Source organism: Streptomyces sp. NPDC054872, from assembly GCF_053610705.1.
Genome location: NZ_JBSGYY010000036.1, coordinates 1 through 54,332, shown reverse-complemented (window position 1 = coordinate 54,332; position 54,332 = coordinate 1). Strand labels below are relative to the sequence as shown.

Annotated in this window: 56 protein-coding genes, 1 pseudogene and 1 riboswitch (1 of these 58 running past the window's edge); of the genes and pseudogenes, 27 read left to right on the top strand and 30 right to left on the bottom strand. The window is 68.7% G+C overall.

Annotated features, from left to right (window positions below; translation table 11 throughout):
- Both ACWGIH_RS33520 and ACWGIH_RS33515 read right to left on the bottom strand, forming a co-directional pair.
- Positions 1-632 carry the beginning of a sensor histidine kinase gene (locus tag ACWGIH_RS33520; protein ID WP_453448959.1) on the bottom strand. It extends 682 nt beyond the left edge of the window, so 632 of the gene's 1,314 nt are visible here — the first part of the coding sequence; the start codon lies at positions 630-632; its stop codon lies off the left edge, out of view.
- A gap of 161 nt (positions 633-793) precedes the next feature.
- Positions 794-1,360 (bottom strand): TetR/AcrR family transcriptional regulator, encoded by a 567-nt coding sequence (locus tag ACWGIH_RS33515; RefSeq protein WP_453448958.1) that lies wholly within the window; start codon positions 1,358-1,360, stop codon positions 794-796.
- Between the two features lie 100 nt (positions 1,361-1,460).
- Between ACWGIH_RS33515 and ACWGIH_RS33510 the strand changes: the two genes are divergently transcribed.
- From ACWGIH_RS33510 to ACWGIH_RS33490, 5 genes are all read left to right on the top strand, one after another.
- Complete coding sequence (locus ACWGIH_RS33510; RefSeq protein ID WP_453448957.1) at positions 1,461-3,134, top strand: CocE/NonD family hydrolase; 1,674 nt, start codon at positions 1,461-1,463, stop codon at positions 3,132-3,134.
- Between the two features lie 119 nt (positions 3,135-3,253).
- Positions 3,254-4,195 carry an ABC transporter permease gene (locus tag ACWGIH_RS33505; RefSeq protein ID WP_453448956.1) on the top strand — a complete coding sequence of 314 codons (942 nt, stop codon included), beginning with the start codon at positions 3,254-3,256 and terminating at the stop codon, positions 4,193-4,195.
- 3 nt (positions 4,196-4,198) lie between these two features.
- Positions 4,199-5,056 carry an ABC transporter permease gene (locus ACWGIH_RS33500; protein ID WP_453448955.1) on the top strand — a complete coding sequence of 286 codons (858 nt, stop codon included), beginning with the start codon at positions 4,199-4,201 and terminating at the stop codon, positions 5,054-5,056.
- Complete coding sequence (locus ACWGIH_RS33495) at positions 5,053-6,048, top strand: ABC transporter ATP-binding protein (protein ID WP_453448954.1); 996 nt, start codon at positions 5,053-5,055, stop codon at positions 6,046-6,048. The genes ACWGIH_RS33500 and ACWGIH_RS33495 overlap by 4 nt, the downstream gene beginning before the upstream one ends.
- Positions 6,041-6,832, top strand: coding sequence for an ABC transporter ATP-binding protein (locus ACWGIH_RS33490; protein WP_453448953.1), 792 nt, complete (start codon positions 6,041-6,043; stop codon positions 6,830-6,832). Before ACWGIH_RS33495 ends, ACWGIH_RS33490 begins: the two co-directional genes overlap by 8 nt.
- A 94-nt stretch (positions 6,833-6,926) precedes the next feature.
- On the opposite strand, the gene ACWGIH_RS33485 is transcribed toward ACWGIH_RS33490, so the two are convergent.
- From ACWGIH_RS33485 to ACWGIH_RS33475, 3 genes are read right to left on the bottom strand one after another with little or no spacing between them, the layout of a single operon-like run.
- The gene (locus ACWGIH_RS33485) at positions 6,927-7,355 is read right to left on the bottom strand and encodes an amidase family protein (protein ID WP_453448952.1); all 429 of its coding nucleotides are present in this window, start codon (positions 7,353-7,355) and stop codon (positions 6,927-6,929) included.
- A gap of 4 nt (positions 7,356-7,359) precedes the next feature.
- On the bottom strand, positions 7,360-8,376 hold the full coding sequence (locus ACWGIH_RS33480; protein WP_453448950.1) for an amidase family protein: 1,017 nt from the start codon (positions 8,374-8,376) through the stop codon (positions 7,360-7,362).
- A 29-nt stretch (positions 8,377-8,405) separates the two neighbouring features.
- On the bottom strand, positions 8,406-10,052 hold the full coding sequence (locus tag ACWGIH_RS33475) for an ABC transporter substrate-binding protein (protein WP_453448949.1): 1,647 nt from the start codon (positions 10,050-10,052) through the stop codon (positions 8,406-8,408).
- A 359-nt stretch (positions 10,053-10,411) separates the two neighbouring features.
- On the opposite strand from ACWGIH_RS33475, the gene ACWGIH_RS33470 reads away from it, so the two are divergent.
- The gene (locus ACWGIH_RS33470; RefSeq protein ID WP_453448948.1) at positions 10,412-10,873 is read left to right on the top strand and encodes a DUF3237 domain-containing protein; all 462 of its coding nucleotides are present in this window, start codon (positions 10,412-10,414) and stop codon (positions 10,871-10,873) included.
- A gap of 69 nt (positions 10,874-10,942) precedes the next feature.
- Here ACWGIH_RS33470 and ACWGIH_RS33465 read toward each other — a convergent pair whose 3' ends face one another.
- Entirely contained in the window at positions 10,943-11,356 is a 414-nt protein-coding gene (locus ACWGIH_RS33465; RefSeq protein WP_453448947.1) for a MarR family winged helix-turn-helix transcriptional regulator, read from the bottom strand.
- Between the two features lie 210 nt (positions 11,357-11,566).
- On the opposite strand from ACWGIH_RS33465, the gene ACWGIH_RS33460 reads away from it, so the two are divergent.
- From ACWGIH_RS33460 to ACWGIH_RS33445, 4 genes are all read left to right on the top strand, one after another.
- Positions 11,567-12,478 (top strand): SDR family oxidoreductase, encoded by a 912-nt coding sequence (locus tag ACWGIH_RS33460; protein WP_453448946.1) that lies wholly within the window; start codon positions 11,567-11,569, stop codon positions 12,476-12,478.
- A 1-nt stretch (position 12,479) separates the two neighbouring features.
- Positions 12,480-13,367 carry an amidohydrolase family protein gene (locus ACWGIH_RS33455; RefSeq protein WP_453448945.1) on the top strand — a complete coding sequence of 296 codons (888 nt, stop codon included), beginning with the start codon at positions 12,480-12,482 and terminating at the stop codon, positions 13,365-13,367.
- 11 nt (positions 13,368-13,378) lie between these two features.
- The gene (locus ACWGIH_RS33450; RefSeq protein ID WP_453448944.1) at positions 13,379-14,926 is read left to right on the top strand and encodes an acyl-CoA synthetase; all 1,548 of its coding nucleotides are present in this window, start codon (positions 13,379-13,381) and stop codon (positions 14,924-14,926) included.
- 85 nt (positions 14,927-15,011) lie between these two features.
- Positions 15,012-15,470: a MaoC family dehydratase gene (locus ACWGIH_RS33445; protein WP_453448943.1), complete on the top strand. Its 459-nt coding sequence runs from the start codon at positions 15,012-15,014 to the stop codon at positions 15,468-15,470.
- A 424-nt stretch (positions 15,471-15,894) separates the two neighbouring features.
- On the opposite strand, the gene ACWGIH_RS33440 is transcribed toward ACWGIH_RS33445, so the two are convergent.
- Together ACWGIH_RS33440 and ACWGIH_RS33435 are read right to left on the bottom strand one after the other, a co-directional pair.
- Positions 15,895-17,103, bottom strand: coding sequence for an MFS transporter (locus tag ACWGIH_RS33440; RefSeq protein ID WP_453448942.1), 1,209 nt, complete (start codon positions 17,101-17,103; stop codon positions 15,895-15,897).
- A 338-nt stretch (positions 17,104-17,441) separates the two neighbouring features.
- Positions 17,442-18,083 carry a TetR/AcrR family transcriptional regulator gene (locus ACWGIH_RS33435; protein ID WP_453448941.1) on the bottom strand — a complete coding sequence of 214 codons (642 nt, stop codon included), beginning with the start codon at positions 18,081-18,083 and terminating at the stop codon, positions 17,442-17,444.
- An 84-nt stretch (positions 18,084-18,167) separates the two neighbouring features.
- Between ACWGIH_RS33435 and ACWGIH_RS33430 the strand changes: the two genes are divergently transcribed.
- Entirely contained in the window at positions 18,168-18,905 is a 738-nt protein-coding gene (locus tag ACWGIH_RS33430) for an SDR family NAD(P)-dependent oxidoreductase (protein WP_453448940.1), read from the top strand.
- 332 nt (positions 18,906-19,237) lie between these two features.
- Here the strand turns inward: ACWGIH_RS33430 and ACWGIH_RS33425 are convergent, their stop codons facing one another.
- Positions 19,238-20,140, bottom strand: a complete 903-nt coding sequence (locus ACWGIH_RS33425) for a LysR family transcriptional regulator (RefSeq protein ID WP_453448939.1) — start codon at positions 20,138-20,140, stop codon at positions 19,238-19,240.
- 188 nt (positions 20,141-20,328) lie between these two features.
- On the opposite strand from ACWGIH_RS33425, the gene ACWGIH_RS33420 reads away from it, so the two are divergent.
- The gene (locus tag ACWGIH_RS33420) at positions 20,329-20,634 is read left to right on the top strand and encodes a DUF1330 domain-containing protein (RefSeq protein ID WP_453448938.1); all 306 of its coding nucleotides are present in this window, start codon (positions 20,329-20,331) and stop codon (positions 20,632-20,634) included.
- 270 nt (positions 20,635-20,904) lie between these two features.
- On the opposite strand, the gene ACWGIH_RS33415 is transcribed toward ACWGIH_RS33420, so the two are convergent.
- On the bottom strand, positions 20,905-21,456 hold the full coding sequence (locus ACWGIH_RS33415; protein WP_453448937.1) for a hypothetical protein: 552 nt from the start codon (positions 21,454-21,456) through the stop codon (positions 20,905-20,907).
- A gap of 382 nt (positions 21,457-21,838) precedes the next feature.
- The gene (locus ACWGIH_RS33410) at positions 21,839-21,961 is read right to left on the bottom strand and encodes a hypothetical protein (RefSeq protein WP_453448936.1); all 123 of its coding nucleotides are present in this window, start codon (positions 21,959-21,961) and stop codon (positions 21,839-21,841) included.
- A gap of 479 nt (positions 21,962-22,440) precedes the next feature.
- On the opposite strand from ACWGIH_RS33410, the gene ACWGIH_RS33405 reads away from it, so the two are divergent.
- Entirely contained in the window at positions 22,441-23,526 is a 1,086-nt protein-coding gene (locus tag ACWGIH_RS33405) for a hypothetical protein (protein ID WP_453448935.1), read from the top strand.
- 63 nt (positions 23,527-23,589) lie between these two features.
- Here the strand turns inward: ACWGIH_RS33405 and ACWGIH_RS33400 are convergent.
- The 3 genes and pseudogenes from ACWGIH_RS33400 to ACWGIH_RS33390 form a co-directional block, all read right to left on the bottom strand.
- Positions 23,590-23,810: pseudogene (locus ACWGIH_RS33400) on the bottom strand (TetR family transcriptional regulator); the annotation flags it as partial.
- Positions 23,811-23,831: 21 nt separating this feature from the next.
- Positions 23,832-25,226 carry an MFS transporter gene (locus tag ACWGIH_RS33395; RefSeq protein WP_453448934.1) on the bottom strand — a complete coding sequence of 465 codons (1,395 nt, stop codon included), beginning with the start codon at positions 25,224-25,226 and terminating at the stop codon, positions 23,832-23,834.
- A 697-nt stretch (positions 25,227-25,923) separates the two neighbouring features.
- Positions 25,924-26,475 carry a CGNR zinc finger domain-containing protein gene (locus ACWGIH_RS33390; protein ID WP_453448933.1) on the bottom strand — a complete coding sequence of 184 codons (552 nt, stop codon included), beginning with the start codon at positions 26,473-26,475 and terminating at the stop codon, positions 25,924-25,926.
- 115 nt (positions 26,476-26,590) lie between these two features.
- Here ACWGIH_RS33390 and ACWGIH_RS33385 point away from each other — a divergent pair, with 115 nt between their 5' ends.
- On the top strand, positions 26,591-27,229 hold the full coding sequence (locus ACWGIH_RS33385; RefSeq protein ID WP_453448932.1) for a LysE family translocator: 639 nt from the start codon (positions 26,591-26,593) through the stop codon (positions 27,227-27,229).
- Positions 27,230-27,704: 475 nt separating this feature from the next.
- Positions 27,705-28,043 (top strand): hypothetical protein, encoded by a 339-nt coding sequence (locus tag ACWGIH_RS33380; RefSeq protein ID WP_453448931.1) that lies wholly within the window; start codon positions 27,705-27,707, stop codon positions 28,041-28,043.
- A gap of 706 nt (positions 28,044-28,749) precedes the next feature.
- Here the strand turns inward: ACWGIH_RS33380 and ACWGIH_RS33375 are convergent.
- The gene (locus ACWGIH_RS33375) at positions 28,750-29,007 is read right to left on the bottom strand and encodes a type II toxin-antitoxin system Phd/YefM family antitoxin (protein WP_453448930.1); all 258 of its coding nucleotides are present in this window, start codon (positions 29,005-29,007) and stop codon (positions 28,750-28,752) included.
- A gap of 99 nt (positions 29,008-29,106) precedes the next feature.
- Between ACWGIH_RS33375 and ACWGIH_RS33370 the strand changes: the two genes are divergently transcribed.
- Positions 29,107-29,562, top strand: a complete 456-nt coding sequence (locus ACWGIH_RS33370; protein ID WP_453448929.1) for a hypothetical protein — start codon at positions 29,107-29,109, stop codon at positions 29,560-29,562.
- Between the two features lie 188 nt (positions 29,563-29,750).
- Here ACWGIH_RS33370 and ACWGIH_RS33365 read toward each other — a convergent pair whose 3' ends face one another.
- Both ACWGIH_RS33365 and ACWGIH_RS33360 read right to left on the bottom strand, forming a co-directional pair.
- Positions 29,751-30,296: a pyridoxamine 5'-phosphate oxidase family protein gene (locus tag ACWGIH_RS33365; protein ID WP_453448928.1), complete on the bottom strand. Its 546-nt coding sequence runs from the start codon at positions 30,294-30,296 to the stop codon at positions 29,751-29,753.
- Between the two features lie 1,052 nt (positions 30,297-31,348).
- Positions 31,349-32,737, bottom strand: a complete 1,389-nt coding sequence (locus ACWGIH_RS33360) for an NAD(P)/FAD-dependent oxidoreductase (RefSeq protein ID WP_453448927.1) — start codon at positions 32,735-32,737, stop codon at positions 31,349-31,351.
- 141 nt (positions 32,738-32,878) lie between these two features.
- On the opposite strand from ACWGIH_RS33360, the gene ACWGIH_RS33355 reads away from it, so the two are divergent.
- The 4 genes from ACWGIH_RS33355 to ACWGIH_RS33340 all read left to right on the top strand — a co-directional run bounded on the left by ACWGIH_RS33355 (position 32,879) and on the right by ACWGIH_RS33340 (position 35,600).
- Positions 32,879-33,985: a carboxylate-amine ligase gene (locus ACWGIH_RS33355; protein WP_453448926.1), complete on the top strand. Its 1,107-nt coding sequence runs from the start codon at positions 32,879-32,881 to the stop codon at positions 33,983-33,985.
- Between the two features lie 180 nt (positions 33,986-34,165).
- Positions 34,166-34,405, top strand: a complete 240-nt coding sequence (locus ACWGIH_RS33350) for a hypothetical protein (protein ID WP_453448925.1) — start codon at positions 34,166-34,168, stop codon at positions 34,403-34,405.
- Positions 34,402-34,941 carry an RNA polymerase sigma factor gene (locus ACWGIH_RS33345; RefSeq protein ID WP_453448924.1) on the top strand — a complete coding sequence of 180 codons (540 nt, stop codon included), beginning with the start codon at positions 34,402-34,404 and terminating at the stop codon, positions 34,939-34,941. Before ACWGIH_RS33350 ends, ACWGIH_RS33345 begins: the two co-directional genes overlap by 4 nt.
- 38 nt (positions 34,942-34,979) lie before the next feature.
- A complete protein-coding gene (locus ACWGIH_RS33340) occupies positions 34,980-35,600 on the top strand; it encodes a hypothetical protein (protein ID WP_453448923.1) in 621 nt (206 codons plus the stop codon).
- Positions 35,601-35,693: 93 nt separating this feature from the next.
- Here ACWGIH_RS33340 and ACWGIH_RS33335 read toward each other — a convergent pair whose 3' ends face one another.
- A complete protein-coding gene (locus ACWGIH_RS33335) occupies positions 35,694-36,896 on the bottom strand; it encodes an FAD-dependent monooxygenase (RefSeq protein ID WP_453448922.1) in 1,203 nt (400 codons plus the stop codon).
- Positions 36,897-36,994: 98 nt separating this feature from the next.
- Between ACWGIH_RS33335 and ACWGIH_RS33330 the strand changes: the two genes are divergently transcribed.
- Complete coding sequence (locus ACWGIH_RS33330; RefSeq protein WP_453448921.1) at positions 36,995-37,711, top strand: TetR/AcrR family transcriptional regulator; 717 nt, start codon at positions 36,995-36,997, stop codon at positions 37,709-37,711.
- Between the two features lie 12 nt (positions 37,712-37,723).
- Here the strand turns inward: ACWGIH_RS33330 and ACWGIH_RS33325 are convergent, their stop codons facing one another.
- Complete coding sequence (locus tag ACWGIH_RS33325; protein WP_453448920.1) at positions 37,724-38,029, bottom strand: hypothetical protein; 306 nt, start codon at positions 38,027-38,029, stop codon at positions 37,724-37,726.
- A 94-nt stretch (positions 38,030-38,123) separates the two neighbouring features.
- Here ACWGIH_RS33325 and ACWGIH_RS33320 point away from each other — a divergent pair, with 94 nt between their 5' ends.
- The 3 genes from ACWGIH_RS33320 to ACWGIH_RS33310 all read left to right on the top strand — a co-directional run bounded on the left by ACWGIH_RS33320 (position 38,124) and on the right by ACWGIH_RS33310 (position 41,350).
- Positions 38,124-38,921, top strand: a complete 798-nt coding sequence (locus ACWGIH_RS33320) for a hypothetical protein (protein ID WP_453448919.1) — start codon at positions 38,124-38,126, stop codon at positions 38,919-38,921.
- 579 nt (positions 38,922-39,500) lie between these two features.
- Entirely contained in the window at positions 39,501-40,409 is a 909-nt protein-coding gene (locus ACWGIH_RS33315) for a zinc-binding dehydrogenase (protein WP_453448918.1), read from the top strand.
- A 23-nt stretch (positions 40,410-40,432) separates the two neighbouring features.
- Complete coding sequence (locus ACWGIH_RS33310; protein WP_453448917.1) at positions 40,433-41,350, top strand: cupin domain-containing protein; 918 nt, start codon at positions 40,433-40,435, stop codon at positions 41,348-41,350.
- A gap of 250 nt (positions 41,351-41,600) precedes the next feature.
- Here ACWGIH_RS33310 and ACWGIH_RS33305 read toward each other — a convergent pair whose 3' ends face one another.
- The 7 genes from ACWGIH_RS33305 to ACWGIH_RS33275 form a co-directional block, all read right to left on the bottom strand.
- On the bottom strand, positions 41,601-41,906 hold the full coding sequence (locus ACWGIH_RS33305) for a hypothetical protein (protein WP_453448916.1): 306 nt from the start codon (positions 41,904-41,906) through the stop codon (positions 41,601-41,603).
- A gap of 371 nt (positions 41,907-42,277) precedes the next feature.
- Positions 42,278-43,681, bottom strand: coding sequence for a purine-cytosine permease family protein (locus tag ACWGIH_RS33300; protein ID WP_453448915.1), 1,404 nt, complete (start codon positions 43,679-43,681; stop codon positions 42,278-42,280).
- On the bottom strand, positions 43,678-44,367 hold the full coding sequence (gene tenA, locus ACWGIH_RS33295; protein ID WP_453448914.1) for a thiaminase II: 690 nt from the start codon (positions 44,365-44,367) through the stop codon (positions 43,678-43,680). Before tenA ends, ACWGIH_RS33300 begins: the two co-directional genes overlap by 4 nt.
- A gap of 5 nt (positions 44,368-44,372) precedes the next feature.
- A complete protein-coding gene (gene thiD / locus ACWGIH_RS33290; RefSeq protein WP_453448913.1) occupies positions 44,373-45,197 on the bottom strand; it encodes a bifunctional hydroxymethylpyrimidine kinase/phosphomethylpyrimidine kinase in 825 nt (274 codons plus the stop codon).
- Positions 45,194-45,832: a thiamine phosphate synthase gene (gene thiE / locus ACWGIH_RS33285; RefSeq protein ID WP_453448912.1), complete on the bottom strand. Its 639-nt coding sequence runs from the start codon at positions 45,830-45,832 to the stop codon at positions 45,194-45,196. Before thiE ends, thiD begins: the two co-directional genes overlap by 4 nt.
- Positions 45,833-46,064: 232 nt before the next feature.
- Positions 46,065-46,895 (bottom strand): hydroxyethylthiazole kinase, encoded by an 831-nt coding sequence (thiM, locus tag ACWGIH_RS33280; protein ID WP_453448911.1) that lies wholly within the window; start codon positions 46,893-46,895, stop codon positions 46,065-46,067.
- Positions 46,889-47,014, bottom strand: a riboswitch (TPP riboswitch). Its footprint overlaps the gene before it by 7 nt.
- A 617-nt stretch (positions 47,015-47,631) precedes the next feature.
- Positions 47,632-48,030: a hypothetical protein gene (locus ACWGIH_RS33275; protein WP_453448910.1), complete on the bottom strand. Its 399-nt coding sequence runs from the start codon at positions 48,028-48,030 to the stop codon at positions 47,632-47,634.
- Positions 48,031-48,399: 369 nt separating this feature from the next.
- Between ACWGIH_RS33275 and ACWGIH_RS33270 the strand changes: the two genes are divergently transcribed.
- A complete protein-coding gene (locus ACWGIH_RS33270; RefSeq protein WP_453448909.1) occupies positions 48,400-49,035 on the top strand; it encodes a hypothetical protein in 636 nt (211 codons plus the stop codon).
- A 271-nt stretch (positions 49,036-49,306) separates the two neighbouring features.
- Here ACWGIH_RS33270 and ACWGIH_RS33265 read toward each other — a convergent pair whose 3' ends face one another.
- Entirely contained in the window at positions 49,307-49,687 is a 381-nt protein-coding gene (locus tag ACWGIH_RS33265; RefSeq protein ID WP_453448908.1) for a hypothetical protein, read from the bottom strand.
- 625 nt (positions 49,688-50,312) lie between these two features.
- Between ACWGIH_RS33265 and ACWGIH_RS33260 the strand changes: the two genes are divergently transcribed.
- Positions 50,313-51,137, top strand: a complete 825-nt coding sequence (locus tag ACWGIH_RS33260; RefSeq protein WP_453448907.1) for an SMI1/KNR4 family protein — start codon at positions 50,313-50,315, stop codon at positions 51,135-51,137.
- A gap of 18 nt (positions 51,138-51,155) precedes the next feature.
- Here ACWGIH_RS33260 and ACWGIH_RS33255 read toward each other — a convergent pair whose 3' ends face one another.
- Both ACWGIH_RS33255 and ACWGIH_RS33250 read right to left on the bottom strand, forming a co-directional pair.
- The gene (locus ACWGIH_RS33255; RefSeq protein WP_453448906.1) at positions 51,156-51,473 is read right to left on the bottom strand and encodes a DUF6545 domain-containing protein; all 318 of its coding nucleotides are present in this window, start codon (positions 51,471-51,473) and stop codon (positions 51,156-51,158) included.
- A gap of 231 nt (positions 51,474-51,704) precedes the next feature.
- Complete coding sequence (locus ACWGIH_RS33250; RefSeq protein WP_453448905.1) at positions 51,705-52,226, bottom strand: hypothetical protein; 522 nt, start codon at positions 52,224-52,226, stop codon at positions 51,705-51,707.
- A gap of 419 nt (positions 52,227-52,645) precedes the next feature.
- Between ACWGIH_RS33250 and ACWGIH_RS33245 the strand changes: the two genes are divergently transcribed.
- Positions 52,646-53,107 (top strand): hypothetical protein, encoded by a 462-nt coding sequence (locus tag ACWGIH_RS33245; protein WP_453448904.1) that lies wholly within the window; start codon positions 52,646-52,648, stop codon positions 53,105-53,107.
- Between the two features lie 346 nt (positions 53,108-53,453).
- On the opposite strand, the gene ACWGIH_RS33240 is transcribed toward ACWGIH_RS33245, so the two are convergent.
- Positions 53,454-54,332 (bottom strand): HalD/BesD family halogenase (locus ACWGIH_RS33240; RefSeq protein WP_453510328.1); only part of this gene is annotated, 879 nt, incomplete at its 5' end.

Sequence of the window (54,332 nt, the reverse complement as noted above, 5' to 3'; positions counted from 1 at the left end):
GCGAGGGTGTCATGGATGTCGCGGGCGAGCCGTTCACGCTCCTCCACCGCGCCCTGGCGCTGATACGCCTCCACGAGCCGCCGCTGAGCGCTCTCCAGCTCCGCGCTGAGCTGGGCGGCACGCAAGTCGCTCTGTCCGACGAACCGATGCACCCACAGCCCGAGCGCGGCTCCCGCCGCGAAAGCCGCGACGGTGACGACATTGTTCCCGGTGAGGAACTGCGGGCTCCACCCTTGCGGCAGCGTCCCACCGAACACCGTGGCCAGCGCGGCGAATCCGCTCGAGCCGACCGCGGAGCGGGCATCGCGCGCGTAGATCCAAAAGAGCGGCAGCGACACGATGTACAGCGCGGCCGCGCCTTCCAGTGCATAGGACATCGCGCCGAGCCCGAGGGCGAAGACGCTCAGCAGCATCAGCGGGCGGAGCGCGGGCCCACTCCGCAGGGCGAACAGGGCCCCGTAGCAGAGCGCCAGGGCGCCCAGCACGCCTAGCGGCCAGTATTCGTGCGTACCGGGGGAGTCCACTACCGCCAGGGCCGTGGGCAGCAGACCAAACAGGACCCAGGAGACGGCGCTCCAGCGGGCGAAGGCAGTCGCGTAGGGCCGGTCGTTCGCCTGCGACTTGGCAATCATGCGGTCAGCTTACTTTTTCCGTCCGCCTGCTCGGCGGCCGTGTGCTGAGCGGACCCCGGGCAGCCGGCCCCGCGCGGCGTTCCCTTGGTCGCCCGCCGACAAGGAGACCGTCGGCCGCGAGTCACTGTGGCGGTACCTTCACGGGCCGACGAAAACCCCTCTCAGTCGCCGATGAGGGCGTTCACCACTGCTCCGGCGACGCGGTTGGCTCGCTCCGTTGTCCAGTAGGCCGGTTCCTCCATGGAGGAAACGTAGTAGCCGCGCGTCAGCAAGGAGAGGACGTCGGCTGCGAGCCCGGCGTCGGGCACTCCCGCGGCGGTGGACGCCTGCAGGAACTCCTCGCGCGATTCGCGCGGTTCCTGGCGGTCGACGCCGGCGGGGTCGGTGTGCGCCGACGAGAGCATCTCGACCCAGAGTGCGCGCAGCAGCAGGTCGTCGGGCTCCGTGCTGAGGTGCCATTCCACCGTGGCTCGCAGTCGGTCCGCGCCGGTCAAGTCGCCCACGTGGGCTTCCAGGTCGGCCCGCCACCGGGACTCCGCCGCGCGCACGGCGTTGGTGATCAGAGCTGTCCGCGTAGGAACGTAGTTCGTGACCATTGCCGTGGACCCGCCAAGTTCCTTGGCCACGGCACGGATGGTGACGGCGCGCGCTCCGTCCCGGGCGGCGACAGCGAGGGTTGCCTCGGCGATCGCCTTGAGGCGCTGGACTTCGTCGACGTCGATCGGCATAGCAGCAACCTAGCTCAGAGGGGGTTGACGTTGAGTACGCTTAAATGCAACGCTGTTATATCACGTTGTTTTCTAAGTGGTTGCTTCCATGGAGGGCTTCATGAGCCTTGCCGTCCAGCGCGTCACCCCCGAGCCCGTCCCTCCGCACGCCCAGCAGCACACGGTGCGAACGCGCGACGGAGTGTTGCTGGCCACCGATGTGTACGCCGCCGACCCGGGGAGGCCGGCACCGACCGTGCTGGCCCGCCTGCCCTATGACAAGAACAGCCGGTACGTCTTCTTCGACAAGATCGCCGAGAGGTTCACGTCACGCGGATACGTCGTGGTGGTCCAGGACGTCCGCGGCAAGTTCCGCTCGCAGGGCCGGACGCTGGGCTGGACCGGAGAGGTGGACGACGGGTACGACACCATCGAGTGGGTCACTCGCCAGCCGTGGTCCAACGGGATCGTGGGCATGTTCGGCGACTCGTACTACGGATTCACCCAGTGGTCGGCGGTCGCCAGTCAGCATCCCGCGCTCCGCGCGATCGTTCCCCGGGTGACGTGCACGAACATCGGTCCCGGTATCGCCAGTTACGACACAGGCTCCGGACCTCAGCCCCCCTGGCTCGAAGCGACGACCTATCAGGCGCAGGTCTGGACGGACAACGACACCTACGAGTTCGACGTCGACCTCACCCGGCGCCCCCTGCTCGCAGCGTACGAGGAGGCGTTCACCGCGATGGGCAAGCGCTCGGCCGGCTTCGACCTCATCATCGGCGGCATCGCGCTCACCCCGTACAACGGGCCCCATCCCTACGACGCCCGCCCGGTGCCCGTCCTGCACTGCGTGGGCTGGTTCGACAACCTCGGCATCGCCCACATGCGCGATTACACCGAACTGGCCCGGCGCCCCGGGTGGGCGGCCGTCCAGTACCTGATCGCCGACACCACCGACCACGAGAACTACTGCCTGGAGGACGCTCCGGTCTCACCCGACGCCGACCACCTGGTCGACGACGCCGCCCTCGACCGCATGCTCGACTCCTACGCCGGGCCCGCCCTCGAATTCTTCGACACCTTCTTGAAGGGCACCACCCCGCTCGAGTCACTTCCCCGCGTGCGCTGGAAGCTCGGCCATGTGGGCTGGCGCACCTCCACCACATGGCCGCCGCCACAGGTCTCGCGGACAGAGCTGTACCTCGCGGAGCCTGCCGCAGCGACCGGCACATCCCCCGGCGGCACGCTCACCCACCGCCCGGCAGCCGACACCGCATCGGTGCAATGGCGTTACGACCCGGACGATCTCGTGCCGTCCGCCGCCTGCGACACCTTCATGCAGCTGCGAGACCACGCCGACGAACGCCCCACCCTCGACCGGGACGACGTCCTCGTGTTCACGACTCCCGCCTCGAACACCCCGCTCGACCTCGCCGGCCCCGTGCACACGGTGTTGCACGTGGAGAGCACAGCGCCCACGTTCGACGTGTTCGTCCGCCTCCTCGACCTGGCACCGGATGGTACGGCGCGCCTGATCGTGCGTGGCTGCGTCCAGACCGACAGGCCCGGTGAGGTGGAAATCGCCCTGGGGCATACCGGTTATCGGGTGCGCCCGGGTCACCGTCTCGCGCTGCTGATCGCCGGCAGCGACTTCCCGAACCACCTGCCCAACTCCGGTTCGCTGGAGGACCCGTGGCGGGCGACCGCGCCCAAGGCGAGCCTGCAGACGCTCTGGGCCGGATCGGCCCGCCCCTCTCGCCTGTGTCTGACCGTCCTGCCCGAAAGCGGCGAATAGCCCCTGTTCCCTGGAGGGCACATGCTCCCTCTGCGACATGTCCCCAGCACGCCGCCGACCACCGGCACCGCAGCGCACCGTCGCCCGGGCCGAACACGGCGCGGTGGAGGTGCTCCGAGATGACGCTCCGCTTCGTCGCCACCCGACTGGGCACGCTCGTCGTGACCGTCCTTGTCTCCAGTCTGGCCATCTACGGCGCGATGTTCCTCACCCCCGGCGATCCTGCCACCCTGCTCGTCGGCGGCAGCCGGGATCCCGACCCCGCGGTGCTGGCGCAGATCCGTCACGAGTACCACCTGGACGATCCGTTCATCCAGGGATACTGGCTCTGGCTGAGCAACTTCCTGCAAGGCGACTTCGGCAACTCCCTCGTCTACCGCGATTCCGTCGCCGGTCTGATCGGCGCACGGGCCGGCGACACCCTCGCACTCGTCGGATACGCCTCCGTCCTCGTCCTCGTCGCAGGCACCGTCATCGGCACGGTCGCCGCGCTGCGCGGCGGTCGGACGGAAACACTGGCCACGACGCTCACGGCGGGTGCGATGGCGGTGCCGACCTTCATCATGTCGGTCCTGCTCATCTGGCTTTTCGCCGTCCAGCTCCCGTGGTTCCCGGTGTACGGCTCCGGCGAGGGCTTCACCGGCACCCTCGCGCACCTGACGCTGCCGGCCCTCGCGCTGGCGATGACATGGATTGGCTACGTCGCCCAGGTGACCCGGACCGCCGTCCGGGCCGAGATGCGTTCGGAGCACGTGGAGACCGCCCGCAGCCGCGGCGTACCCGAACGGACGGTGATCCGGCGGCACGTACTGCACAACGCCTCCGGCCCTGTCTTCGCGGTCTCCGGCGTCGGCATCGCCGGCCTCATAGCCACCGCCGCCGTCGCCGAGCAGGCCTTTGGCACCGGAGGGCTCGGAGCACTCATGATCGAGGCCGCGTCCAAGCAGGACATGGCCGTGGTCCAGGCCGTGTCACTGATCTTCGTGGTCGTGTTCGTCGTCATCAACACCACCGTCGACCTGGTCAGCGCCGCCCTCGACCCTCGCACCGAGCGGAAGTAGCCGATGACCACTGCCCTGTTCACTCGCACCGCGGCCGCGCCACGAACCGGACGCCCCCGTGACCATCTGACGCTCGGCGCGGGATGTGTGGTCGCCCTGCTGATCCTGCTGGCCGTGTTCGGGCCGCTGATCGCCCCGCACGATCCGAACGCCGTCGACCCGCTGAACGTCAACGCCGGCCCCTCCGCCGCCCACCTCCTCGGGACGGACGACACCGGACGCGACCTGCTGTCCCGGCTGATCAGCGGTACCCGCGTCAGCCTGACCGCCCCCGCCGTGGTGATCGCCGTCTCCACGACGCTCGGCACCCTCCTCGCCCTGGCAGCGGCCTGGTTCGGCGGATGGCTCGACCGGTTCGTCTCCGGCACGCTGGACATCGTGTTCGGCTTCCCCGGGCTGATCTTGGCCGTGCTCGTCGCGGCCGTCTTCGGGGCAGGGACCACCGCACCCGTCGTGGCCCTGTCGATCGCCTATCTGCCCCTGATCACCCGAGTCGTACGATCGGCCGCGATCAAGGAACGCCACCTCCCGTACGTGTCCGCGCTGCAACTCCTGGGCGTCCCTACCACCCGCATCTGGCTGCGGCACCTGCTGCCGAATCTGCTGCCGCTCGTCCTCGTCCAGGCCACCATCGGCTTCGGATACGCGCTGCTCGACGTGGCCGCCATCTCGTTCCTGGGTCTCGGCAGCCAGCCGCCGGACCCGGAGTGGGGCCTCATGGTGTCCAACGGAGCCCCCTCGATCCTCGCCGGCCACCCGCAGCAGTCGCTGTACGCGGGCCTCGCCGTCCTGATCGTGGTCGTCGCGTTCAACCTGCTGGGGACGGGACTGTCCCGACGTCTGCTCGGAGAAAACGCATGACCTCATCGCCGTTGCTCCAGATCAACGAGCTCAGAATCGATCTGCCCCTCGACGGAGCGCTGCGCACCGTCGTCCACCGTGTCGATGTGAGCATCCCCGAGGGCACAGCCGTCGCCCTGGTCGGCGAGTCGGGATCGGGCAAGTCCCTGACCGCTCGCGCCGTCCTGGGACTCCTGCCCAAGGCCGCGCGGATCCACGGGGACCTGCTCTTCGCAGGGTTATCCGTTCCCGCGATGAAGCCGGAACGCCTGCGCGGATTCCGCGCGTCCGACGCCGCCATGGTCTTCCAGGACCCGCGAGCGCACATCAATCCGGCCCGCAGCGTCGGCGACTTCCTGATCGAGGGCCTGACGACCGCACGCGGCATCGCGGCCGCCGAGGCGATCACCAAGGTCACAGGGATCCTCCGGGAGGTCGGCATCGCCGATGCCGAACGTCGGATGCGTCAGCGTCCGCACGAGTTGTCGGGCGGCCTGCTCCAACGCGTCATGATCGCCGCAGCATTGGCCGCCGAACCGCGGTTGCTGCTCGCCGACGAGCCGACCACCGCGCTCGACGTGACCACGCAGGAGGAGGTGATGGCCATCATCGGCGAGACCCGGGCGGCCCGCGGGCTCGCCATGCTCTTCATCACCCACGACCTGGAACTGGCGGCCGCCGTGTGCGACAAGGTCGTCGTGATGTACGCGGGTACGACCGTGGAGGAACTCCCCGCCGATCATCTGCGCAGCCGCGCAGCTCACCCATACACGCGCGCCCTGCTCGCCTCCCGTCCCTCGCTCGACGACATGGACGCGGAGCTGCGTTCCATCGCCGGCAGGCCCCTGTCCGGTTTCGAAGTGCCACAAGGATGCGCCTTCAGCGACCGATGTCCCGACGTGCGGGATCAGTGCCGCAGTGACCGGCCCCGGCCGCGTTCCGCAGGTGACGGCACGGCGGCCTGTCACTTCCCCCAGACGTTCTCGCCCGAGGAGGCCGGCAAGCATGCTTGAAGTACGCAACGTGCGCAAAGAGTTCGGCGACTTCGTCGCGGTCGACGACGTGAGCCTCTCCCTGCCTGAACACGGGTCCTTGGCGATCGTCGGCGAGTCGGGATCCGGCAAGACGACCACCGCCCGCGTGATCGCCGGACTCGAGACGCCCAGCAGCGGACACATCGTCGTCGCCGGCCAGGAGCGGCGGCCGGGGCGGCTGCGGTCACGCGAGCGAGGCGCCCGCAGTCGGCCGATCCAGATGGTCTTCCAGGATCCGTACTCCTCCCTCGACCGGCGCCAGCGTGTGTGCGACGCCGTCGCCGAGGCGGTTCAGCCCCACCGGAGGCGGCTGACCGCGGACCAACTCCGGGCTAGGGTTGCCGAGTTGTTTGACATGGTGGGCTTGGACGAGCGTCAGGCGCGGTCCTTGCCGAAGGCGCTCTCGGGCGGACAACGTCAGCGCGTCGCCATCGCCCGCGCTCTGGCGGCCGAACCACAAGCGCTGATCCTGGACGAGGCGATCGCGGCCCTCGACGTGTCCATCCAGGCGCAGATCCTGGGGCTGCTCGCGCGCATTCGAAAGGACACCGGAACGGCACTGCTGTTCATCACACACGACCTCGGAGCGATCCGGCACATCAGCGACGACGTGCTGGTGATGCAGGCGGGAAAGGTCGTCGAACAGGGCCCGGTCGCGACCGTCCTCAGCCACCCGCAGAACCCCTACACGCAGCGTCTCATCGAGTCCATCCCGAAGCCGGGCTGGCAACCACGCAGGAGGACGCAGAGAACTGCCGCCTGAGGTCCGCTCGTTGCCCCTGGCCGCGCAACCGTGTGCCCCGGCAGTCTTCGCGACTGCCGGGGCACGTTGTTCGTGGGTTCGGGGGAGTGGAGGGTCAGTCGGTACGGGCCCAGGACAGGGACGGGCGGGTGCGCGTCGTCCGGGTCTCGATGTCCGTGGCGACGTGGAGCAGCAGGTCTTCCTGGAAGCGGCCGCCGATCAGCTGTACGCCGGAGGGCAGCCCGTCGCGGATGCCGGTCGGCACGGACATAGCAGGGAAGCCGAGTACGGGAACGGCCTGCATCGGCCACTGCGCGGCCAGCAGTTCGGAGACGCGGGCGTCGCCGGCGAGGTCCGCGTCCTGCTCGAAGGGCGGCTCGGCCGAGACCGGTGTCAGGAGGACCCTGTCGCTGCCCAGGTACTGCTGGAGGCGGCTGATGAGGGTGCCGCGACGGGCGTAGCCCTTGATGTAGGTGTCGAGGGTGGGGTGGTCGCCCCAGATTTCCGCGGCCGCCGCGAAGGAGGAGGCCAGCGAGATGCGCACCGTGTCATCGGCCGAAGCGGTCGATCTCGGACATCATCGTGCGCAGCTCCTGGTAGAGCAGCAGCGACCACAGGCGGGCCGCCTCGCCGAGCAGCGGCAGCTCGACCTCCTCGACGTCGTGGCCGGCCTCGCTGAGCCGGCGGGCCGCGGCGTCGAGGGCGGCGTTCACCGTGGGGTGGGGCTTGCCCAGTCCTGCGTCGCGGACGATCGCGACCTTGACCCGGCCGGGCTCGCCCAGGGGCGGGCGTACCGGCAGCCCGACGGGGTCGCTGAGGTCGGGTGTCACCATGGCGTGCAGTCCGCGGCGGACGTCGTCGACGGTCCAGCCCAGGGGCCCGTGGACGGCCATGGTCTGGAAGGACATGGGGCTGTCGAACTCCTCCGCCCCGCGCGGTTCTGAGCCGGAGACCAGGCCCATGGTGGGGCGCAGACCGACGGCGCCGCAGCAGTAGGCGGGGAAGCGGATGGAGCCGCCGATGTCGTTGCCCTGGGCGATCGGGGTCATTCCCGCGGCGACCGCGGCGGCGGCGCCTCCGGAGGAACCGCCCGGGGTGTGGCCGCTGTGCCACGGGTTGAGCGTCTTGCCGTGCAGGTCATTGCCGGTGAACCAGCGCACGGCGAAGGCGGGACTGTTGCTGCGGCCCATCAGGGTCGCGCCGGACTCGCGCAGCGCGGCGATGCAGGCGGCGTCTTCCTCGGCGATGGCGCCGGCCCAGGCCGGGACGCCGTGAGAGCTGGCGTATCCGCGCTGCGAGGTGTTGATCTTGGTGGCGACCGGGATGCCGAGCAGCGGGGGAAGCTCCTCGTGGGCGGCGACCGCCGCGTCCGCGGCGGCGGCCTGGGCGAGCGCTTCCTCGGGCCGGAGAACCACGAGGGCGTTGAGCACCGGGTTGGTCTCGTCGATGCGCGCGAGGAACGCCTGGGTGACCTCGGTCGCGGAGAAGGACTTGTCGCGGATTCCGGCGGCCAGTTCGGCGGCGGAACGGTCCCACAGCGGCTTGTCGCCCGTGGTGTCGGTCATCGGTGTCTCCTGTGATGAGTGCATGGGGGTCACTTGCCGGTGCCGCCGAGGTGGGCGGCCCACGGCATGCCCATGTAGGCGAAGGACGTGGGCGCGCCGCTGACGCGCTTGTTCATGAACATGCGTTCGTGCGTGGTGGCCAGGAAGACCGCCGGGGTGGTGGGGGTGAACAGGGCCTGGGCCTTCGTGTAGGCCCTGGCCGACGCGGCCGGGTCGGAGGAGGTACGGGCCTGTTCGAGCAGTCGGGTCACCTTGGGGTTGTCGTAGTTCGTCCAGTTGAAGATGCCGCGGGGGGTGACGCTCTCGGCCACGTAGGACGCGGGGTCCGGCATGGTGACGTAGCCGAAGGTCAGGACGAGGTCGAGGTCCTTGCGGACCGAGGGGTCGTAGAAGAGGGAGGACATCTCGGTGGGCTGGAGCTGCTTGATCTCGATGTCGACGCCGATCTTCTTGGCTGCGGCCTGGATGAACGTCAGCGCCTGCAGCCCGCGTTGGTCACCGGCGGGAATGGCGGCCACCAGGGGGCGGGAGAGCGGGCCGGCCTGTTCGGCCAGCTTCTTCGCCCGCTCCAGATCCGGTTTCGGGACGGCGGGCAGCGCCTTGTAGGCGGCGTCGAACTGGGCGGCGGCCTTGTTGCCGCGCCAGGTGAGCGGCGGGACGAGTGACTTCAGGGTGGTGGCGTCGCCCCCGAAGACGTTCTTGATCAGTGCGTCGCGGTCGATGACCCACGATAGGGCGTCCAGCAGTCGGCGGTCGGCGGCGGGCGACTTCGCGTTCGCGGGTATCAGCAGCACGTTCTGGGTGGACGGGCCGAGATGGATCGCGCCGTTGGCGGACTTGGCGAGCGCGGTGGCGCTGGTGGGCGGCAGCTCGTAGGTGCCGTCCACCTCGCCGGACAAAAGTGCGCTGGTCAGTGTGTTGCTGTTGGTGATGAACTGAAAGACGACCTGGCCCGCTTTCGGCTTGAGCTCGGCGTCCCAGTAGGCGTTGTTGCGTTCGAGGGTGATGCTGCTGCCGGACTTCCAGGAGCCCAGCCGGAACGGCCCCGTACACATCAGTCCGCCCTTGGTGGTGCCGTAGGCAGGGCCGGCCTTCTTGGTGTACGCCTTCTGGTTCACCGCACCGAACGATGTGGAGAGGGCCTTGGGGATGGTCTGGTCGTAGGTCTTGGTGCGCAGCGTCACCTGGTGCGGGCCGGTGGCCTTGATCGACGTCACGGCAGCCAGGTAGTTCCCGTACAGGGCCTGTGTCTTCGGGTCCCGCTGCCGCTCCAGGCTGTAGATCACGTCCTGCGGCGTCATGGGTGAGCCGTCCCAGAACTTCACGTCGGAGCGGAGGTCGAGCACCAGCGTGCGGTCGTCGGTCCAGGCGACCTGCCGGGCCAGTCCAGGGCTCAGGGAGAAGTCGGCGTTCATCCGCGTCAGGGTGTCGCAGAGGTTCGCCTCGACCGTCTGGGGAGAGTAGTCGCCGATCTTCGCGGGGTCCAGGGTTGTCGGCTCCCCGTAGGGAAGCGCCCAGGTCACACGGTCCACCTTGGAGGTGCCGGGCGTCGTGGTGGTGGTGAGGCGGTCGCGCCGGGGCGTTTCGCCGCCTCCGTTCGACGTGGTGGTGCAGGCCGTGGCGGCCAGCAGGCCCACGCTCGTCAGCATCGTCAGCGCCGTTTTCTTCGCAGCCATGGCTGAAGCTCCTTGCCGGGAGGAGTGAGGAAGGAAGGGGGGACGCTCGCGCTGGGGGGAGTGGGGCGTGCCGACGAGCCGTCGTAAACGAACGTCATATAACGTTGTTGCATGTCACGCTTGCATCTGGTGTGCTGACGCGTCAAGAGCAAGGCGTGACCTTCTCGTCGGACGCCGAGCTTCGCCCCGCCGAGGCGCCTTCGGCAGCCAAATGCCCTCTGGCCGCAGTGATGTCGATCGAATTCCGGCGTGCCGCACCACCCGCTTCAACCCGGCCCCATCAGGCCGGCTGCGGCCTCGTGCGCCGTCATCCGCGGCGCGTGAACCCCGCACGCCGCCCCACAGAACCGGAGAACCGCATGCCCTTCACTCCCGCTCTCGACTTCGCTTTCGAGATCCGCGCCAAGGTGACCGAGACCTTGCACATCGGCCATGGCGACGGGGAAGTCGCCGAGTTCACCCCCATCGTCGGAGGCAGCGTCGAGGGCCCCCTCCTGAACGGGAAGGTCCTTTCTGGCGGAGGCGACTGGAGCAGCACCCGCGGCGAGGTCTGCGAACTGGAGGCGCGCTACCTGCTCCAGGCGGACGACGGAGCAGTGATCGACATCGTCAACCGCGGCTACTACCGGCCCAAGGCCGACAGCCCGGACCAGTTCGACGAAGACCTGCAGGTCACGGAGGCCGGCCACTACTACCGGACGTCACCGGTCTTCCGCACGGACGCACCGGCCCACCGCTGGCTCGCGGAGACGGTCTTCGTCGGCCTCGCCCGCCCGGAGGGCGAGGACGTCGTCGTCATCCGCATGTACGCGCTCAGGTAGAAGCCGCCTCTTTGGTGACCGGCGTGCACGCCATGCCGGTCGCCACCACCCGTCGACGCCGATCAAGGCTCAGGAAAGGGAGCGCCATGCGTGATTCATGGCGTCCCGGAATCGGGCGACTTCCTCGGCGTCGAGGCCGGCGACCATGCGCTCCTCAAGAGCGCGGGCCGGCTCGGCGTACTCGGCCAGCAGTCGGCGCCCCGCGTCGGCGAGCAGGATGAGACGCTCGCGGCGATTGGCCGGGTTGGGTTCGCGGCGGATCAGGCCGCGGCTCTCCAGCGCGCGGACCATGTCGGCCATCGTCTGGGCGGTGACGAAGGAGTCACGGGCGAGCTGGGCGGCAGAAATCCCGTCGCGCCGCTCCAGCACGGTGAGCGCGGTGTACTGCAGTGCTGTGACGCCGGCGGGTTTGAGCAACTCCTCCAGGCGTGCGCGCACCGCGAGCTCCGTCCTCTTGACCAGATAGAGCAGCGAGGGGCTCACGTTCGTCCTCCTGTGTCGACGGTCTGCGCGGGTCGGTCCATGCCGCTCCTTCACCGGATGCCGCCGGGGCGGCGGCACGGCTTCACCTTAGGCCATTGACAGGAATCCTGTTGATTGAGCAGACTGCCGTTCATCAGGATTCCTGTCGATCCCTTGGCGTGCTGCCGCGTTCCCGGCGCCCCACCAACTGCTCACGAGAGGCACCCCTTCATGGATCTGCATGGGAAAGTCGCCGTCGTCACCGGTAGCGGTCGCGGCCTCGGCCTGGGGTACGCCCGGGCCCTCGCCGCAGCGGGAGCCGCGGTCGTCGTCAACGATGTCGACCACGCCGCGGTAGACGCCGCGGTCGCCGCCATCACGGCCGAGGGCGGCAGGGCCACCGGTGTCGTGGCCGCGGTCGGTGACAGCGAGTCGGCCAAGGAGCTGGTCGAGACGGCGGTGCGCGCTTACGGACGTCTGGACGTGCTCGTCACCAACGCCGGCATTCTTCGCGACCGGGTGCTGTGGAAGATGACCGACGAGGACTTCGACGACGTCGTCCGGGTCCACCTGCGAGGTACCTTCACCTGCGCCCGCGCGGCCGCGGTCCGCATGCGTGAGCAGGGCACCGGTGGACGGCTCGTCCTGATCTCCTCGCCCGCCGGGCAGCGGGGCAACTTCGGCCAGACCAACTACGCCGCCGCCAAGGCCGGCATCGTCGCCATGGCCCGGACCTGGGCCATGGAACTGGCCCGCGCCGGCATCACCGTCAACGCCGTCGTGCCCGTCGCCGCCACCGAGATGACCAAGACCATCCCGGCGTTCGCCCCGGTCATCCAGGAGGCCGAGCGCACCGGCAAACCTCTGCCGGACTGGCTGCGCAAGGATGAGGGCCTCGGCACCGTCGAGGACGTCGCCTCCCTGATCACCTTCCTGGCCTCGGACGACTCCGCCGGAGTGAGCGGACAGGCCATCGGCATCGGCGGCGACCGGCTGGCCCTGTGGGCGCACCCCAAGGAGAAGGCCGTCGCCTTCGCCGACGGCGGCTGGAGCGCCGACGCGATCGGCGCCCGGTGGCCGGATGGTGTCGGGGCCGAGCCCGAGACCTACGGCATCCCGGCGCCCCAGGCCCCGGAGGCGTGAGATGGGTGACCTCGCGCTCGACCTCGACCGGCTGACCGCCATCGACGTACACACGCACGCGGAGGTCTCCAAGGACGGCCACGGGGCACTGAGCCCCGAACTGTTCGGCGCCTCCGAGGAGTACTTCAAGGCCCACGGCCACCGAAAGCCGACCATCGAGGAGATGGCCGACCACTACCGCGAACGCCGCATGGCGGCAGTGGTGTTCACCGTGGACGCCGAGCACGCCACGGGGCACCCGCGGATCTCGAACGAGGAGATCGCGCAGAGCTGCGCCGCCCATGCCGACGCGCTGATCCCCTTCGCCAGCATCGACCCCCACAAGGGCCGCGCGGGCGTGCGGGAAGCCCGGCGCCTGGTCGAGGAACACGGCGTCCGCGGGTTCAAGTTCCATCCCAGCATCCAGGCGTTCGCTCCGAACGACACCCTCGCCTACCCGCTGTACGAAGCCATCGAGGAACTCGGCGTGCCCGCCCTGTTCCACACCGGCCAGACCGGGATCGGCGCCGGCGTCCCGGGCGGCGGCGGCATCCGGCTGAAGTACTCCAACCCGATGCTCGTGGACGACGTCGCCGTCGACTTCCCGCAGCTGCGGATCATCCTCGCCCACCCGTCCTTCCCCTGGCAGGACGAGGCCCTGGCAGTGGCCACTCACAAGCCGTACGTGTACATCGACCTGTCCGGCTGGTCCCCGAAGTACTTCCCGCCGCAGCTCGTGCGTTACGCCAACACCCTGCTCAAGGACAAGGTCCTCTTCGGCTCCGACTACCCCGTCATCACCCCCGACCGGTGGCTGAGGGACTTCGACAAGCTCGACATCAAGCCCGAGGTCCGGCCGAAGATCCTCAAGGAGAACGCGGCCCGCCTGCTCGGCCTGCTCACCGATTGACGGAGGCGCTCGTGTTGAACCAAGGCATCGGCTCCTGGCCGGCGCGCCGGGCACGCAAAACGCCCGACCGGATCGCCGTCGTCCACGAGGACCGCACCTGGACCTACCGTGAACTGCACCAGCGCGTCCTGCGCCTCGCCCATGCCCTGCGCGCCCTGGGCGTGGGCCGCGGTGACCGCGTCGCCTACCTCGGCCCCAACCACCCGGCGTTCCTGGAGACCCTGTTCGCAGCCGGGAGCCTCGGAGCGGTCTTCGTCCCGCTCAATACCCGGCTCACCACGCCGGAACTGGCGTACAACCTGTCCGACTCGGGCAGCACCGTCCTCGTCCACGCGCCCGAGCATGCCGAAGTGGCCCGCGCCGCGGCAGCCGAGGCCGGGGCGCGGCACCGGATCGCGCTCGCCGGGCCCGACGACGAGGGCGGTCTCGGTTACGAGGAACTCCTCTCCGACGCCGGAACCGGACCCCTGGACGAGGCCGTGGCCCCGGACGACCCCTGCATGATCATGTACACCTCCGGGACCACGGGCCGACCCAAGGGCGCCGTCCTCTCCCACGGCAACATCATCTGGAACAGCGTCAACGTCCTCGTCGACACCGACCTCCGCAGTGATGAAGTCACCCTCGTAGCGGCGCCGCTGTTTCACACCGCCGGGCTCAACATGACGTGCCTGCCCACCCTGCTCAAGGGCGGCCGGGTGGTGCTGCTCGGCGCCTTCGACGCCGAGCGCGTCCTGGAGGTCGTCGAGAGCCGGCGCGTGACGTACATGTTCGGCGTCCCCACGATGTACGACGCCATGGCCGCCCGGCCCCGCTGGCAGACCACCGACCTGTCCAGCCTGCGCACCGTCAACTGCGGCGGCGCCCCCGTCCCCGCGCACACCATCGCCACGTACCTCGCCCGCGGCCTGGCCTTCAGCCAGGGCTACGGCATGACGGAGGCATCCCCCGGAGTCCTCTTCCTGGACAAGGAACGGACCTCCGACAAGGCGGGCTCCGCCGGCACGCCGCACTTCTTCACCGACACGCGTGTCGTCCTGCCCGACGATCGTGAGGCCGGACCCGGGGAGCGCGGCGAGCTCCTCGTCCACGGCCCCAACACCATGACCGGCTACTGGCGCCGACCCGAGGACACGGACGCCGCCTTCACTGACGGCCGCTGGCTGCGCACCGGCGACGTCGTGCGGACCGACGCCGACGGCTACGCCTACATCGTCGACCGGGTCAAGGACATGTTCGTATCGGGCGGCGAGAACATCTACCCGGCCGAAGTCGAGGACGCGCTCCTCACCCACCCCGCCGTCGCCGAATGCGCGGTCATCGGTGTGCCCGACCCGGTCTGGGGCGAGGTCGGCCGCGCCGTCGTCGTCCTCAACCCCGACGTCCGCGCCGACGAGGACGACATCCTCGGCCACCTGCGGGGCCGGCTCGCCAAGTACAAAATCCCCAAGTCCCTGGTCGTCACGGAAGCCCTGCCCCGCACGGCCTCCGGGAAGATCATGAAGCCCGTCGTGCGCGACACCTACGCGAACGGCCCTGTCGAGCGCCCCCACCGGTAATGGACGTCCGAACAACACCCGCGCCCCAGCAATGACCTCACACCAGCAGCGCCCACTGCCTTCCCTACCATCAAAAGGATCTTCCATGCCCGCGATCGCCCACGGACTCGACGGACTCAAGGCCCTGACCGGAGCCGACCTCGGCCGCACCCAATGGATCGAGATAGCCCAGGACCGGGTGAACACCTTCGCCGACGCCACTGACGACCACCAGTGGATCCACACGGACCCGAGAAGGGCCAAGGACGGCCCCTTCGGTGGCCCCATCGCCCATGGCTACCTCACCCTCTCCCTCATCATCCCGCTCTTCGGCGAGCTGCTCACCATCACCGGTACCGAGATGAGCGTCAACTACGGCCTGGACAAGGTCCGTTTCCCCAGCCCCGTCCCCGTAGGTGCGAAGATCCGCCTCCATGGCGTCGTCGGCACCGTGGAGGAGGTCAAGGGCAACGGCGTGCAGATGCCGCTGACGTTCACCGTCGAAATAGACGGCAGCGACAAGCCGGCCTGCGTCGCCCAGGCCGTCTACCGCCATTACGCCTGAGTGAGGGGCTGTAGAAGTGACGGGTCTTCCCAAACTCTTGTAGGCGTTGATCGGTTGCTCGGTTCTGATCGGTCAGGCGCTGTGCTGCGGCAGGTGCGGCAGGCTGATGGCGTGTGATGTCGAGCTGACGGACCTGCCGCCGCATCTGGCGTCGGTGCTGGTCGGCCCACCGGCACGAAGCAGTGGCCCCAACTGACAGCCCCGGGCTACCGGGGCGACGTCGACGCAAGAGTGCGCCCGGACATCGCCTTGACTCGGGGCCACGAGATGCGGCGCAAACGCCTGGTAGTGGCTTTTTAGGTCCCCGATGCTGATGGCGCATCGCCGCATGTCGACCTTCCTCCCGACCCGCTACGAGGCTTCCGCTCCAACCACGGCGCCTCCCTCGCCTGGCCGCGGCTGGCCAGCGAGGCCATCGCGACGATCAAGCGCTGCGCCGATGCGAAGTAGCGGACGAGGAAGGGGCTTTGAGGAGAGGCGCGGCGACCAGCAGCCGCGCCCCCGCGAGGACGGGAAGCAGGAGGCGGTAGTCGACCGCCTCGATGAGCACCGCCCCCAGAGCGATGCCCAGGGCGGTCGGCGTATACATCAAAGTGTTCGCCGTCGCCGCCACGCGTCCCAGCAGCGCCTGCGGGGTCGCGCGCTGCACCGCGGTCAGGCCCGCGATCAGCACACAGGGCAGACCGAGGCCGTTGGCGAAGCTGCCCGCAAGAGCCGCCGCGTCGTACGGCAGGGCGTGCAGGGCTGCGGCGAGCGCGGTGAGCGCGATGCCCGCTCCACCGAACCGGCGTCCTCCGAAGCGGCGCATCAGCGTTCCCGATGCGAGGCCGACGGTGACTGAACCCGCGCCCTGCACGACGTACAGCACACCCGTATACGCGGGGGAGCGGCCGAGCCCCTCCACGACCGCGTAGACAGCCGCCCCGCTGATCCCCGAGGTCAACATGGTCAGGCCGCCTGCGAGGACGAGCGGGCGCAGCCGCGGATCGCCCCACAAGCGGCGCACCCCGTCGGCGGTTTGCGCACGTCGGCCCGAGTTGTCACGCACGGGGGCGTCCTCCCGCACCCGCAGCAGCGTGAACATCCCGGCCGCGAGTACGAAGGTCGCGGCGTCCAGGAGCGCCACCTGCGCGCCCCCGTAGGCGGCGAAGAGGCCCGCTCCGGCGAGCGGTGCGACCAGCTTCATGCCTTCGTTCGCCGCCATCCGCAAGCCGTTGAAGTCCCCTGTGAGGTCCTTGCTGACGGCCGCCGTCACCAGCGCCGCCTCCGCCGCGTCGGTGACGGCGCCGCACGCCCCGTACAGGAAGAGCACCGCGTAGAGGATCCACAGGGTGCTGGTCGAGTCGACGAGCAGGAGGGTGGTCAGCAGGGCGCCCAGGGCCAGGTTCGTGGCAACGAGCAGGGGTCTGCGGCGGGTGCGGTCGGCGATCGTGCCCAGGAGGGGCCCGGCCAGGGCCGGCGCCCAGAGGGCGAAGGTACACAGGGCGGCCAGGCCGTCCGAGCCGGTCAGCTCCTTCGTCCAGATCCCGGAGACCAGCCACATCGCGGAACTTCCGAAGCCGGAGACCAGTACCGCGCCCAGGCAGAGGCTCGCGTCGCGGTCGCGCAGGATCCGAGTGATCGTCGGTGTCATGCCAGGTGATGGTGGCTCTAAGGCGCCTGGTGGGGCGTAGGGCAGGTGCAGTAGATCTCGTGGGTGCGGCGGATCCGGCGGATCTGCCTCCCGTCCTGCGTCGGTGATGAGTTCTCGGCGTCCGGCCGATTTACAGGGCAGTGCTTCCAGCTAGCGAGGTAGGCGAGTTCGGCAACGGCGCCGAAGGCGGCCAGGCGTAAGGGCTCGGTGGTGAAGCGTCCGCGGCGCATGGGGCGGCGGTGTCGGCGAGGTAGGCGGTGACGGTGGTCAGTCCGTGGCCGCCGCCGAGGCGTTCGTCGGCTGCGCTGAAGGCGGGATGTGGCCGTCGTGGCGGCGAGTTAGTTCTCGGGGGTTGGACTGTGCCCGGTTGTGGGGCGTTTCTGCCCCTCGGGCTTGGGCAGGACCGCCAGTGCGGTTTCTGCGATGTTTCGCAGTGTCTCCGGGGCCAGGCCGGCTTTGCCTACTGCCTCGATACCGCGGACCACCGTCAGCAGTAGGGCCGCCAACTGCTCTGGATCCGCGGCGCCATCGATGTCGCCGTGGCGCTGCGCGGCGCTGATCTCCGTTCGCAGCAAGGTCAGCATTGCCGTCATGGTCTCTGACGACCGCCTGGCCACTGTCGCATCGTGCTGGGCCAGTTCCGCCGCGCCTTTGGCCAACAGGCAGCCTCGGCGCTCGGTGTCGGAGGCGGTGTTCTCCGCCATCAGGTGCACGTATCCCGACAGTCGGTCCAAGGCCTCTGCGTCCGGTCCACCCGCCAGCCGCCCTTCGGCCACCTCGACGACTGCGGTGCACCAGTCGCCGAACACACGGTGAAAGAGCTTGCCCTTGTCGCCGAAGGCGCCGTACAGGCTGCCCTTGCCCAGGCCGGTCGCCTGGGCGATGTCGTCCATCCGGGTTCCCGCGTAGCCGGTCGCCCAGAACTGTTCCCGGGCCCGCTCAAGGACTTGGCGTTCGTCGAATGCGCGTGGTCTCGGCATGGCCTCAGTCTAGCCATTCTTGACTCGATCGTCCATTACTGCCTACGTTGTGGACGATCCATTCCACAACTGAAGGGGTACGACATGCCAGGCGTGCTGCAGGAGAAGGTGGCAGTGATCACCGGAGGGACCAGCGGGATCGGGCTGGCCATCGCCCACCGCTTCGTCCGGGAGGGCGCACGGGTCTTTGTGACCGGACGGGACATCGACCGCCTCGAAGCGGCAGTCAAGGAGATTGGCCCTGCGGCCACCGGCGTGCGGTCCGACGTCTCGGTCCTGGCCGACCTGGACGCGCTCTACGCGCGAGTCCGCGAGGAGGCCGGACGCATCGACGTGCTAGTGGCCAACGCGGGGATCGTCGCGGACGCCGCGCTCGGTGCCCACACCGAGGCGAACGTCGACCTGACACTCGCCGTCAACATCAAGGGCCCACTGTTTACCGTCCAGAAAGCGCTTCCGCTGCTGGCGGAGAACGCCTCACTCCTGGTCATCGGCTCAAGCAACAGTGTGCGCCCCAACGAGCACCTCGAGGTCTACAGCGCCTCGAAGGCGGCCCTGAGCAATCTCGTGCACAACTGGGCCCGGCAATCGCGAGAGCGTCGATTCCGGGTCAACGTCCTCAGCCCAGGACCCACGCGGACCCCTGCCCTGCTGCGTGCCGCGGGGCCGGACATCGACCGGTTCGCCGAGGCCACCGTGCCACTGGGGCGGCTGGCCGACGCCGAGGAAATCGCCGAGGCCGCCCTCTTCCTGGCTTCAGACGCCTCGTCGTTCGTCACCGGCGCCGAACTCTTCGTCGACGGCGGCTATACCCGGGCCTGAACGACGGCCGGTGGTGCGCATTCCGTCCGAAGTGATGGGGCGCACTCCCGGCCGCGTGTGCGCGTCCGTGTAGGTCCCGGGGCGCTCGAAGCAACGAAATCGTGGCCGCGGCCTCTTTGGATGAAGGCGGTCGTCACCCCGACTGCCGTTCCGGCTAGGCCGACCTCCGCTGGGTGTTCATCCTCCTCGGCGTTTCTCGATCGCGGAGGTCTGAACGGGATCTGCTCCACTACGTGTGGAGCAGCGACTGTCCGTAACGCCAACAGGACGCGTTTGCTGAGGAGTTCGAATCCTGCGCGGCCGAATAGCCATCACTTGGGTGCCTACTCGCGTCAGTCCGGCAGCCAGTGCAGCTCGTGCGCCAGGGTTTTGGCGACGGCACGGATGCGGCGGTGTAGCGGCGACTGCTCGCGTGGGAGGACCAGGTGGATCGTCAGGCTGGGCGCGCCTCGCAGCGGTCGCCAGGTGAGACCGGCCGGTTGTGATGTGGCCGCGGCTTCTCCGGCCGGGGCGAGGGTGACCCCGTCGCGCAGGTCGCGCTGAGACATGTCGAAAGAGACTGCGGGCGTGTGGAATCGGGGGTGTGGCCGGGTATCTCGGAACAGTGCGGCCAGCTGATCGTGGATCACGGGGTTGGCCGCACGGTCCGGGAGTCGCAGCGGATACGCGGCCGCGTCGGCGATCTCGATCTCCGGGTGTTCGGCCAGCGGATGGTGCTGCGCCAGCTGGACGCCGACGCGCATACGACGCAGCAGGAACCGGCGCACGCCATTGCCCGGCTGTTCACCGCGGGTGATCCCGGCATCGATGCGGCCCTCGGCGACCGCGGGGGAGATTTCCGGTGTCGCCATCGGGACCGCGCCGACGTCGAGTCCGCTGTTGCCGCGAATCAGCCTGTCCACCAGGGCCGGCGCCGTCTCGGCCCCGGCGCTGAGGCTGTATCCGATGCGCAGTGTGCCCAGTTCACCGGCCGCCGCGCTCCGGGCGGTGTCCCATGCCCGGTCCAGCGCCGCCAGCGCGGGCGGCGCGGACTCCGCCAAAGCCGCACCGGCCGTGGTCAATACGACGCTACGCGTGGTGCGGACCAGCAGGGCGTCACCGAGTTCCGTTTCCAATCGGCGTATCCGGGCGCTGAGTGCGGGCTGCGCGATACCGATTCGGGCGGCCGCGCGGGTGAAGTTCAACTCCTGCGCCAGCACCAGGAAGTACCGCAGGCTCACCGTATCCGGCGCCATGTGCCCTCCCCGCCGATTGATAACGATCCGTTCTGAGCCTAGCCCGTATCGGTCTTTCCCCCGACCCCACATCAAGTCCTAACCTGCGCCTATGGCGAAGCAATTGAGCGAAGTGCCCGCCGCCGGGATGGATCGATCTGGGTGTCAATTCGCCGTCGGACATGTCCGGCCGAACACAGGAGGTTTCCATGACTAAGGGCTACTGGGTCAGTGTCTACCCCGCCATTTCCGACCCTGAGAGTCTGACTGCCTACGACAAGCTGGCCGGTCCGGCTGTTCAGGCCGGGGGCGGGCGCGTCCTGTCCCGGATTCCGTCCCGCGGAGGTCGAGTCGTCGCCCACGAGGCCGGCATCACGCAACGCGTCGTTTTGATCGAGTTCGACAGCTTTGAACAGGCCGTCGCGGCATACGAGAGCGAGGCATACCAGAAGGCGCTGGTGGCCCTCCCCGACGACGTCGAGCGCGACTTCCGCATCATCGACGGCATCGACTGACCGGCGGGCGGGCAGGTGCCATGTGTCGTCAGGTGCTCGGGATGAGTTGCGGCAGGTGAGCGCATGTCCGCGCAGCCTCGGTGTAGTTCGCGGCCTGCCTGGTCCAGGAGACTTCAGAGTGAGCCAGTCGATCAGCGCGGACGGAGGGCGACATCTGCCTCATCCGGCCATGACCGCGGTTGCGGCCAGGGGTTGGGGCCGCACGTCGTTCGTGATGTCATCTGCCCGCCGGACCGGGCATGCGCGCCCCGGTCCGGCGGTGTGCACGGGTCAGCGGGTGCCGGAGGCCTCGAAGCCGTAGTTGAAGTAGCCCTTGCCGTCGTTGACCCAGTTGATCTTGATGGCGCTGTCGGTGTAGAAGCGTCCGCCAGCGACCTTCTTCTTCGTCGTCGACGTGGTGAAGGTGCCGTTGCCGCTGCCGTTCATCCGCTGGAAGTTGTCCCGGACGTTGTAGGTCTTCGTCCCCAGCAGGGTGTCGGCGCCCGTGTCGGAGCGCTTGACGTACAGCGGCATTGTCGCGCCGGTCATGGTGTTGCCGATGTCGCCGCCGGCGTAGGTCGGCGGGAAGTCGAAGGACATCGTCGCCTTGGCGTAGACGTAGCTGCCGGAGCGGGCCACGCAGTTCTTGATCGTGATGTCGATGTTGTCCGGCGCGGGGCCGGAGTAGCTGCGGTCGTCGATCGAGTGGGAGCTGGTGTTGCACTTCCAGCTCAGCGCGGAGGCGGGAGAGGTCACGGCCGTGAGCACGGTGGCGGCGGTCGCGCCGACCAGCGCGAAGGAGACGACTTTACGGCCCGCGGGTGAAAGCCGCACAGAAGTCATACAACGTACGTTCATCGAGCTGGATTCCCTCGTTAGATAGGGGGAGACCACTGCTTAGCGTCGCCCCCTTGATGTAGGTGAGCGGTGTTCGTGTGAGGGCTGGCCGCCTGGTTGTCTTCAGGGGTGCCGTCACCCGCCTTGTAGCTATGGTGACGTGGCCCGCCAACAACTTGCCAACACGAACTCAATGGCATCAGCGAGAGGTTGGACGCGCTGCCCTGCGGCGGTAGGGGGTTGGCACCCCAGTCCGGATCGCGTACGGGGGCCGGCACCCGTGTCTTTCTGGTCAGGGCGCGTATGTTGCGCCAGCTGGTGCACGGGGCGGCGCGGCGGCGACGTGGGCCTGGACGACGACGGCCTGACGGTCTGCACCGCCCGGGATTCACATCCGGGTGTAGCGGACTTGATCGGCTGCCCAGTCGCCCGCCCGCTGCCACCGGCGCAGCCGCCCGACCAGATGGCCGGCCGCGAGCGCGGCGGCCGCAGCGACGACGACGATGGCCATCACGACTACCGCATGTCGATGGCGGAGACCTCTTCGAGCTCTTCGGTGTCGGAGAGCCGGTGGCCCGAATGGGTGCGGCCGTCGAGGCTGATGAGGATGTTGACGGGTGTTGGGCGGGCCACGGCGATCGGTCCTCTTAGCGGGCTGGACGCGGAGCAGGCGAGCTCAACCGCGCTGCGCGGGGGGCCGGGTCCCTTCCTGGCGACACCAACACTCCTACACCGACGCGAAGTAGGGACACCGGGCAAGGAGTGGGCGGAGCTGGACGGTTCGCTGCTATCGCAGGTCGGGTGCACACAGCTGCCCGACGAGCGCCAGCGAGGCAGCGCCCTTCAATTGGCCATTGTGCTACAGGGACGCCCGGTGTTGACCTGTTCGTGCGTGCCGGGCCACAGGTCGGCAAGACGCAGATCCGGGTTGAGCGGAGCCAACGCCACCATCAGGCGGTGCCTACCGCCTCATGCTGCATGATATTGGCCATGCGTAGGGAAAAGGGCGGGGGGCTCCGCCGACTATGGCCGCGGCGTGCGCGTGACGAGTCGGCGCTCGCAGACATCGAGGCCGAGATCACCGCGTTCGGTGTGGCACTGAGCGCCCACTCCTTCAGCCCCGGCCAGCCGAATGCCACAGCTGCGATGCGCGCCGAACTGGCGCGTGCCCTCGATGCGTATGAGCAGGCGAAGCGAAACTTCGTCGGCGACCGGACCTGGGCGGACGCACTCGACGTACCGCGCTCACTGGACGAGGGCAGGCACGCGCTGGCCTGTCTGGATGCCCTGCTCGCCGACGAGCCGCTGCCGGAGCAAATGCCGCTCTGCTTTTTCGACGCCCGCCACGGGCGGGCCGTCCGACAGGTCAGGTGGACACCTCCGGGGGGCAGCGCCCGCAACATCGCCGTTTGCGCAGCGGACGCGGTGCGCCTGGCGGAAGGCTTCAGTTCGACCACTCAGCGGACGAAACCGGGCAACAGGCTCCCTGACGCACAGTCGCGTACGGCCAAGTTCCCGACGACGACGGCGATGAGCGCTCCCCAGCCGCAGCTCAGCGGGACGGGAAGCAGCGGTGAACAAACCCATCAACTGGCCATGCCGTCGTACCGGCCGGTCCTCATGGTCTTCTCGACGAACGAGCGAGCGCCGGTCCACCTGCGCTTCGAGGGCCGGATGGGGCGCTCCTCGCGGCTTTACCGGCTGTCAGGCGACGGCTCCCCGGTCGTCGCCCGCATTCCGCTGCCGGAGGCGAAGAAAGCAGTCGCCTTCCGGGTGTTCGCCTCCGGCGGCAGGGAGGCGTGGACGGCGACTGCGGCACCGCTGCGAGAAGCCCACCGCTTCCATGACGAGATCAACGGCACCGGGTCCGACGTCGTGCACTACCGAGGGGATGCGGGGCCGGGGGTTCTGCGGTACGAGGGACCGAGCGTGGTCCAGTTGGAGGCTCTGGACGGCCGCCTCGCCTACCGGGAGACCGTGGCCGAGGGCAAGTTCGGCAAGCTCACTTTCCAGTGGCCGGGCCGCGGCTACTACCAGGTGCGCTCGGCCGGGGCGTGGAGTCTGTCTGCCGTGTGACGATACGGACGGATTGCTGCCACGAGAGCGGCGTGCACGTCCCCGAGATCTCCATCCCGGTCTCGACGCGATCTGCTCCGGCGGCCGGCGCAGGGCGGCATTGTCGGGCTCCAGCAACTCCGCGAGGGCCGCGCGGGTACGGGTCGTCGACTCGTCACGGCCCGTGCCGCGCACCGTGCCGGGGTGCTTGTCGCCGTGATGCCCCAGCGAGCCGCAGAGCGCACCCATCCTGGACAGGTGCGCTTGCAGCGCCTGGGCCGCCTCCGCGACCGGTCGGGCAGCGGCCCCCCGCCGCGGGAAGTTGCTCAGTCGGCCCGGTGGCCGGCCTGCTTGGGCAGGCAGAACATCAGGACCCACATCAGGGCGAGGAGGCCGCCGACCCACCACAGCACGGCGACAAACGCGTCGCGGTTGACCGCGCCGTCGGGAGAGCCGCCGGTGATGGCGAAGAACACCACGGCGGTCAGTGCGGTGCCCAGCGCGATGCCCAGGTGAATGGCGGTGTTGAACAGGCCCGAGGCCGAGCCGGCGTCCTCGTGCGGGACCCTGGCCAGCGACAGATCGGCGAGCGGGCCGGAGACCATGCCCAGGCCGAAGCCGATCAGCACCACCGGAGCGGTCATCGCCAGCAGGGTCAGCTCGGCCTGGTGGCTGCCGACCTGGATCCCGTAGGCGACCATCGCGGCGGTCGCTATGAGAGCTCCGGCCTGAGGCAGACGGCGGGCGAAACGCCCGGCCGTCTTCGCCGCGATCGTCGCGCCGCCCAGTTCTCCCACAGAGAGCAGCACGAAAGCCACGGCCGCCTCGAGCGGGCTCATACCCAGTCCGCGCTGCAGGTACAGCGTCCAGGTCATGAAGAACAGGCCGCACAGCAGGCCGTGCAGCAGGTCCGCGGCCATGCCCCCGGAGAACTGCCTGACCCGGAAGAGGGACAGCGCCACCAGCGGGGCGTTGCCCTGCCTGCGCCGCTGGTGGCGCAGGAAGACACCAAGGACCAGGAGGCCGGCCGCGAGCATGACGAAGCACCACAGCGGCCATCCGTGGGTATGGCCCTCGGTGAGCGGGAAGAGGATCAGGACGATGGCCAGGCCGAACAGCAGCATGCCGACCAGGTCGAGCCGGTCGGCCGTGCGGACGGTCGATTCGGGGATGAACGCGCGTCCCACGAGGAGTACGGCCAGCCCGACGGGCACGTTGACCAGGAAGATCGGCCGCCAGGACAGCCCGAACAGGTCGGCCTGGGTGAGCACGCCGCCCAGGACCGGGCCCAGGACGTTGGCGATGGCCAGGACGGCCCCGTACAGGCCGAACGCCTTGCTGCGGTTCTGGCCGTCGAAGGTGACGTGCATGGTCGCCAGGACCTGCGGGATCATCACGGCCACGCCGACGCCCTGGAGCAAGCGGGCTCCGATCAGTACGCCCGGGCCGGTGGCCAGACCGCACAGCAGCGAGGCGGCGGTGAACACGACGGTGCCGATGAGCAGGATCCTGCGCCGGCCGTAGATGTCGCCGAGCCGTCCGCCGGTGATCAGCCCGACGGCGACGGGCAGGGAGTAGGCGGTGGTCAGCCACTGCACCGCGGCCGGTCCTGCGCCGGTCGACTCCTGGATCGCAGGCAGGGCTGTCAGGACGACCGACTGGTCGAGCATGTTCATCAACTCGGCGGTCAGCAGCACCAGGAGGGCGATCCAGGCCCCCATGGCCATCTTCGAGGGTCCAGGTGATGGGTGGGTCGGGGATGAGGTGGTGATGTGCTCTGGCTCGTTGCCGAGCGCGGAGGAAGACAAAACGGGAACTCCTGATCCAAAGGAATCGGGGAGCCCTGCCGGCAGCCGCACCGGGGTCGGAAAACACCAAACCCGGGGCAGACGGCAGAGCTGCACCCGGGAAAGAGAACTGCGGGGGATGGGTGACGCAACTCAGGCCAGCGCGACGTCCGCCCCCGGACACGTGCGACACAACAGCACGCGGGGAACACGGACGACTACATGGCCTGGTTAATAAGACGTCACCCCAAGATCGACACAGAAGGAACAGGAAGTCCGGTCACTGGCACCGACACCTCGGCACAAGAACTCGAACAGAATACGACAACCGCACGGCACGTCGCACACTGGAATCGATCCGCCCCTGCCCAGCCGCAACGCTCGGCCTCCACTGTCAGAACGGGGCGGGCGATGCCGCCTGACGCCGGGCGCACCACGGGCGCTCAGCGCGTGTCGTGGTTTTCGAGTGGAGGTCAGCATGGTTGCCCGTCGGTACGGCGGGCGGGCAACTGGGAGCGGGGGAGGGCGTATTGGCGGTTTTCCCGGCCGCCGGGCGCAGTGCGCTGGACGGGCCGGTTGTCGTGGCCACGGGGGAGTTCACGGACCCTGTTCGATCGTCCCGATGGGGTGCTCAGTCGGAGGCGGCCTCCTTGCGGCTGCGGAAGGCCGCCACGCGGGTACGGTTTTGGCACGTCACCGAGCAGAAGCGGCGTCGGCCGCCCGGTGACTGATCGATGTAGACGTCGGCGCAGCGTGCGCCCGTGCAGATGCCGATCCGCGCGAAGCCGTGGCTGGCGAGGTACTCGCGCAGGGTGATGCCGGCTGCCGCGGCGAGGGCATGGCCGGTGTCCTCGACGCTCCACGCGGCGCGGAGCGTGCCATCGGCCGCGGTATCCATGACGGGGTGGACGCCGGTCTCTGACAACAGGCTCGTCAGGCTGCGTGCGCACGTCCCGCCGTCCGGGGCGGAGAAGACTCCGTGGAGGCAGTCCGCTGCGTCGGTCAATGTCTGTGAGGTCAGCGCGGCGCCGACGTGCGCGGGTAGGGCTAATTTCTGTTCGATGCCGGCAGCGGACGGGAGCGGCTCGCCGGCTCGGCCGTCCTCCTGACGGGGCAGTGTGCCCCACCCGTTGACCAGTTCGGTCAGGGCATCGAGGGAGATCCCGGTGAGGGTAACGGCCATGCCCTCACGGTAACGCATTAGTGACTGGTAATGCGTTGCGCGGGCAGCGGGGGGCCGATACCGTAACGCATTGAAGCGCTTGTGTACGTTACTGCCAAAGATGCGGGAGGTTGACATGCTGGACCTCACTCTCTTACCGGCCTATCTGGCGGCGGTCGCGATCATCACCGTCGCACCTGGACCGGACGCCGCCTACATCGTTGCTGTTGCCCTGGAGCGAGGTCCGCGGGCCGGTCTGGTGTCCGCCGCGGGAATGGCTCTGGGAATGCTCGTACACGTGACGGCCGCCGCGCTCGGCCTCGCCGTCATGCTGAGTTCCACGCCCGTGGTGCTTGTGCTGGTGGAGATTGTCGGCGGGTGCTACCTCGGGTGTCTCGCAGTGACCACGATCCGCTCAGCGGGGAAGGCGGCGACTGCGGTTGCCGCGGCACCGGCCGTGCGTCGGGTCCTGTGGCGAGCCGTCCTCACCAATCTGCTCAACCCGAAGACCGTGCTCTTCTTCGCAGCGTTCTTGCCGCGGTTCACCAACGCGGAACAGGGGCCGCTCTGGCTTCAGTTGCTCGCCCTGGGGATGATCTTCCTGTTGATGGGGCTTGCTTGGGACACCGCGATCGGCCTCTGCGCCGGCCGGCTGGGCCAGGGTCTGGTACGCGGGCGTCGCGCGACCACGACAGTGCAACTGATCGCCGCGGCCACCATGGCCGCCCTCGCGGCGATCCTGCTGAAGGACGCGCTGACCGCCCTCGTTTCCTGACAGCGACACAACATCCAGTCGCACACGCAGGGCCGGGCCCGGCTGCTCCACAAAGCAACTCGCCGTCCACGCAGGCATCACGTCCCCAAGCGCCGGTGAACACGCGACCGTCGTGCGCACTGCCGGACTGATCGGCGCCATCCAGCACCGCGATACCGCACTCCACAGCCCCACCCCTTTAGGGGTCTCCCTCCTCAACACCTGACCGCCGACGGCTTTGCACGTCATTGCCGACGGTGGCGGTGTCGCGTTGGAATGCCGCCCAGTCATCGACGGGTAGGTGGCCTGCCGAAGGCAGGGCACGAGCCACGCCGCACATGCGGTGAGAATGGCGCACGGACGGCGCGGACGACATCGAGCAGCCTCCCGCGCGCGGATCATGGCGGGGGTGATCGGGGTGGGTGACGCGAGGGTGTTCTGGCTTCCGTTGTAAATGCTCGTCTTTTTGTTCTGTGCCTGTAGCAAGATCAGCGGTATGGAGATCCTTCGGTACGTGTTCCTCGTCTTCCACCTGTTCGGGTTCGCTGCGCTGCTAGGGGGTGTCTTCTTCCAGCTGCGCGCCAAGGACCTGGTGACGGGTAGTTACATGGTGAGCAGCGCGGTCGTCCAGCTGGTCACTGGTGCAGGACTCATCTGGACCCGCATATCACTGGATATGCCGGTCGTTGACGCGAAGATGGGTGTGAAACTGGCGCTGGATGTTCTGGTGGCGGTGACCGCCCTGGTGGGCATGCGCAACAAACGACCGTGGGCCTTTTACGCCGTGGGGTCGCTCACAGCGGCCGCGGCGATCGTGGCCGTCGTGTGGACGTAGTTTCCTGGCGGGCCGGGCGCGTATGGGGAGCGCAACTACCCCCTCCGGGCTCGACCTCCCGGAGGGCTGGGGAGGTCGTCCGGATACCCGAGAATCGTCACGCAGCCCCCGCAGGCCGCTCTCAAGCCCCTTACCCATCAAGGACACGGACCGCACCGGCTACCAGCGCACCTGCTTCAAGCACTGGGTCGACGCTGATAAGGATGGCTGCACTACCTGGGCTGAAGTTCTGAAGGCGGCGTTCAGTCTGTCGAGGCCCGCGCCGCTTCGTCCCAGGCATGAGGGCTGCGGTGGTGGTTCTTGTGTCCTGCGGCGAACACGGATCGGAGTTCCGCGTGGTGGGGGGGATCCGCCGGGAGGCGCAGACGCGCGAGTAGGGCCAGGGGATAGGCGAGCGTCTTGGTCCAGCGGCCGAACGACGAGCAGTTCGCCGTAGTGCTGGTGGGCGCTCTTTCAGAAGTCCCGGCCGACGCTGACCGTGCCGGCGCGGTGGGCCAGTACCAGCGGTGATCTCGTACATGATCCGGTAGCGGCCCACATGCATTCCGGCGCAGATTGGGGGAGCCGTACGCTGCGCTGCCTTCGGGGCGTGGGTCGTCGGCAAGCAGGTCGGTGGCATCCAGGACCTGGCGCAGCCCGTCCGGGGCGTCCTTGAGGAACCGGACGGCTGCGTTCAGGGCGGGCTCGTCTCAGATGACGGTGTGGCTCAAGCCGTGCGCTCCAGCCCCAGTCGAGCGCGGACCTCAGCATTAGGTACGCCGGTGACCTCTCCGGCAGCCTGACGCGCGCGGTATTCGGCGAGCGCGAGGGCGTCCTTGAGGTCGGCGAGCTCCTGGGGGTTGATCAGCACGGCTGCAGGCGTGCCGTGGTCGGTGATCGTGATGCGTACCCGGCCATGGGAGGCACGACGGACCAGGGCGCCGAACTTGGCACGGGTCTCGGTGATGGGCAGCGTCTCACTCATCACAGACCTGCACACCTCTGTCCGCTGCTGGCGCTGGCGAATGACGCGACCGCTGGAGCGTGTCTCCTTGGTGCTGTCCGCCGTGCGAAGCTGTGCGCCGTGGCGCCTTCGATAGTCCGCGGATTTGCTTTGCCCGCCCTGCTGATGTCGCTCATCGATGGCGACCTCTGGCGCCACCCGGGCGACGCGGTGCTGGCGAAGGCCATTCCGTGGTTCAAGGACCCACTTGGCTTCGTGTCGAACCCCGAACAGATGGCGTACGCGTCCCAATCGATGGATATGTTCGCCGATGATCCGCATTCCGCCTTCTTTCGCCAGGCACGCGGAAGCAGGAGCGTTGCCCCGCTCGAACTTCCTTGGCTTGACGTTGAACGGGCAGTGCTGATCGCCACCACTCGCAACCCCGGTGATGATGGCGCCTTGGCTCTCGACTACCGGACCGACCGCTCAGATCCCCGCATCGTCGGCAGTGACTTCTGGACGGACCCCCTTCTGTGCGAGTGGCGGGTCGTAGCACCTACTTTCTCGGGCTTCGTCTCGAGTTTGGGCCTGTAGCTGCCGCAGTCATGTCACTGACGCGCCCGGATAAGGATGGACGCGACGTGAAGTGCGGCCTGGTAAACGATGGCCAGTTTTGTCCGTCCGCAGGGCCAGGCCACGCCACTGCTTGAGTCGGGCGATGCGGGTGGCGCGAGAGCTTGGCGCAGCGGCGACGGCCGAGGTCTTCCCCGGGTGCGGGCCCCCTAGAAGGTATAGCGGGTGTGGCTGAAGGCCTGGCTGTCGTGGCCGAAGCCGTACGCCGTGCCGGGTGTCACCGCGAACAGCAGGTCGTTGCCGTTGCGGATGCTGTCGCCAAATCCGTGGAACATGCCCTCCGGCGAGGTGAGGTGATCTCCGTACTGTTCCTCGAACGCGGCGATGACCTCGTCCTGCCGCGCCGGATCCGTCACGCGCTCCGCCATGCCCTCGATCACGAGGTCGAGGCCTGCGGAGAGCGAGTTGTGCCCGGTGGTGAGCGCACAGTGGGCATTGCCGGCCAGGTTCTTCGCCTTCTGTTCGCCTGTCCCGGTACTGAAGTGCAGTGCCCCGTCGTGCCAAGCGGCGATCAGGGGCGTGACGTGCAACCGGCCGTCCGGCCGGACTGTGGTGATCCAGAAGACCTCGGCGTCTCGCAGTTGGCGCTGGGCCTCGGCCCACTCGGTGGCGGTGACGTCAGGTGCGCCGGGGCGGGGGTTGAGCGCGGAGCTGTAACGGGCGTCGAGCTCGGCCTTGGGCTGTTTCGGCGTCATGCGGAACTCCTCTCCCTCTTCTTGTAACGAAGGCTACGCAGCCCGGCCCGGCGCCGCTCAGGAGCGGCTTCTGGAGGCCAGGCATTCTGTCGCTTCCCAGTTGTCGTACTGCGACTGCAGCGTGGGCCGGGCTTGCGCCACCAGGTGAGGGCGGGCTGCAGGCGCAGGGGGAGGTGTGCACCATCCGACTCGCTCCCCGGGCCCCGCACCCCGTCGCCCCCGCGCCGCGGGGGCGACGGCAGCCCGCGTTCGAGGTCAGCCCCGATTCAGTAACTGTCGCTGGTCGGGCCCAGCGGGAGTTCAGCGGCGGAGTGCTGCGATGAGACGGAAAGCGAGCAGTTCTTGCAATGGGGTAGGGGAGGGGCATCTCACCGGTGACGTTGGCCAGAGCGAGGATGTCCTGTCGTGCGAGCGCGTAGCGCGGTTGCTGGTGCGCACGATGCCACTCGGGCGAGGGCGGGTTCCCTCCGCTCTGCCCGCCTAGGATGGTGGCGCTGGCGTGCGACACCGTCGCCCTTCTCGCCGCGACCATGCCCGGGCAGGCGAGGAGCCGTGCCACCGAGTCGCCACGTGACGGGCACCCTCTATGAGGGTGAAGCATGTGGCGGTCCAGGTGGCCTGTGGGGGACGTCCACCGTCGGTTGCCACGGGGGCGTAGGCGTGCCGTCCGGGTCCAAACCGTGCGTCCATCGCCTGCGAAGCATCGTTGTCCAGGTCGACCCAGCCGTGCGCGGCGTGGTGCACGTTGGTTCCCTACACACCAACGCCTCCAACCGCGTGCGACGTTGTGTGCGAAGCCGTGTATCGATACCTTCTCGCCAAGGCGGTCAGCGGTTGCCGGTCCCGACGATTCGCTGTGCGAAGCCGCCGCGTGCCCTCGGCGTTGAGGAGCCAGTGCGAGTAATCCGCGGCGCGGGCGGCCCCGATGAAGAAGGTGACCGGTTCGTCGTCCGTGGTCAGATGGTCGACAACGGCCAGTAAGTGAGCGGGCCTGGCGCGTGAAGCGGCCGAGCTCGCGGCAGGCGGGGGCATCTCGCCTCGTGGCGGGGGCGTCACGTAGCGCGGAGCAGCCGGGGGTGGGGGTCGAGGCCGAGGTAGAGGCCGGCTGTCGCGTTGGCGGGGTCGCTGGGCAGGCGCAGCATGTGGCTGGTTCCGTGGCCGCCGAGCCCTTGGGCGCGGTGCCCGTTGAGGGGCTCTGTGAGTCGGCGCTGCACGAGGGCCACGGCGTCCTGCTGGGCGTCGTGGAGGTCATCTACTCCGGTGATGATGTTGAGGAAGGACTCGTGCAGGCGCAGGTCGTTCTGGTCGCGGTGGCTAAGAGCCTGGGCCTTGTGGAAGTAGGCGTTTCGCCCGTCGTGGATTCGGTAGAACGCGCTGACCAGCAGGAGCAGCCGCTCGTAGGCGTGGCGGTAGGTGGTGTCGTAGAAGCGGCGGGCCGCCAGCTCGTCCACATCGCCCTGCATGATGCTGGTGATGGAAGCCGAGCTGAGCAGGCCGCTGTACATGGCCAGGTGGACTCCAGTGGACAGCAGCGGGTCGAGGAAGCAGGCGGCGTCTCCGGCGAGGAAGTATCCGGGTCCGCAAAACTGATCGGATACGTAGGAGTAGTCGCTCTCGACCTTCAACGCCGAGGTGAGCCGGGCGCTTTGGAGCAATCGCACCAGTGCGGGGCAGTCGGAGATGGCCTGCCGGTAGAGGACTTCGATCGAGCCCGTGCGCCGGCGTGCTTCGTTGAAGGAACGCTTGTCGGTAACGAGGCCGAGGCTGAGAGTGCCGTCGTGCAGGGGAATGGCCCAGAACCAGCCGCTGTCGGGCAGCGAGAACACGCCGATCGCCCCGGCGGGAGCCCCGGGCAGAGGCGGGGCGTCGCGCCAGTAGCCCCATGTCGCGACGTTGCGGAACACGTCGTGGAACCTGCGGTAGTGCAACTGGCGGGCGCCCAGCACGCCGGCCCGGCCGCTCGCGTCGATGACGTGCCGGAAGGCCGTGGTGCCGCACTGCCCGGCGCCGGTCGACCATGTGGCGGTGGCGGCCCGGTCGCCATCCCACTCGATGCGGCGTACGCAGACTCCTTCGCGCACGTCGGCGCCCTGGTGCCTTGCGTGCTGGAGGAGCAGGTGGTCGAACTCGGACCGAAGGACCTGGAAGCTGTAGGCGGACGGTCTCCCCGGCTCGTCGAAGCCCAGTGACCACTCCTCGCCGCCCCAGCCGTAGAAGGCGCCTGTCTTGCGGACGAAGCCATGGTCTTCCACCGGCTGCCTCGCCCCCATCACGTCGAGGAGCGGCAGCAGGGACGGCAGGAGCGACTCGCCCACGTGGTAGCGGGGAAAGTGCTCCCTCTCCAGGAGCGTGACCCGGAGTCCTTGGCGGGCCAAGAGTGCGGCGGCCGTCGAGCCTGCAGGCCCTCCGCCGATGACGAGGATGTCTGTCGCTTCCGGCACAGGGTGCTCCCTCGACCTGGACGCGTGGCTGCGGCTTGCTTGGTCACCATAAGTGACAGACTCTTCACCATGAAGAGTCAAAAGTGGTCGCACCCGTCAACGCAGGGTCCGACAACCGGCGTTGAGGAGGATCGCGAGGGCATGGAAGGGTCCGCCTCCCTGACGATCGGCGTCGAGGAGGAGTACTTACTCGTGGACCCCGTGTCCCGGCAGGTGAGCCCTGAGGCCGAGAAGGTCGTCGCCGAGGCGGCAACCGAACTGGGGGATCGCGTCACCACGGAGATCACCCGCTACCAGGTCGAGATCCGCACTGATCCCCATACCAGCCTGGCGGACTTGGGCGACCAACTGCGCGCCGCACGCCACGCGGCGGCGCGGGCCGCAGCCCGATTCGGGCTGCGCATTATCTCCAGCGGCACACCCGTCCTCGGCCAGGACACCCCCGTGCCCTTGACGCCAGGCCCCCGCTACGCGAACAGCGTTGCCATGTTCCGCGCCCTGGACGACGAACAGAGCGCCTGCGCCTGCCACGTCCACCTCGGCGTACCTGACCTGACCACTGCCCTGGGGCTGAGCAACCACCTGCGGCCATGGCTCCCCGCCCTCATCGCGCTCACCGCCAACTCGCCGTACTGGGCCGGGCAGGACACCGGATACGCGAGCTGGCGGACCATGACCTGGTGGCGCTGGCCGGTGGCGGGACCACCTCCGCACTTCGAGTCCCGCACCCACTTTGGCGACCTGGTCGACGGCCTCATCGCCTCTGGCACGGTCATGGACCGGGGCGGCCTCTACTGGGACATCCGTCCGTCCCATCATGTGCCCACCCTGGAGGTCCGCGTCGCCGATGCCTGCCCGACCGTGGAGGACACGCTGCTGCTCGCCGCAGTCCTGAAGGGCCTGGCCACCCGCGCTCTGGAGGCCGTACGTCATGCGCGTCCCGCTCCGCGGCCGCAGCCGGAGATGCTGCGCGCCGCGTGCTGGCGAGCGGCTCGCGACGGCCTGTCCGGGCAGGCCGTCGACCCGCACACCGGCCGGCTCGCCCCCGCCTCGGCCCAGCTCGACCGGCTTCTCGACGCGGTACGCCCGGCCTTGGCGGTCACCGGTGACCTCCCGATTCTTCAGGACGCGGAAGCACTACTGCGTGCGCAAGGCAACGGCGCCGACCGCCAGCGGGCCGCTCACCAGCACGGCCGAGACCTCAACGACGTGGTCGACCACCTGATCCGCGCCACCGCAACGTCCTGAGTCTGTCTGATACCCCTGGGCCACGTGCATCACTGGCCGCTCGGGTGAGAGGTGGATGTCCCCTCGGCTCTCGGCTTCGGCGCAGCCCTATGTCACAAAGAGGCGGCCTGGTTGCTTATAGAGGGGGAGCGCGGCGTGACGGACGCCGCCCTTGGACACAGGGGCTGGGGTATGGATCCCATGACGACAACGGCTGTGGCGGGAGTCGCCGCATGCGGCTACATCTTGCGTCTTGGCCACCGCTGGATCAGGTTCCGCGCGCAAGTCCGGCGTGCGGAACTCGACCAGCACGGGCTGTCGGAACGCGCCCGGTCGCTGCCACCGGGCAGCCGGCTCATCGAGAAGACGGCGCATCACGACGTCGACCTCTTGATCGGCGGCACGACCACGGGCCGTTCGACGAGGTGGGGCGAGACATGACCATCGAGCAGCCGCCCTCGCCCGTTCACGCCCCAGCTGAGGAAACACTGCCCGCGCCCGCTCCTTTCCGGCGCGATGACTTCAACGCCTTCTACACACAGGAGATGAGCGCGGTCACGGTGTTCCTCATGCACCAGGGCGCCACCGCCTACGAAGCCGCCGACGCCGCCCATGAGGCCATGGCCAAACTCCTGCCGGACCTGTGGCGCACCCTGGATCACCCGCGGACCTGGTTAAGGATCGCTGCCCAACGCTGCTACTGGCGGCAGAGCAACACGCGCGCCGCCCCCACGGACCCGGTCCCGGACCGCCCGGGCGGCACATGCCCGCTGGCCGCCTTGGTCATCTCCGAGTTCCAGCAAGCCGTTCTCGATGCCCTGGGCCGGCTGCCGCCCACCATGCGCACCGTCATGGCCTGGGACATCGACGGGTTCACCTACGCGGAGATCTCCGAAGCCCTCGCTATGAGCCCCGCCGCCGTGCGACAGAACATCAGCTGCGCCCGCAAGCGGCTGATCATCCTCCTCGGCCTCTGACCACCGTCCTCGACCTCCATAAAAAAAGGGGGACACACATGAACAGCCGCACCGACCGCGTACTCCGCGAGGGCGGGCGCAACGACCCCGAACAGCTGCTGGACCAGCTGCTGGCCCACCATCGCACCCAGCTGACGAGCACGGTCAGCGACGCCCTTGACACCGACACGGGCAACACCGCCCTGGCCCCGCTGCGCCGCGAACTTTTCCATGGCCTCAAGCCCTTCAAACTCGCCGCTCCCACCGGCCGCACGGCTCATGACAGGACGCCTGCCTCCACCCAACCGCTCCCGCCCGCCCGCCTCCAGGATGTCCTCACCCGGCTCCGCGACATCAGGCTGATGGCAGAACGGGCATGCGCCGACGCTGACATGCCGGCGGATATCCGCACCAGGACGCAGAGCGTGGTCGCTGCGCTGCAACGCCTGCACGCCGGTCTGCAGGCACGTAACCTGACCCACGGCCAAGTCCACGCTCTCTTCAGGGAACTGGCGGAGCAGAGCGCGCACATCGGCACATCGATGCTGGGCCGGCCCACCCAGCTACCACGGCACATTGTCGAGCAATGGCTGCGAACGACCGGTTCCCTCCGAGGCGTTGAACACACAGCCCTGCGCCTGTTCAGGGACGCCGACGACAGCGTTCCCACCCAGGGCTGACCGGACGGATTACACATGGAAACGGGCCTACTGCTGCGCAACGCCACGAATGGGGCAGCTCCGAGCGCGTGACGATGCGGGCAGTTCCGGCTCTCAGTGAAGACCGTGCCGTTCACCGGCTGAGACGGCTGGGTAGTTGGGCAGGGCCACGGTGCTGCTGACTTTCTCGCCCAGCTTGAGCATGCCGTTGAGCAACAGGCGCCGGGACAGCAGGGTGTTGCGGAGGCGTATGCCGATGGCGGTGGCGGGGGCGAGGAACTTACCGGTACGGTCGCCGCCTGCCTGGCAGCCCTCGGCATATTTGCGGAGCCTGTTCTCGTAGCGGGCGAAGGCCGCCAGGTGATCGCCCTGGGCTCGCGCGAGTTCGCCGGCCAGGACGTATGCGGCGACCACCGCGGTTCCCGTGCCCATGCCGCCGATGGTGGCCCCGCAGGCGGCGTCGCCGACGAGGCACACGCGCCCTGTGGACCAGGTGTCCACGTCCGCCCGGCTGATCGAGTCGAAGTACAGGTCGGGGGCCTGGTGCAGCGAATCGAGCAGGCGTGGCACCTCCCAGCTGAGGCCGGAGAACGCGTTGTCGATCAGACGCTTCTGCTGTTCGAGGTCGTGGCGGTCGTACGACAGCTCCGGTGCGGCGAAGACGAAGAATGCCCCTGCCCGTGCCGGATCCCGGTGGTCGGTTCCGACGGAGGCCAACCGCCCCGGCACGTTGTATCCGATCGACCCTCTTCCTGCTCCCATGTCGTTGTGCAGTTGCCAGGTGGCGGCGTAGTAGCCGAGGTGGCTCACGTAATTCTCCTCCGGTCCGAAGGTGAGCCGACGGACGTTGGAGTGCAGGCCGTCCGCGCCGATGACCAGGTCGAAGTCGCGCGAGATTCCGCTTCGGAAGTCGGCCCGCACGCTGGAGGAGGTCTCGGTGAGGCTGACGATCGAGTCGCCGAAGATGTACTCGGTGTAGGGCGCGCTGTGTTCGTAGAGCACTCGGGCCAGGTCTCCGCGGAGCACCTCTATCTCACCGCCGGCGAACTCGGCCGGCAGTTCCAGACGTGTGCGGCCGCGTTCATCAACAAAGCGCATCGGGCTGCCGCCGGTCTGGACGCGGCGCAGTTCGGGAAGCAGGCCCATGCGTTCGAGCACGGTCAGGTGCGTTTCGCCGCGGAAGTCGACGGCCTGACCGCCCTGGCGCAGGGCCGGGGCCAGCTCGACGACGGTGGGCTGGAAGCCGTGGCGTCCCAGCCAGTAGGCCAGCGCCGGACCGGCAATGCTCGCGCCGGAGATGAGGACGTTCCTGTTCACGGGATCACTCCGCTCGAAAAACTGTGTCCAACGGACACTGATACTTACTGTGTACTCTAGACACAGTTGATTCGGCAAGGCAGAGCAGGAGGGCAGCCATGGGTGGCAAGCACGCCGAGGTGGTGCGGTTGCTGTGGGGGCCGCACCCCAAGCCCGCGCGAGGCCCCAGGCCGACACTCGACCTGGACCGCATCGCGCGGGCCGGGATCGAGATCGCCGACTCCGAGGGCCTGGCCGATGTGTCCATGCAGCGGGTCGCCGCGCAACTGGGCGTGACCAAGATGGCGCTGTACCGGTACGTGCCTGGCAAAGCCGAGCTGGTCGCACTGATGGTGGACGCCGCGATCGGCCCCTACCCGGCGGCGAAGGCTCCGCGTGGTGGCTGGCGTGAGCAGCTGGAGGACTGGGCCCGCCAGCTGCTCACTGTCTTTCGTCAGCACTCCTGGGCACTGGACGCCACCGTCGGGCCGCGGATCATGGGGCCGGGAGAGCTGTCCTGGCTGGAGCGTGCCGTGTCCGCCCTGGACGGCACCGGTTTGAGCGGTGCCGAGCGGATGGACACGGCTGTCCTACTGGTCAGTCACGTACGCGGCATCAGCCAGCAGGCCCGTGCGGCAGGCCCCGCAGGCAACCCCGAAGCCCAACTGGGTGCGATCCTCGGCGATCTGATGCAGTCACACGGCGAGCGATTCCCCGCGCTCACCGCGGCCTTCGCTTCAGCCGCCCAGTCCGACGGGCAAGATCAAGCATGGGATTTCGGCCTGCAGCGGATCCTGGACGGGTTGGCCACGCTCATCGACCAACGCGCACGTTGACCGCGGCCTGGATCACAGCCGTGTGGCTTCCCCGCTGAGCAACGCACAGTGACGGCCCTCGTGTCTTAGCTCAGATGCCAGCCCGTCGGACCAGAACAGCGCGGTCAGGCCGCGCGGCCCTCGTCGCTCAGCTTCTTCGCCCAGGCCGGTTCTGCCGGGACCTGCTGCACCAGCATGGTGTTGATGTGCAACGAGCGCGGACTGGAGCAGGTGCAGGGCAGGCGTCAAGGTCTCGGCGTGTTCCTTGTCCGGGCCGGCCAGGGCGCCGTCCTCGCGGTAGTGGAGCAGGTGCTCGCGCTGTTCCAGTTTTCCCCTCATCTCGTTCCCCGACGCCGAAACCGGCGTCGACTCCGAGCCCCGGTCGGCACGTCGCATGACAGCGCTGCGGGCCCTGAAGGACTCCCGTACTGACGTGGACGCCCTGGACTTCACCGACGAGCAGCTGCGCCACGTACAGGACGCCTACACGAAGGCCCGCGAGGGAGCACACGCGAGGGCGAAGAAGTACGCCGACCGAGACGCCCCAGCATCGCGCCCGGCGCGCGACCCCGGCCCGCGCGGCAGGCGCGAGGCAGCCTCGGCGAGGGCGACAGAGATCGGGTACTCCACGGCATCAAGGTCCAGTCGGCCAGCTCCAGGCGCGCGCCGGGATGCTCCAGTCGACCCAGCCCCGCTACGGGCGGACCCTGGAGATATGAACGGCATAAGCACATCCGCGGTCGCCCGGCTTTCGGTCGCCGCGATGACCGCGTGCCTCCTGGGCGCCGGTAGCAGTCTGGCTGTGGCAGCCCCTGCACTGTCACCTGCAGCAGAGAAGGCAGGCGACTGGGGAGACACGAAGAAGTGGGACGGTGGCCTCACCGTCACTGTCTCCAAGCCGATCAAGTTCACGCCCGGCGGGTACTCGATCGGGCATGAGTCCGGCAACCAGGCCCTGAAGTGGCGGATCAAGGTGCACAACGGAACGGACGAGGCGTTCCAGGGGGCACTGATGAGCGTGTACGTGAAGTCCGGAAAGGACGGCGACACCTGCGAGCAGATCTTTGACGGGGATCTTGGTGCGGGTATCGCGGGCAGCGTGTCGCCCGGATCCTCAGGCGCGGCCGACTTCGCGTTCGACGTTCCGCGGAGCCAGCTCAGCAAGATTGACCTGGAAGTGCGCCCTGATTTCGACAAGGACGGAAAGCACTGGGTCGACAAGGTGAAGTAGATCCAACCGTCGCCGCGATCCACGTGCCGGACCCGTTCGAGGAAGCGCAAGACGTCGGTTGCGTCGAGGCAACCAGGTCGGGGCAGGCGCCAAGCTCAAGCTGCCCGCCAGGCTTCGGCACAGGCAGGCCCCGCCCGAACGCCTCCGAGACTGCGGCTGGCTTCTGCAGGCAGCGGATGTCACCGCCCCCGAAAAAGCCGGACGTGTTTAGTGCTGCGCGTGAGCGAAGCGAAGGCGCATGTGAAAAGCCGCTGTGCAACGCGTCGTTCTGATCGACCTCAACAGCTTTGACAGGCCTTCGCGGCATACGAGAGCGAGTCATCCCAGAAGGCGCTGGTGGCCCTCCCCGATGGCGTCGAGCGTGACTTCCGTTCGTCGAAGGCGTCGACTGACCGGCGGGGTTCGACGCCGTGCGCGAGTGGTATTGCTACAAATCGTCAACTGATCGGTTCTCACGGGGCTGTTCGCTGTGCTGGTCCTGGGAAAGGGTTCCAAGTAGGCGGCAGTGCGGCATGCATGCACTGCCGCCTCTGTCGCGCCGAGTGTTCAGGCGTAATCACGAGCGAAGGAAACACACCCATGCGCGCCCTTGTGGTCGATCACGGCGAGGCCGGACCCGTCCGGTTCGCCGATGTCGATGAGCCCGTGCCGTCCAGCGACGAGGCGTTGGTCGAGATAGGGCACATCGGTCTCAACTTCGGTGAGTTGAATTATGTGCGCCAGTGGCCGGCCGGCGCTGTGCACGGTCACGACGCGGCCGGCGTTGTGGTGCGTGCCGCATCCGATGGGTCGGGGCCGCCCGTAGGTACGCGCGTCGCGCTGGGGATGTCTTCCCACGCGTGGGCGGAGCGGGTGGCGGTCAGTCCCGCCTCGCTCGGCACCGTACCCGAGGGCGTGGATCTGGCCGACGGTGCCGCGCTGGGGATCGCGGGAGTGACCGCGCTGCGGGTGCTGCGCAAGCGTTCCCTGCTGGCGCGCGACGTGCTGGTCACCGGCGCCAGCGGGGGTGTGGGGCACTTCGCCGTTCAGTTGGCGGCGCTGGCGGGCGCTCGTGTGACGGCACTGGTGGGTTCACCGGACCGGGCCGCCGGCCTCCGCGGACTGGGGGCCGACATGGTCCTGACCGACCTGGCCGGGACCGAGTACCGCTTCGACCTCGTCCTGGACACGGTCGGTGGGCCGCTGACGGCCCAGGCGTGGAGTTTCCTCGCCGAGGGCGGCACCATCCACGTGGTCGGTTACTCCTCGGGGCAGGACACCACGTTTGCGTCGGGGGCCTTGTTCGGTTTCGGCGAACCCCGCACAATCGCCACCTACGGCGACATGACGCCGACCAGCGGGGAGTTGACGGACCTGCTGGGTCTCATGGCCGCCGGGAGGCTCTCGGCACCGGTCGGACTGCGCGGCAGCTGGCAGGACGTGGACGACGCCGTTCGGGCACTGTTCGCGCGGAAGGTGCACGGAAAGATCGTTCTTGACGTGGTCTGAGGCCCGTCGAGGAGAATGCAACGATGGACGTACTCGCAGAGGCCTTGCGCGTATCGGGTGCGCGAGGGGCGCTCGGGGTCGTACTGAAGGCCGGAGGAACCTGGGGCCTGTGGCTGGAGTCCTCTCCGGGAGCGGCACTGCACGTGGTGTCCCGTGGCACGATGTGGCTCCACGTCCCGGGCGAAAGACCCCGGGAGGTGCAGGCAGGAGACGCCGTCCTGTTGTCGCCGGGCACCGCCCACGGGATAGCCGGCGGGTCCAGTACGACGATGGGCCCCTGTGACCGCAAGGCGACGAACCAGGCCCTCATCGACGGCAGCGCCCTTCACTTGGGCTCGACGCCGGCGCAGACGGAAGTGCTCGTCCTGCGCTATGAGCAGGACCCGGAAGTGAGCACGCCGGTGCTCACCTCCCTCGTCCGGCCGATGCACGTCACGAGCCAGGAGAACGCACAGCTCAGAAAGACCGTCGAGCTTCTCACGGCGGAGCTCGCACAGCCGCAGGTCGGCACGACTGCCGCCGTCAACAGCATCGTCGACCTATTGCTCATCCAGTTCGTACGCGTCTGGCTGGCCCGCAACCCGCAGGAGCAGTCCGGCTCATGGCTGGGCGCGATGCGTGATCCGGTCGTGCGCGATGCCCTGGCATGTGTCCACGCCCGGCCGGAACGCCCCTGGACCACAGGGTCCCTGGCCGCAGCGACGGCGGTTTCCCGAACGACGCTGTCCAGACACTTCCGGTCCGCGCTCGGACAGACGCCGGGCGCATACGTGACGCAGTGGCGCATGGACCTGGCGTCCGTCCGGCTCCGCGACACCGACGAGCCGGTCGAGTCGATCTCCGGCGCGGTCGGCTACGCTTCGCCGCACGCTTTCAGCCGTGCCTTTCGACGTGTCCGGGGCATGCCCCCGGGCGAGTACCGTTCTCGTCTTCGCAAGTGATGCGCGGGCAGGCGATCACCGGCGGCCCTTGAGCACAGGTGAGGTCCGGGTTGGTGGGTGGGGGCGACGCACCTCACCCGGCCTCGGTCTGGTGGGCTCGCATGTTGAGGTGTCGCGAGTTGCCACTGAGAACGATCACGAGCGGGTCGGAGCGAAGGCGCTGACCCGGTTCTCGTACTTCCGGCGGGCCTTGCACGGGACCATGCCTGTATCCGGCAGGGCCGGGCCGGGCCGTCGGCGACGGGTGCAGTTACTTCGTCGAAGGTGCCCACGTGGCGTTCGTCGCTGGCGGCTCCGTGGCAGGAGTTGCCTGCTCCATCTCGGCCGGATCGATGTCGACTGCGCAGCCTTCGGGGAGCCTCTCGCTGGAAGTCGCGCAGGACGAGGGATCGGCATCGGGGCCCGCCGGGTTGGCCTGGCGCTGGCTCTTGCCCTGTTCGTCCGGCGTCGAGGTGCCCGAAGACGGGTTGTGCTCCGGGGGCGACGAGCAGGCCGCCGAGCCGATCATCGTGCACAGGATCAAAACAGCCGAAGCTGCAGCGGTACGCGTACGCATGGAAGTCCCCCCGATTGGACGCGGAGTGTCCGGCCCGCCAGTTGATCAACAATGCCACTTTGAGTCGTGCAGCTGGCGTGGGAAGTGTGAAGGAATCGCAGGCTTGCTTGATGAGTTCGCGGCTGCATCCGGCGCACTCTGGTTCGCGGCCGACGCGGCCAAGGGAACCGGAGCGGCTTCTACCGGTTCGCGATCCACGGGGCCCGTTGATCGTGCGAGTGCCGGGCGTCGGCGAGGGCCGCGCCGACGCCCGGCAAGGCTCGACCCGCTGCAGCCCGGAGGCCCGGGCATCCTTCGCAGACCGGACAACCGGGCGAGCTGACCGGGGCGGCGTGCCCCGGCTTGTCGCCGACCCAGTAAGCACCGTGGTGCTACGTGTCGCTCCCCGAAGTCCGCCCGGTCGAAGCTGCAACGTAGCGGCGCCTGTTGCCCACGGCGAGGGTGGTGAGGGCAGCTACCGCGAAGGAGAGCAGGGAGGCGCTCATCCACGGCTGGACGGTCAAGCCCACGGCGCCCTGCAGCCAGGCCCAGAAGTCGGACCAGCCGGCGATGTTCGTCGGTGCGATCAATTGGTAGGTGGCGAAGCCGAGTGCCCAGGGCAGCAGCATGACCCAGCGGGTGGGGGCCTGTTCGGACACGTCCCAGGTCCGGTGGCCGCCGAGTACGAAGAAGTCCACGACGAGGACGGCGAACATCGGGATGAAGACCGCGCCGATCAGGTAGAGGAAGCTGGCGTAGCTGTCCATGTTCACCAGAAGTGCCAGGGCGGTGGCCAGGGTGCCGCTGATCAGGCACAGGATGCGGCGGTCGGCCCGGGGCAGCAGGTTCTGGGCGGAAACGGCGGTGGAGTAGACGTTGGCGAAGGACTGGTCGACCTCGCGCAGGACCAGGACACCGAAACAGATCACGCCGACGCTGGTGGCGGTGAAAGGGTCGAAGACCTTGTACGGGTCGGTGGTGTCGAACGCGATCATGGCGAGGGCGGCCACGCCGAGGACCGAGCCCGCGACGCCAGCGAGGGTCTGGCCGACGACGAGGCCGCCGAATGCCTCCTTCTCGCTGCGGGAGTGCCGCGAGTAGTCGGCGACCAACGGCAGCCAGGAGATCGACACGGCGATCACGCTGTCGGCGGCGAACCAGAAGTCCTTCCAGGAGCCCCCCTCCATCGGAATGCCGCGGCCGGCCAGGTCCCAGCCCAGGTAGCAGATGGCCAGGACGACGGCGATGGTGACGTAGCGGCGGATGATGCGCAGGGCGCCGAGCGGGCGCAGCGTGAGCGCTGTTGTCACCGCGCCCGCGACGAGTACGTACAGCCAGCCGGGGCCCGGGTCGCCGAAGGCTTGGCGGGCCAGGATCTTCAGGCCGGTGGAGATGACCACCAGCTCGAAGACGGCCCAGCCGACCATCTGCAGCACGTTGAGGATGGTGGGGAGGTAGGACGCCTTCGCGCCGAACAGGCCGCGCAGCAGGACCATCGAGGGCGCGCCGGTGCGGGCCCCGGTGATGGCGGCGAGGCCGAGGGCGGCGGTGCCGATCAGGGTGCCGACGACGGATGCGGTGACGGCCGCTGCGAACGACAGAGTCGGGCTGCCGGTGCCAAGGGGGTCGAGGACGACCAGCATGCCGCTGAAGCCGAGCAGGCTGACGCCCAGGTTGGCCCAGAAGGCGCCTTGGTCCAGGCCGCTCAGGACCTTGGGTGTGGGCTGGTCGAGGGTGAGCGGCGCCTCGTTGGCCGGGGCCGGTCTCGGGGTGGCGGGTTCGGTGGTGGTCGTCACTTCGCGGGCTCCGAAACCTGGACAGGAGCGGCGCCGACGGGCCAGGACTCCATGCGCCAGGCGGCGTCCCAGAACATCCACTCCCAGGTGGACGCGGTGGTGAAGGCCGTACGCATCCGGGCGCGGGTGGCCGGGTCGGCCTGGTCCGCAAGCCGGTTGACGATCTGCCGGGCGCGTTCGGTGGCGGCTTCGAACTCCTCGTCGGCGTACGTGCCGATCCAGTCGCCGTAGGGGTGGGTGGCGAGGTCGCCGGCCAGCTCGAGGAGCGCCCGGCCCACCTCGGCGTAGATCCAGAAACAGGGCAGGACCGCGGCGGCCAGCTCCGGGTAGCCCTGGGTGTGAGCCACGGAGAGCAGGTAGGAGGTGTATCCGGTGCAGGTGGGGGAGGGCGTCCAGGAGTCGACGTCGACGACGTTGCTCTCGTGCAGGGAGCTCTCGACGACCACGGCGTCGTGGGCGGACTTCGCGAAGAACGCGATGTCCTGGGGCCGGTCCGCCTTCGCGGCGGCGCTGGCCAGCGCGCGGGCGTAGCCGCGCAGGTAGTGGGCGTCCTGGGCCAGGTAGTAGACGAACTTCTCGCGGTCCAGAGTGCCGTCGCCGAGGGCGATGACGAACGGCAGCTTGTCGATGGCCGCACGTATCTCGGCCGTGGCCGTCCACAGCTCGTCGCAGAACGTTGTGGTCATGGGTCTCAGCTCCAGTACTGGTGGAAGTGGTGGACGGGTCCGTGGCCGGAGCCGATGTGCAGGGTGTCGGCCGCGCGCAGGGCCCCGGTCAGGTACGCCTTCGCGGCATGGACGGTGGTGTGCCAGTCGTCGTGCTGCGGGCGCAGGGCGGCGATCGCGGCGGAGAGGGTGCAGCCGGTGCCATGGGTGTTGCGCGTGTTCACGCGTGGTGCTGCCAGCTCGGTGACGCCCGAGTCGGAGGCGTCCGTGGCGTCGACGAGGATGTCGACGGACTCGGCGTCGTGTGTGTGGTGGCCGCCCTTGAGGAGGACGCGCCTGGCGCCGGTCTTGAGGAGTGCGTGGGCCTGCTCGATGGCTTCTGCGCGGTTCTTCGCGGCGCCGGTGCCCAGGAGGTCGCCGGCCTCGGGGAGGTTGGGGGTGATGAGGTCGGCGAGAGGCAGGAGACGATCGCGCAGCACCGACACCGCATCGGCCTCCAGGAGGCGGTGGCCGCTGGTCGAGACCATGACGGGGTCGAGGACGACACACCGGGGGCGGTGCCGCTCCAGGGCTTTGGCGACGGCCGCGGCGATGGCGGCGTCGGCCAACATCCCGATCTTGACGGCGTCCACCGGGACGTCGGCGAACAGAGTGTCGAGCTGCTCGGTGACGAACGCCGGGGGGACGGCATGGATGCCGGTGACGCCTTGCGTGTTCTGTGCGGTCAGGGCGGTCAGAACTGCGGTCCCATAGGCGCCGTTGGCGGAGAATGCCTTCAAATCGGCTTGAATCCCGGCGCCACCGGAGGGGTCGCTGGCGGCGATGGTGAGGGCGATGGGCGGGCTGCTCACGCGGGGATCTCCTGTCGCAGAGTACGAACGAGGGAACGGGCTGCGGCCCCGGGGTCGGGCTGTCCGCAGACCGCGCTGACGACGGCGATTCCCGCCGCGCCACATCCCACGACCGCGGCGGCCTCGGACACGCCTATCCCGCCGATGGCCACGCAGGGCAGCGGGGTCTCCCGGACGATCCGGGCCAGGCCTCCCAGACCGAGCGGGGCATCCGCGTCCGGCTTGGTGGACTGAGGGAACACCGGACCGACACCGAGGTGGTCGACGCTGTCCGGCACGTGCGCCAACTGCTCGGGACGGCTGACGGACAGGCCGATGTACGCATGAGGACCGAGCTGGCGCCGGGCGGTCTCGGGCGAGACGTCCCGCTGCCCGAGGTGGACGCCGTCCGCGTCCAACCAGAGGGCCACGTCCAGGCGATCATTGACGATCAAGGGGACGCCCGTGCCCGCGAGTTCGGCCTGGATCGCCCGGCCGAGCGAGAACAGCGTGCGGGCGTCCGCGTCCGGATCGCGCAACTGGACGGCGGTGACGCCGCCCTTGACGGCCGCCGCAACAGTAGGGACGACACCGCGGGGGCCGCAGAGTCTGGTGTCGGTCACGAGATACAGGGACAGGTCGAGTGGAGGTCGCATGGGTTACTCCTTGGGGTCTCCCGGCCGGGGAAAGGCGGGGGAAACGCATCGGGAGGTACGGGGAAGGCAGGCCCTGACGTGCACGTGCAGGCACCTTGAGGTGTTCACAGGCACGGGAGGGGGAGAGGGCAGCCAGGCTCGGTGCTGGGGGAGCTGCCCCAGGGCGGGCGGCAGTGTGCAGCGGACGGTGTCCAGGCCACTACTCACGCAGGACCCAGCAGTACGCGCATGCTCAGCGCAGGTGTAGAGCCTCGGCGAGCCGCTCAGGGCTGAGCTGGTACAGCGAGTCGATCAGGGCGACCGCGAACGTGCCGGGCCCCGCGGAGCGGGTGGCGGCGTCCTCCGCAGCCACGGTGAGCAGGCCGGTCGCGGCAGTGGCGGCCAGCAGCGCGTCGCCGGTGACGGCTGTGCAGGCGGCCACGAGCGCGCCGAGTGAGCAGCCCGTTCCCGTCACCAGAGTCAGCAGCGGGTGCCCGTTGGCCAGGCGCACCACTCGCGCCCCGTCCGTGAGAACGTCCTGCGGACCGCTCACCGCGACCGCACAGCCGTAGCGCCGGGCCAGCGCGCCGGCCGCGGCCAGCGCCGCCTCGGGGGCGTCCGTGCTGTCCACGCCGCGCCCACCCGTCCCGCCGTCCAGTGCCAGGATCTCGGAAGCATTGCCGCGAACGACCGCTGGGGGTGCGCTCTCCAGAAGTTCGTGGGCGAGGTCGGTGCGCCAGGGCAGCAGGCCGGCCGCCACCGGGTCGAGCACCCACGGCCGCCCCGCCCCGGCCGCTTCTGCGACCGCGACGCGCATCGCCGGCGCCGTCACGGACGTCACCGTTCCCAGATTGACCAGGACACCCCCGGCCACCCGGGCCAGCGCTCCGGCCTCCTCCGCGCTGTGCACCATCGCGGGGGCAGCCCCCGCCGCGAGCAGCACGTTCGCGGTGAACTGCGACACCACGACGTTGGTCAGGCAGTGCACAAGGGGCGCGGAAGTCCGCAGAGACGTGATCACATCCGCTACGGCATCACGGGAAACCGCAGTGCCGTGCTGGGCAGGTATGGAGGCAGTATCCATCGTCAACACCCTTCCTACGCCGGCATTACCCGGTCCAGGTTCATGCGGTCGGCGGCAAGGGGAGCAAGTCCCGTCCGCCCTCTCAGCCCGGCTACTCCCGAGCTCCCGCGGTGGTCGCTACGCAATCTACCTCCTTCAAGAACGGGAGTTCGCACTCGGGTAGATCACGAAACGACACGGATCTGTTGGCGGAACTGACGGGGGCCCCTTTGGCCACCAGGGCCCGATCTGTCCGCATCGACTGCTGCCGCAAGCGGCGCGGCGGAGGGCCACGCCCAGGTACTGGACCTTCTGCGACACGGATTGCCACCTGGACCGGTACCTTCCTGCCTGCCAGGCCGACCTGCCCCGGACAGAAGGAGCGGCGCCTGGCGCGTGCTGGGGAAACGGAGCCGAGATACCGCTGCTGCTGCCCTGCTCGCCGGCCAGGCAGCGCGGCTACGGTCGCAGGCATGCCCACGGAAATCTGCTTACAGATGGACGCATAGACCCACGCGGAACTGGTGCGCCCGGCCGACGTGGCCACGTCGAGCCCGCCCGCCATGCCCAGCACCTGCCGACGGCCGAACTCGCCCGGCCCCGCTTCACTGCGACCACCACGACCTCCGCCGATGACCACGGCCCGGGGATGCGTCCTCGACCGCACGATGCGCAGCCAGCGAGCCAGCGAGCCAGCGAGCCAGCGAGCCAGCGAGCCAGCGAGCCAGCGAGCCAGCGAGCAATCGGCTCGAGGCCTTCAGTGGATGTGGGCATCTGGTGGGAGGCATTCTGGCCGGCCGTCATCAAGAAGTCGTACGACACCCAAGTCACTAGTGTGCGGAAAACGGGCGCGCGGCGTCTGCGCGCCCCCGGCGACCAGTGAACCGCTCCTCTCCATGCGGCGCAGTTCGTTGGTCACATCCATGAAGTGCGTGCGCATGTCCTGCAGTTCAATATTGATCAGGAGCGTCCACCGGCGCGGGCGGGTGAACTGGCCGTGCACGATCGCGCTGTAGCGCTCGCCCCGTAGCCGTGCCGCCACGGTACGGGCGGCGAACGCCGCCACAGTTCGGTCGCGGCCTGCAGAGACTACCGGTCGTAGTCGGACACCCACCCGGTTGATCTGCTGCGCCCAGTTGTCGGGCAGGCCGCCCACCCCCTGACCAACGTCACAGGGGCACGCGCTGAGGGCCCGCCCATTTTGCTGCTTTCGGGCGAGTGACGCGCGTTGTCGGTGCCGTGTTGTTCACTTGGCCGGGTGGATGCCTCTGCTTTGCGTGCCCGTTTGAATGACGTGTGGCGCGCACCTGAACTGCACTGTCCGCTGCCTGCTCATGGGGCGGGGCATGTCTGTGTGCCCAGTGACGCGGGGGATTTGGCTGAGCTGGAGCGCGTCGCTGCGGACGTGGTCGACGGGGCTGCTGTGCCCGTTCGTGCGTGGGTCGTCGGGGGCAGGGCGGCAGGGACGCTTGAGGGTCCGCCGGTGGGCGGGGAGGTCGGGCTACCCGTCGGCGGGGAGCGCGGGTTGCTGGAGCTGCGCGGGTGGGTGCTGGCCGAGCACTGGTTCGGGTACGGGGTGACGGCCACCGCCGATGGTCCGCGCCACGTCGCGATCCTCATCCGGCGCGCGTTCACCCGCCCGCCCGGTGTCGGGTGGGTGACGTTGCTGCGGGAGACCACCGGGTGGATGGAGCCCGATCGGCGCGGCGTCGACTGGGCCGCGGCGCAGGCCGCGCTGGGTACCGCGCTGCCCGGTGACTACAAGGACATCGTCGACGCCTTCGGCGCGGGCAGCTTCGACGAGTACCTGGACCTGCTGGTGCCGGGCGCGCTGGGCACGGATCTGGTCTCCTGGGGCCGGGACATGGCCCAGTACGCCGACCTGTACCGGCCCTACACCGTCCACCCCGCGCCCGGCGGCGTGCTCACCTGGGGGACCTCCGAACAGGAGCTGACCTTCCACTGGCTGACCGGACCGGCCGATCCCGACGACTGGCCGGTCCTGGTGCAATACATGGACGGTGAGTGGCAGCGCTTCGACTGCCCCACCGGAGAGTTCGTGCTGCGCCTGCTCACCGACCGCAGCCCACCGTTCGCCTTCCCGCCCTCCGCCGGACCGTTCCCCCACTGGTTCGCTTCATGGCAGCTGCCCGAACACTGACCCCTGCCGAAGCCCAACCCGGCTCGGGGAGAGGCGCGTTGGCACGGACCGCGGGATACAGCTGACGCGGCTTCCCCGTCCACGGACCAGATCAACTGACACGCCGAGCGCGTCGAACCAGATCAGCTGAGACAGGGGCCAGATTGCTTGAGAGGGGACACGTACGCCACGGCGCAGGGCCGGAGGGGCTGTGCCGTGCCAGCGAAGGTTGATCGCGTGTCCGCGATTCCTAATGCCGTTCGTCAAGCCGTTCTGGTTGGGTTTGTGGGGTTCAGCCGGCCGATCTCTCGCATTTCTCGATCTTTGTAGCGACTGATCGGCGTTGCAGTCCGTCGGCAATGAACTCCATCTCGACCAGCGTGCCGACCAGGCCAGTCTCTTGGAGCGCGCTGGCCATCACCCGTGCCTGGCTCAGGGACAAGTGGAGCATCTCGCGCAGGACTCGCAAGACGGGGACAAGGCTCGACTCGTCGTCTGCGAGGCGAAGCCGTGTGGGCCCATGCTCTGCCAGCAGGGCATTCCTGATCTCGTCGGGAGTCGCGCCGCCTGTGTCCTGCTCGCACCACCCGTTGGGGCACGCCGTGCATGCGCCGTCGCTGCCCCACCACAACTGCCCATGGTCGATGTACTGGCCAACGTCGCGTATCAGCACGTCACCGCAGGCGTCGCACCGCCCCGGGACCTTTACTCCTTGAGTGATCAACGGACCCCCCCACCATCGGATGCCAGCAAGCGGATACTCCCGCAAGCCGGCCTGTCAGTCGACCGTCTTCCGCTGACCTGCCAGATCGACTGCAGGACACAGACTCCACGCTGCAAGCGCCGCCGACGGCAAGGGCTCACATGTGCGTCCGTTGCGCAGAAGGGCTCCAGACGACGTTGACGCGATGACGGACCAGGGCGAGGACGGGCTGGGTGCGGCGCAAGGTCACCGACTCAAACCCGGCGCCGCGCTCGAAGGCCGCCGGTCCGAAGACGGCGTAGTGCTTGAAGAAGTGTCGTCAAGCTAGAGCACCTCTGCGTGTGCCTGTACGGAGACGCTGCGCCGCTGTCCGTCGCTACGAAGAGGTCCACGGTGAGCGGCGCGTGCCGGAGTGCCGTGCTGAGAACTGTGCGAGAACCTCCGGGAGCGGGCCGCAGGCGGCGCCGGACCGCGGGGGCATCCGGTGCCTCACGGATGAGTAGGCAGTTCCAGCTGCAGTAGTCACCGCACTCGGTGGTGCCTCAGTCATCATGTGAGGCACCACCGTCAATTCGCGCGTTGCAACGGAGACCGCATGGCACCTGAACCTGTCAGCCACTCCTGGTGGCGCATCGATTCCTGGCTCCGCGACTGTGCACCAGGCAGTTATCACGCTCTGCCGCCACCGGCCACGCGCGGGAGAGTCGTTGCAGCAGAGCGGCGCCTTGGGCTCACGTTCCCTGAGCAGTTGACTGATTCCCTGCTCTGTCATGACGGCAGTGCCCTGTGGCTTCTTCCCCCCGTGTACACGCTGCTGGGCTCAGAGGCGATCGTGGAGCATCAGGGGCTGCAGGCCCAACTCGAGAACGAGACAAGGGCGGAGTACCTCGCGCATGACATCCCGCTCGAAATCGACGGACAGTACGCGCGATGGCATCCAGGGTGGATACCGTGCGCCAGCGACGACGGAGGTGGCTATCTTGTTGTGGATACCCAACCCGGTGTGCAGCAAGGCCGGGTAGGCACACGGGACGAACTCGGCCCGAGTGAGTTCCCTCCGGGGCGCACCTGGACGTCGCTCGCCGAGCTACTTCAAGCCGTCGCAAGCGCTTTGGAAGACAACGAGACCCTGAACGGCTACAAGCGGATCGTTGAAGACGACGATCTGCGCTGGGACGCTGATGAGCAGAGCGCCCAAGGTTCCCGCAGCGGCACTCGGGGCACAGGCTCACACGGAGGTGTCCGGAACGAGGAGCATGCGCGACGTCCCTGGCTTCTTCGGCCGCAGCGGCCTCGGGACGGGAGTGCAGAGCGTGCCCCAGGTTCCATCGAGCGGTGCCAATGCGTGCGCGATCGTCAGCGTCCTCGACAGCACGCAGTGTGTCGTCGCCGACCGAGTAGCGGCCGTGGAAGTACGTAACCCCGTGGGTCACAGGTGTTATGCCTGCGCGGGGGCCGAGTTGGCGCCGTGCCGGTGAGCGTGCAGCACGCTGTGGGCGACGGGGGAGTGGTCCAGAGCGGCGGAGACTTGGGTCAGCCAGGCGGCTTCCTGCAAGGCGTTCATCTGATCGGGTTCGGATACCGAGCGGGCGCCCTGGGCGGGTTGTTCGGGAAGAGGCCGGCGGGTGTGGAGGGCGGTGGCGATCTGCGCGGCCAGGATGGCCGCCCGCAGTTCGTCGCCCGTCAGCCCTTCGCGGAGAGTGAAGCCCGGGTTCGTCAGTGTGATGGAGGGGCGGCGTCGCTGGGGGTCTGCCACAGCTTCCCCAGGTGCCGGTGCTGGGTGCGTGTGTGCAGTCGGTTCAGGCCGCTCAGACCGGTTCCTGGGCGACGGCCCGCTGGCGGTGCCGTGGGAGGTCGTGGAGTACCTGGCCAGGCAGCTCGGCATCGAGGACGCGTCGAGCGTGAAGCGGACCTCCCAGACGTCGACGACATCCCTCGTCCCCCCGCCGAGTCCGTATCCGTCGCCCAGCCGAGCCGCCGTGCAGGGTCAGTCATGGAATCGGAAGGTAAAATCTCCTGAGATCGTGACTCGCATGCCTTTTACCTTTTTCGGTCGCCCTGCGTTCCGACTCTTCGCCGCGATGATCACGGGATTACTTCCGGCTGCCCCTTGGATCTCGAACTCATTCAGCGAACGGTCGTTCTCGTGCTGGAGGTCACCTTTCAGTGGGAAGGCTGCATGGAACTCCAAATCGCCCTCCCAAAGGGTAGTTCCGTCCGCAGTCCTACCGTGCAGGTAAAAAGTTTCCGAGTGATCTCGCCGAGGTATCCCACATGTGATTCCAGTATTTCCTCCTGCCCGAAGGAAGTGCCACCCACTGGACTCGTTGGCCAGAGGGGAGTACACGCAGAAGTAGAGGTTCTTCCCAGAGTTGTTGACGAATCCCACGGTGGCTTTCTTTGTTCCGAAGAAGTACGAGCCTACAAGTGCCCCTGCAAGCAAGCCTATTGCCTCTCCGGTTGCCTTCCCTGCGCCCTTCCCGATGGCGCCCCAAACGCTGCCCGACACGATCCCACCCCCGTGTCCCTTCCTGCCCCATGCACGGCTGAGAATTCTCAGAATGACCCATGCAGCCGGGGTATGTACAGCCGTTGAGTGGTGGGATATTAGCTCAATTTCGAGAAAAGACGATTCTGCAATAGGGGTTACTGCCGTTGGCGGGGGAGATGTTGCGTACGGGTTAGGTGGGATCCGCTCACCCTCGAGGTGATCGACCTCCGCGAAGGCTCCAGGACCACCCGAACGCTCACGACTGGCACCCCACCAGGGCCTGCGGGGGAACGGCAATATGCCTGCGTGCAGGTGTCTGGAGCCGCGCCACGCTCGACCAGGGGAGGGCGCCCGTGGGGCTTGGTGCGGGTTTCGAGTGAGGGCGCGGCGATACGATCGTGGTCCTTGTCCGGGACGTTCGCCTAGGAGTGGCCTGCGTGGCTGAACTGGTCCAAGAGCAGCGGCTGGAGGTGTTCGTGGATTCCTTCGCGTTCGCGTTTGTGGAGTCCTGGGATGCTGACGTGCCGGTCGAGTTTCCCGATGCGTTCAACGCCGAAGTGTTCGTGAACGCGTTCCCGGGCCGTGTCGATCTGTGCAGTGCCGGCCACACGCATACCGCGGCGGTGACGGTGCAGGTCTGGGACGGGGCTCCGCCCGCGCAGGAGGACGCCGTGTGGGAGGTGCGGGGCGAGGTGGGCTTTGAGTCGGTGAGCGGTGATGTCGCCGTGTGGACGCCCTCGTTGGGGCGCACCGCTGACCTGATCGGGCTGGGCGGGAAGGGGCCGTGGCGGGTGCGGGCGCATGGCACGTGCCGTGCCGAGCTGGCTGGGCTGGGGGAGTCACCGGTGCCGGTGGTCGGCGTCGAGCGCTATCTGGTGCAGTTCTTTCCCGCCGGCTGATCCGGTGCAGGGGCGGCCGGCAGGTGCTGGCCGCCGTGGCCGTCGGGATGTGATCTTTACGAGGATGGTGTCGAGGTTGGTGTCGGCGCGTGCCTGCCGGGCGCCAGAAGGGCCTGCGGGGCGCAGCGTCGAGGGCCGCCGCTTCGGTGATGGCGCGCACGTGGGTCCCCTGCGCCGCCCGATTCCGGGACGAGGCTCTTACCGCCTGCAGGATTCCGCAAGTGCTGGCGGCAGCGTGCTTCGACCGCCACCGCCGGCGCGCCTCGACGCCTTGGTGATGTCTGTCGTCCGGCTGTCCTGACCCGGGTTCGGTTTTTCGCTGATGCCGGGGGCGTGGTCGGGCGGGTCAGGTGTAGAGGTGGTGGGCGGTTTTGGTGGTGGGTTGTTGCCGGTCAGGGGTGGTGTAGGCGAAGTTGAGGACAGTGCGTCGCCGGCCGGGGCGGGTCAGGGGCGTGACGCGGTGGGCGGTCAGATCGCTGCGTAGGAGGTAGGCGTCGCCGGGCGGGTGGTGGAGTTGGCAAGTGCCGGGTTCTTTGAGGGCTTTGAGGTCGTGGCGGCCGGGGCTGAACTCGAGGAGTCCTCCGTCGTCGGCCCGGGGCGGGGCCTGGAGGAAGAGGACCAGGGCCAGGGGGTAGTCGTCGGTATGGGCGCCGTGGGTGTCGCCGGGACGGTGGAGGATGTTCAGGACGTGGCGTTCCACCGGCTCCGCCACCGTGGTCACCTCGGCCCGGTGGAGGGCCGCTAGGAACGCGAGCAGCCCCGCGTTGCGGTAGAGGCCGGTGATGAGCGCGGATTCTTGGGCGATGTGCTGGCCGCCCAGCGTGGTCATGTGGCGAGGACTGTTGTCCATGCAGGCCATGCGGAAGTCCCGGCGGCGGGCACCGACTTCCAGACGGTCGCACTCTTCTTGCAGCGTGGTGAGCCCGGTGCGGGTCAGCAGGCCCGGTAGCGGCAGGTATCCCGACTTGGCGAAGCGGGCGGCCAGGGCGGCGGTTTGCGAGGGCAGCGTCAGCACGAGCACAGCCGTACCCTCCCGGCCCGCGCCCACAAACGCTGCGCCGCCGGGCACGGGGCGGGACTTGCCTCCGCGCCCCTGGGGGACGACGCGGTACTCCAGCGGGCACTGGTCCAGTTGGTCCCCGATCCACTGACGTCCCCTGAAGCCGGCTAGGGAGCCGGTGACCGTCGGGCACAGCGCGCAGAGCGGCCAGTGTTGACGCCGCTC

What these genes read in the sequence shown, in the direction of transcription:
- ACWGIH_RS33305 (WP_453448916.1), bottom strand. Translation starts at nt 41,906, where the DNA reads ATGCGTACGCGTACCGCTGCAGCTTCGGCTGTTTTGATCCTGTGCACG.
- ACWGIH_RS33430 (WP_453448940.1), top strand. Translation starts at nt 18,168, where the DNA reads ATGCCAGGCGTGCTGCAGGAGAAGGTGGCAGTGATCACCGGAGGGACC.
- ACWGIH_RS33385 (WP_453448932.1), top strand. Translation starts at nt 26,591, where the DNA reads ATGCTGGACCTCACTCTCTTACCGGCCTATCTGGCGGCGGTCGCGATC.
- ACWGIH_RS33260 (WP_453448907.1), top strand. Translation starts at nt 50,313, where the DNA reads ATGGCACCTGAACCTGTCAGCCACTCCTGGTGGCGCATCGATTCCTGG.
- ACWGIH_RS33490 (WP_453448953.1), top strand. Translation starts at nt 6,041, where the DNA reads ATGCTTGAAGTACGCAACGTGCGCAAAGAGTTCGGCGACTTCGTCGCG.
- ACWGIH_RS33355 (WP_453448926.1), top strand. Translation starts at nt 32,879, where the DNA reads ATGGAAGGGTCCGCCTCCCTGACGATCGGCGTCGAGGAGGAGTACTTA.
- ACWGIH_RS33510 (WP_453448957.1), top strand. Translation starts at nt 1,461, where the DNA reads ATGAGCCTTGCCGTCCAGCGCGTCACCCCCGAGCCCGTCCCTCCGCAC.
- ACWGIH_RS33315 (WP_453448918.1), top strand. Translation starts at nt 39,501, where the DNA reads ATGCGCGCCCTTGTGGTCGATCACGGCGAGGCCGGACCCGTCCGGTTC.
- ACWGIH_RS33495 (WP_453448954.1), top strand. Translation starts at nt 5,053, where the DNA reads ATGACCTCATCGCCGTTGCTCCAGATCAACGAGCTCAGAATCGATCTG.
- ACWGIH_RS33405 (WP_453448935.1), top strand. Translation starts at nt 22,441, where the DNA reads ATGCGTAGGGAAAAGGGCGGGGGGCTCCGCCGACTATGGCCGCGGCGT.
- ACWGIH_RS33390 (WP_453448933.1), bottom strand. Translation starts at nt 26,475, where the DNA reads ATGGCCGTTACCCTCACCGGGATCTCCCTCGATGCCCTGACCGAACTG.
- ACWGIH_RS33500 (WP_453448955.1), top strand. Translation starts at nt 4,199, where the DNA reads ATGACCACTGCCCTGTTCACTCGCACCGCGGCCGCGCCACGAACCGGA.
- ACWGIH_RS33415 (WP_453448937.1), bottom strand. Translation starts at nt 21,456, where the DNA reads ATGACTTCTGTGCGGCTTTCACCCGCGGGCCGTAAAGTCGTCTCCTTC.
- ACWGIH_RS33515 (WP_453448958.1), bottom strand. Translation starts at nt 1,360, where the DNA reads ATGCCGATCGACGTCGACGAAGTCCAGCGCCTCAAGGCGATCGCCGAG.
- ACWGIH_RS33480 (WP_453448950.1), bottom strand. Translation starts at nt 8,376, where the DNA reads ATGACCGACACCACGGGCGACAAGCCGCTGTGGGACCGTTCCGCCGCC.
- ACWGIH_RS33325 (WP_453448920.1), bottom strand. Translation starts at nt 38,029, where the DNA reads ATGAGGGGAAAACTGGAACAGCGCGAGCACCTGCTCCACTACCGCGAG.
- ACWGIH_RS33310 (WP_453448917.1), top strand. Translation starts at nt 40,433, where the DNA reads ATGGACGTACTCGCAGAGGCCTTGCGCGTATCGGGTGCGCGAGGGGCG.
- ACWGIH_RS33395 (WP_453448934.1), bottom strand. Translation starts at nt 25,226, where the DNA reads ATGGGGGCCTGGATCGCCCTCCTGGTGCTGCTGACCGCCGAGTTGATG.
- thiE (WP_453448912.1), bottom strand. Translation starts at nt 45,832, where the DNA reads ATGCGACCTCCACTCGACCTGTCCCTGTATCTCGTGACCGACACCAGA.
- ACWGIH_RS33445 (WP_453448943.1), top strand. Translation starts at nt 15,012, where the DNA reads ATGCCCGCGATCGCCCACGGACTCGACGGACTCAAGGCCCTGACCGGA.
- ACWGIH_RS33425 (WP_453448939.1), bottom strand. Translation starts at nt 20,140, where the DNA reads ATGGCGCCGGATACGGTGAGCCTGCGGTACTTCCTGGTGCTGGCGCAG.
- tenA (WP_453448914.1), bottom strand. Translation starts at nt 44,367, where the DNA reads ATGACCACAACGTTCTGCGACGAGCTGTGGACGGCCACGGCCGAGATA.
- ACWGIH_RS33380 (WP_453448931.1), top strand. Translation starts at nt 27,705, where the DNA reads ATGGAGATCCTTCGGTACGTGTTCCTCGTCTTCCACCTGTTCGGGTTC.
- thiM (WP_453448911.1), bottom strand. Translation starts at nt 46,895, where the DNA reads ATGGATACTGCCTCCATACCTGCCCAGCACGGCACTGCGGTTTCCCGT.
- ACWGIH_RS33420 (WP_453448938.1), top strand. Translation starts at nt 20,329, where the DNA reads ATGACTAAGGGCTACTGGGTCAGTGTCTACCCCGCCATTTCCGACCCT.
- ACWGIH_RS33470 (WP_453448948.1), top strand. Translation starts at nt 10,412, where the DNA reads ATGCCCTTCACTCCCGCTCTCGACTTCGCTTTCGAGATCCGCGCCAAG.
- ACWGIH_RS33435 (WP_453448941.1), bottom strand. Translation starts at nt 18,083, where the DNA reads ATGCCGAGACCACGCGCATTCGACGAACGCCAAGTCCTTGAGCGGGCC.
- ACWGIH_RS33330 (WP_453448921.1), top strand. Translation starts at nt 36,995, where the DNA reads ATGGGTGGCAAGCACGCCGAGGTGGTGCGGTTGCTGTGGGGGCCGCAC.
- ACWGIH_RS33350 (WP_453448925.1), top strand. Translation starts at nt 34,166, where the DNA reads ATGACGACAACGGCTGTGGCGGGAGTCGCCGCATGCGGCTACATCTTG.
- ACWGIH_RS33375 (WP_453448930.1), bottom strand. Translation starts at nt 29,007, where the DNA reads ATGAGTGAGACGCTGCCCATCACCGAGACCCGTGCCAAGTTCGGCGCC.
- ACWGIH_RS33505 (WP_453448956.1), top strand. Translation starts at nt 3,254, where the DNA reads ATGACGCTCCGCTTCGTCGCCACCCGACTGGGCACGCTCGTCGTGACC.
- ACWGIH_RS33365 (WP_453448928.1), bottom strand. Translation starts at nt 30,296, where the DNA reads ATGACGCCGAAACAGCCCAAGGCCGAGCTCGACGCCCGTTACAGCTCC.
- ACWGIH_RS33345 (WP_453448924.1), top strand. Translation starts at nt 34,402, where the DNA reads ATGACCATCGAGCAGCCGCCCTCGCCCGTTCACGCCCCAGCTGAGGAA.
- ACWGIH_RS33340 (WP_453448923.1), top strand. Translation starts at nt 34,980, where the DNA reads ATGAACAGCCGCACCGACCGCGTACTCCGCGAGGGCGGGCGCAACGAC.
- ACWGIH_RS33410 (WP_453448936.1), bottom strand. Translation starts at nt 21,961, where the DNA reads ATGGCCATCGTCGTCGTCGCTGCGGCCGCCGCGCTCGCGGCCGGCCAT.
- ACWGIH_RS33475 (WP_453448949.1), bottom strand. Translation starts at nt 10,052, where the DNA reads ATGGCTGCGAAGAAAACGGCGCTGACGATGCTGACGAGCGTGGGCCTG.
- ACWGIH_RS33455 (WP_453448945.1), top strand. Translation starts at nt 12,480, where the DNA reads ATGGGTGACCTCGCGCTCGACCTCGACCGGCTGACCGCCATCGACGTA.
- ACWGIH_RS33460 (WP_453448946.1), top strand. Translation starts at nt 11,567, where the DNA reads ATGGATCTGCATGGGAAAGTCGCCGTCGTCACCGGTAGCGGTCGCGGC.
- ACWGIH_RS33440 (WP_453448942.1), bottom strand. Translation starts at nt 17,103, where the DNA reads ATGACACCGACGATCACTCGGATCCTGCGCGACCGCGACGCGAGCCTC.